Source organism: Sebaldella termitidis ATCC 33386, assembly GCF_000024405.1.
GTDB lineage: Bacteria > Fusobacteriota > Fusobacteriia > Fusobacteriales > Leptotrichiaceae > Sebaldella > Sebaldella termitidis.
In genome coordinates, this window is sequence record NC_013517.1 from 4,037,001 (window position 1) to 4,094,671 (window position 57,671).

54 protein-coding genes (2 of these 54 cut by a window edge) are annotated in these 57,671 nt (G+C 34.2%); 19 read left to right on the forward strand and 35 right to left on the reverse strand.

Annotated features, from left to right (window positions below; genetic code table 11):
• From rho to STERM_RS18860, 5 genes are all read right to left on the reverse strand, one after another.
• Positions 1–6 carry the start of a transcription termination factor Rho gene (gene rho / locus STERM_RS18840; RefSeq protein WP_012863213.1) on the reverse strand. The gene continues 1,239 nt to the left of window position 1, outside the view, so only the first 6 of its 1,245 coding nucleotides appear in the window; its start codon is at positions 4–6; its stop codon lies off the left edge, out of view.
• Positions 7–18: 12 nt separating this feature from the next.
• Positions 19–1,329: an alpha-amylase family protein gene (locus STERM_RS18845; protein WP_049769001.1), complete on the reverse strand. Its 1,311-nt coding sequence runs from the start codon at positions 1,327–1,329 to the stop codon at positions 19–21.
• Between the two features lie 60 nt (positions 1,330–1,389).
• Entirely contained in the window at positions 1,390–2,706 is a 1,317-nt protein-coding gene (miaB, locus tag STERM_RS18850) for a tRNA (N6-isopentenyl adenosine(37)-C2)-methylthiotransferase MiaB (RefSeq protein WP_041311062.1), read from the reverse strand.
• A gap of 303 nt (positions 2,707–3,009) precedes the next feature.
• Complete coding sequence (locus STERM_RS21455) at positions 3,010–3,417, reverse strand: hypothetical protein (protein ID WP_012863216.1); 408 nt, start codon at positions 3,415–3,417, stop codon at positions 3,010–3,012.
• A gap of 101 nt (positions 3,418–3,518) precedes the next feature.
• A complete protein-coding gene (locus STERM_RS18860; RefSeq protein WP_012863217.1) occupies positions 3,519–4,130 on the reverse strand; it encodes a ribonuclease H family protein in 612 nt (203 codons plus the stop codon).
• Between the two features lie 232 nt (positions 4,131–4,362).
• Here STERM_RS18860 and STERM_RS18865 point away from each other — a divergent pair, with 232 nt between their 5' ends.
• The 7 genes from STERM_RS18865 (at position 4,363) to STERM_RS18895 (ending at position 9,580) form a co-directional block, all read left to right on the forward strand.
• On the forward strand, positions 4,363–4,719 hold the full coding sequence (locus tag STERM_RS18865) for a Fur family transcriptional regulator (protein ID WP_012863218.1): 357 nt from the start codon (positions 4,363–4,365) through the stop codon (positions 4,717–4,719).
• A 21-nt stretch (positions 4,720–4,740) separates the two neighbouring features.
• Entirely contained in the window at positions 4,741–5,637 is an 897-nt protein-coding gene (locus STERM_RS18870) for a metal ABC transporter solute-binding protein, Zn/Mn family (RefSeq protein ID WP_012863219.1), read from the forward strand.
• A 2-nt stretch (positions 5,638–5,639) separates the two neighbouring features.
• Entirely contained in the window at positions 5,640–6,305 is a 666-nt protein-coding gene (locus STERM_RS18875) for a metal ABC transporter ATP-binding protein (RefSeq protein ID WP_012863220.1), read from the forward strand.
• Positions 6,306–7,148: a metal ABC transporter permease gene (locus STERM_RS18880; RefSeq protein WP_012863221.1), complete on the forward strand. Its 843-nt coding sequence runs from the start codon at positions 6,306–6,308 to the stop codon at positions 7,146–7,148.
• A gap of 73 nt (positions 7,149–7,221) precedes the next feature.
• Complete coding sequence (locus STERM_RS18885; protein ID WP_012863222.1) at positions 7,222–7,659, forward strand: Dps family protein; 438 nt, start codon at positions 7,222–7,224, stop codon at positions 7,657–7,659.
• Between the two features lie 226 nt (positions 7,660–7,885).
• Complete coding sequence (locus STERM_RS18890) at positions 7,886–8,737, forward strand: aldo/keto reductase (protein WP_012863223.1); 852 nt, start codon at positions 7,886–7,888, stop codon at positions 8,735–8,737.
• 252 nt (positions 8,738–8,989) lie between these two features.
• Positions 8,990–9,580, forward strand: a complete 591-nt coding sequence (locus tag STERM_RS18895; protein ID WP_012863224.1) for a flavodoxin — start codon at positions 8,990–8,992, stop codon at positions 9,578–9,580.
• A gap of 62 nt (positions 9,581–9,642) precedes the next feature.
• Here STERM_RS18895 and STERM_RS18900 read toward each other — a convergent pair whose 3' ends face one another.
• The 11 genes from STERM_RS18900 to tyrS all read right to left on the reverse strand — a co-directional run bounded on the left by STERM_RS18900 (position 9,643) and on the right by tyrS (position 19,084).
• On the reverse strand, positions 9,643–10,350 hold the full coding sequence (locus STERM_RS18900; protein WP_211205115.1) for a DUF1003 domain-containing protein: 708 nt from the start codon (positions 10,348–10,350) through the stop codon (positions 9,643–9,645).
• Positions 10,351–10,484: 134 nt separating this feature from the next.
• On the reverse strand, positions 10,485–11,543 hold the full coding sequence (locus STERM_RS18905; protein WP_012863226.1) for an SIMPL domain-containing protein: 1,059 nt from the start codon (positions 11,541–11,543) through the stop codon (positions 10,485–10,487).
• A 68-nt stretch (positions 11,544–11,611) separates the two neighbouring features.
• Positions 11,612–12,679 carry an SIMPL domain-containing protein gene (locus STERM_RS18910; protein ID WP_012863227.1) on the reverse strand — a complete coding sequence of 356 codons (1,068 nt, stop codon included), beginning with the start codon at positions 12,677–12,679 and terminating at the stop codon, positions 11,612–11,614.
• Positions 12,680–12,706: 27 nt separating this feature from the next.
• Positions 12,707–13,777 (reverse strand): SIMPL domain-containing protein, encoded by a 1,071-nt coding sequence (locus STERM_RS18915; protein WP_012863228.1) that lies wholly within the window; start codon positions 13,775–13,777, stop codon positions 12,707–12,709.
• Positions 13,778–14,106: 329 nt separating this feature from the next.
• Positions 14,107–14,334, reverse strand: a complete 228-nt coding sequence (locus tag STERM_RS18920; RefSeq protein WP_012863230.1) for a hypothetical protein — start codon at positions 14,332–14,334, stop codon at positions 14,107–14,109.
• A gap of 41 nt (positions 14,335–14,375) precedes the next feature.
• Positions 14,376–14,684, reverse strand: coding sequence for a hypothetical protein (locus tag STERM_RS18925; RefSeq protein WP_012863231.1), 309 nt, complete (start codon positions 14,682–14,684; stop codon positions 14,376–14,378).
• A 13-nt stretch (positions 14,685–14,697) separates the two neighbouring features.
• Positions 14,698–15,318: a hypothetical protein gene (locus STERM_RS18930; protein ID WP_012863232.1), complete on the reverse strand. Its 621-nt coding sequence runs from the start codon at positions 15,316–15,318 to the stop codon at positions 14,698–14,700.
• Positions 15,319–15,366: 48 nt separating this feature from the next.
• Positions 15,367–16,176, reverse strand: a complete 810-nt coding sequence (locus tag STERM_RS18935) for a hypothetical protein (RefSeq protein ID WP_012863233.1) — start codon at positions 16,174–16,176, stop codon at positions 15,367–15,369.
• A 474-nt stretch (positions 16,177–16,650) separates the two neighbouring features.
• A complete protein-coding gene (locus STERM_RS18940; protein WP_012863234.1) occupies positions 16,651–17,415 on the reverse strand; it encodes a DUF2145 domain-containing protein in 765 nt (254 codons plus the stop codon).
• A 20-nt stretch (positions 17,416–17,435) separates the two neighbouring features.
• Positions 17,436–17,849 (reverse strand): hypothetical protein, encoded by a 414-nt coding sequence (locus STERM_RS18945; protein ID WP_012863235.1) that lies wholly within the window; start codon positions 17,847–17,849, stop codon positions 17,436–17,438.
• Between the two features lie 20 nt (positions 17,850–17,869).
• Positions 17,870–19,084 (reverse strand): tyrosine--tRNA ligase, encoded by a 1,215-nt coding sequence (gene tyrS / locus STERM_RS18950; protein ID WP_012863236.1) that lies wholly within the window; start codon positions 19,082–19,084, stop codon positions 17,870–17,872.
• A 360-nt stretch (positions 19,085–19,444) separates the two neighbouring features.
• On the opposite strand from tyrS, the gene STERM_RS18955 reads away from it, so the two are divergent.
• From STERM_RS18955 to STERM_RS18965, 3 genes are all read left to right on the forward strand, one after another.
• Positions 19,445–20,923 carry a bifunctional ADP-dependent NAD(P)H-hydrate dehydratase/NAD(P)H-hydrate epimerase gene (locus tag STERM_RS18955; RefSeq protein WP_012863237.1) on the forward strand — a complete coding sequence of 493 codons (1,479 nt, stop codon included), beginning with the start codon at positions 19,445–19,447 and terminating at the stop codon, positions 20,921–20,923.
• A gap of 275 nt (positions 20,924–21,198) precedes the next feature.
• On the forward strand, positions 21,199–22,359 hold the full coding sequence (locus tag STERM_RS18960) for an iron-containing alcohol dehydrogenase (protein ID WP_012863238.1): 1,161 nt from the start codon (positions 21,199–21,201) through the stop codon (positions 22,357–22,359).
• Positions 22,360–22,515: 156 nt separating this feature from the next.
• A complete protein-coding gene (locus STERM_RS18965; protein ID WP_012863239.1) occupies positions 22,516–23,358 on the forward strand; it encodes a MerR family transcriptional regulator in 843 nt (280 codons plus the stop codon).
• Positions 23,359–23,455: 97 nt separating this feature from the next.
• Here the strand turns inward: STERM_RS18965 and STERM_RS18970 are convergent, their stop codons facing one another.
• The 3 genes from STERM_RS18970 to truA are packed head-to-tail and all read right to left on the reverse strand — an operon-like array spanning position 23,456 to position 25,337.
• Positions 23,456–24,106 carry a hypothetical protein gene (locus STERM_RS18970; protein ID WP_012863240.1) on the reverse strand — a complete coding sequence of 217 codons (651 nt, stop codon included), beginning with the start codon at positions 24,104–24,106 and terminating at the stop codon, positions 23,456–23,458.
• A gap of 27 nt (positions 24,107–24,133) precedes the next feature.
• Entirely contained in the window at positions 24,134–24,580 is a 447-nt protein-coding gene (locus tag STERM_RS18975; protein WP_012863241.1) for a GNAT family N-acetyltransferase, read from the reverse strand.
• 22 nt (positions 24,581–24,602) lie between these two features.
• On the reverse strand, positions 24,603–25,337 hold the full coding sequence (gene truA, locus STERM_RS18980; RefSeq protein ID WP_012863242.1) for a tRNA pseudouridine(38-40) synthase TruA: 735 nt from the start codon (positions 25,335–25,337) through the stop codon (positions 24,603–24,605).
• Between the two features lie 191 nt (positions 25,338–25,528).
• On the opposite strand from truA, the gene STERM_RS18985 reads away from it, so the two are divergent.
• The 3 genes from STERM_RS18985 to STERM_RS18995 all read left to right on the forward strand — a co-directional run bounded on the left by STERM_RS18985 (position 25,529) and on the right by STERM_RS18995 (position 28,624).
• Entirely contained in the window at positions 25,529–27,139 is a 1,611-nt protein-coding gene (locus tag STERM_RS18985) for an alkaline phosphatase (RefSeq protein ID WP_012863243.1), read from the forward strand.
• Between the two features lie 115 nt (positions 27,140–27,254).
• Positions 27,255–28,079, forward strand: coding sequence for a MerR family transcriptional regulator (locus STERM_RS18990; RefSeq protein WP_012863244.1), 825 nt, complete (start codon positions 27,255–27,257; stop codon positions 28,077–28,079).
• A gap of 68 nt (positions 28,080–28,147) precedes the next feature.
• Positions 28,148–28,624 (forward strand): SAM-dependent methyltransferase, encoded by a 477-nt coding sequence (locus tag STERM_RS18995; protein ID WP_012863245.1) that lies wholly within the window; start codon positions 28,148–28,150, stop codon positions 28,622–28,624.
• A gap of 281 nt (positions 28,625–28,905) precedes the next feature.
• Here the strand turns inward: STERM_RS18995 and STERM_RS19005 are convergent, their stop codons facing one another.
• From STERM_RS19005 to STERM_RS19030, 6 genes are all read right to left on the reverse strand, one after another.
• Entirely contained in the window at positions 28,906–30,306 is a 1,401-nt protein-coding gene (locus STERM_RS19005; protein ID WP_012863246.1) for a PTS transporter subunit EIIC, read from the reverse strand.
• 24 nt (positions 30,307–30,330) lie between these two features.
• Positions 30,331–31,215 carry an N-acetylmuramic acid 6-phosphate etherase gene (gene murQ / locus STERM_RS19010; RefSeq protein WP_012863247.1) on the reverse strand — a complete coding sequence of 295 codons (885 nt, stop codon included), beginning with the start codon at positions 31,213–31,215 and terminating at the stop codon, positions 30,331–30,333.
• 171 nt (positions 31,216–31,386) lie between these two features.
• Positions 31,387–32,823 (reverse strand): PTS mannitol transporter subunit IIBC, encoded by a 1,437-nt coding sequence (locus tag STERM_RS19015; protein WP_012863248.1) that lies wholly within the window; start codon positions 32,821–32,823, stop codon positions 31,387–31,389.
• Between the two features lie 368 nt (positions 32,824–33,191).
• Positions 33,192–34,346, reverse strand: a complete 1,155-nt coding sequence (locus STERM_RS19020; RefSeq protein ID WP_012863249.1) for a mannitol-1-phosphate 5-dehydrogenase — start codon at positions 34,344–34,346, stop codon at positions 33,192–33,194.
• Between the two features lie 32 nt (positions 34,347–34,378).
• Positions 34,379–34,945: a 6-phospho-3-hexuloisomerase gene (hxlB, locus tag STERM_RS19025; protein WP_012863250.1), complete on the reverse strand. Its 567-nt coding sequence runs from the start codon at positions 34,943–34,945 to the stop codon at positions 34,379–34,381.
• Positions 34,938–35,642, reverse strand: a complete 705-nt coding sequence (locus STERM_RS19030) for a ribulose-phosphate 3-epimerase (RefSeq protein ID WP_012863251.1) — start codon at positions 35,640–35,642, stop codon at positions 34,938–34,940. Before STERM_RS19030 ends, hxlB begins: the two co-directional genes overlap by 8 nt.
• Before the next feature lie 549 nt (positions 35,643–36,191).
• Here STERM_RS19030 and STERM_RS19035 point away from each other — a divergent pair.
• On the forward strand, positions 36,192–37,007 hold the full coding sequence (locus STERM_RS19035; RefSeq protein ID WP_012863252.1) for a DKNYY domain-containing protein: 816 nt from the start codon (positions 36,192–36,194) through the stop codon (positions 37,005–37,007).
• Positions 37,008–37,124: 117 nt separating this feature from the next.
• Here the strand turns inward: STERM_RS19035 and STERM_RS19040 are convergent, their stop codons facing one another.
• The 5 genes from STERM_RS19040 to STERM_RS19060 form a co-directional block, all read right to left on the reverse strand.
• Positions 37,125–37,676, reverse strand: a complete 552-nt coding sequence (locus STERM_RS19040; protein ID WP_012863253.1) for a cyclase family protein — start codon at positions 37,674–37,676, stop codon at positions 37,125–37,127.
• 56 nt (positions 37,677–37,732) lie between these two features.
• Positions 37,733–38,761 carry a MupG family TIM beta-alpha barrel fold protein gene (locus tag STERM_RS19045; RefSeq protein ID WP_012863254.1) on the reverse strand — a complete coding sequence of 343 codons (1,029 nt, stop codon included), beginning with the start codon at positions 38,759–38,761 and terminating at the stop codon, positions 37,733–37,735.
• A 98-nt stretch (positions 38,762–38,859) separates the two neighbouring features.
• The gene (locus tag STERM_RS19050; protein WP_012863255.1) at positions 38,860–39,711 is read right to left on the reverse strand and encodes a MurR/RpiR family transcriptional regulator; all 852 of its coding nucleotides are present in this window, start codon (positions 39,709–39,711) and stop codon (positions 38,860–38,862) included.
• A gap of 135 nt (positions 39,712–39,846) precedes the next feature.
• The gene (locus tag STERM_RS19055; protein WP_244407200.1) at positions 39,847–41,433 is read right to left on the reverse strand and encodes a peptide ABC transporter substrate-binding protein; all 1,587 of its coding nucleotides are present in this window, start codon (positions 41,431–41,433) and stop codon (positions 39,847–39,849) included.
• A gap of 239 nt (positions 41,434–41,672) precedes the next feature.
• Positions 41,673–43,265 (reverse strand): peptide ABC transporter substrate-binding protein, encoded by a 1,593-nt coding sequence (locus tag STERM_RS19060; protein WP_012863257.1) that lies wholly within the window; start codon positions 43,263–43,265, stop codon positions 41,673–41,675.
• 351 nt (positions 43,266–43,616) lie between these two features.
• On the opposite strand from STERM_RS19060, the gene STERM_RS19065 reads away from it, so the two are divergent.
• Positions 43,617–46,397, forward strand: a complete 2,781-nt coding sequence (locus tag STERM_RS19065; RefSeq protein ID WP_012863258.1) for an autotransporter outer membrane beta-barrel domain-containing protein — start codon at positions 43,617–43,619, stop codon at positions 46,395–46,397.
• Between the two features lie 90 nt (positions 46,398–46,487).
• Here the strand turns inward: STERM_RS19065 and STERM_RS19070 are convergent, their stop codons facing one another.
• Entirely contained in the window at positions 46,488–48,968 is a 2,481-nt protein-coding gene (locus STERM_RS19070) for an autotransporter family protein (protein WP_012863259.1), read from the reverse strand.
• A gap of 232 nt (positions 48,969–49,200) precedes the next feature.
• On the opposite strand from STERM_RS19070, the gene STERM_RS19075 reads away from it, so the two are divergent.
• Genes STERM_RS19075 through STERM_RS19090 form a run of 4 tightly spaced genes read left to right on the forward strand, consistent with a single transcriptional unit; the run spans position 49,201 to position 52,276 of the window.
• On the forward strand, positions 49,201–50,064 hold the full coding sequence (locus tag STERM_RS19075; protein WP_012863260.1) for an AraC family transcriptional regulator: 864 nt from the start codon (positions 49,201–49,203) through the stop codon (positions 50,062–50,064).
• 14 nt (positions 50,065–50,078) lie between these two features.
• Positions 50,079–50,525, forward strand: a complete 447-nt coding sequence (locus STERM_RS19080) for a GyrI-like domain-containing protein (RefSeq protein ID WP_012863261.1) — start codon at positions 50,079–50,081, stop codon at positions 50,523–50,525.
• Positions 50,526–50,568: 43 nt separating this feature from the next.
• Positions 50,569–51,546, forward strand: coding sequence for an ABC transporter ATP-binding protein (locus STERM_RS19085; RefSeq protein WP_012863262.1), 978 nt, complete (start codon positions 50,569–50,571; stop codon positions 51,544–51,546).
• On the forward strand, positions 51,518–52,276 hold the full coding sequence (locus STERM_RS19090; protein WP_012863263.1) for an ABC transporter permease: 759 nt from the start codon (positions 51,518–51,520) through the stop codon (positions 52,274–52,276). The genes STERM_RS19085 and STERM_RS19090 overlap by 29 nt, the downstream gene beginning before the upstream one ends.
• Before the next feature lie 98 nt (positions 52,277–52,374).
• Here the strand turns inward: STERM_RS19090 and STERM_RS19095 are convergent, their stop codons facing one another.
• From STERM_RS19095 to STERM_RS19110, 4 genes are all read right to left on the reverse strand, one after another.
• Positions 52,375–53,943: a peptide ABC transporter substrate-binding protein gene (locus STERM_RS19095; RefSeq protein ID WP_012863264.1), complete on the reverse strand. Its 1,569-nt coding sequence runs from the start codon at positions 53,941–53,943 to the stop codon at positions 52,375–52,377.
• A 153-nt stretch (positions 53,944–54,096) separates the two neighbouring features.
• Entirely contained in the window at positions 54,097–55,689 is a 1,593-nt protein-coding gene (locus STERM_RS19100) for a peptide ABC transporter substrate-binding protein (protein WP_012863265.1), read from the reverse strand.
• A gap of 29 nt (positions 55,690–55,718) precedes the next feature.
• Complete coding sequence (locus STERM_RS19105) at positions 55,719–57,329, reverse strand: peptide ABC transporter substrate-binding protein (RefSeq protein ID WP_012863266.1); 1,611 nt, start codon at positions 57,327–57,329, stop codon at positions 55,719–55,721.
• A 22-nt stretch (positions 57,330–57,351) separates the two neighbouring features.
• Positions 57,352–57,671, reverse strand: partial view of an ABC transporter ATP-binding protein gene (locus tag STERM_RS19110; protein ID WP_012863267.1) — the final stretch only. Its footprint extends 613 nt past the window's final position; the window shows 320 of its 933 coding nt (coding positions 614–933); the start codon falls outside the window, past its right edge; it ends in the stop codon at positions 57,352–57,354.

Consider the following 57,671-nt stretch of genomic DNA (forward strand, 5'->3'; position numbering starts at 1 on the left):
TTCCATAATTTTCATCCCCTATTTTAATTTTTGATAAAATAATTTTGCCTCACCAGGCTGTAAATAATATTCCAGATTATCAGATACCTCATCCATCCTGTGACCATGTGATATATCTTCTATACTGTGTCCCTCCATAATTTTGAACATGTCGGGAACCTTCACGTCTACACCTGTTTTTGTATTGATGTTTGCTATCATAAAGATTTTTTCAGTGCCGTCTAAAGATTTTTTCAAAAAAGAAAAAATATCACTGCTTCCAAAATCATAAATCTCGGCAAAACCATCCTCCTTAAGTATATTATATTCTGCTTTTATTTCATTGATTAATCTGATATCCTCCACAATATCATAATTTATTTCTTCGTAATCCTTGTATGTGGTATTTACTACATCTATTTTTTTCTCAAAGCCGTACTCAAAACCAAGTGTAATCGCTATCCCCGAACAAAAATAAGCTTCTATTGCATAGTAGCATACTGCTTTTCTGCTGTCCCCGTTATACTCCTTTGCAAATCTTTCAGTATCATGATTTTCAGGAAAAGATAATGACGGACATCTTCCCGTCCACTTATTATAATCCTGTAAAAACCACTCATCTTTAAAATTCCACCATTTCAGGCTGTTCATAACAAAATCGAAGCCTGATTCTATTATTTCTATTATTTTTTCCGGAGTACAGCTTAAAGTTTCAGCTAAGAACAGTGTATCTGGATATTGTTTTTTTACTTCATTTATTAGATATTTCCAAAGACTGGAAGGGACCTGATATGCGGCATCGCACCTAAAACCTTTTATTCCTAGACCTGCGTAATATAAGATATAATCAAGCCAGTATTTCCAGAGATTTTCCTTATCACTGGAGTTCTCATTGTCAATTTGAGCTAAATCACCCCAGATAATTAGTTTATCTCCATCTAAAGCTCCTGGATTTTTTATCGTTCCGTCCTCATTTTTTTTATACCATTCAGGCTTTTCTTTTATAAGGTCGGAATCAATGGATGTGTGATTTATCACAAGATCCATCATAACCTTCATTTTTCTTTTTTCTGCTTCCTTACAGAAATCCCTGATAAAGGAATCACCGATTTCCCTGTATTTCTCTGCCTCTTTTTCCATTATTTCATAGTCAATTCCCAAAAGTACCGGACTGTATGCATAGTAGTCTTTTATGGAATAAACAGATCCTGAGAATCCTGGGAGATGAAAAGGATTTACATAGACCCAGTCAAAATTCATGAAATCTATGTCATCCAGTTTTTCAGCCCAGCTGTGAAAATTTTTCAGAAGATAAGGATACAGGTTATAAATTCTTGCACTAGTCATCATCTTTCCTCCCCTTGCCCGGCATAATATCCCATTTGCTTTAAGTCAAAACGGAACATTACACTAGACTAATTCACCATATAATGTCCATGTTTTTGTTTCATATATTTTTACATTTACAAATTTCCCCGAAAGCTCTTCATCACCTTTAAAAAGCACTATTTTATGAGTAGAGGTTCTTCCTGTAAGCATATCAGGATTTTTGCTGCTCGGTCCCTCTACAAGAACCTTCAAAGTCTGACCATAATATTTTTTGCTCTCTTCTTTTGCTCTTGCATTCTGAAGTCTCATCAGCTGCTGAAGTCTTTCTTTCTTTACCTGTTCAGGCACCTGTTCTTCCAGCACTGCTGCAGGAGTTCCGCTTCTTTTGGAATACATAAACATGAATGCGTTTTCAAAACCTACCTGCTCCACTACATCCAGAGTATCCTGAAAATCCTCGTCAGTCTCTCCCGGAAATCCTACGATAATATCTGTTGTTATACCTATATCAGGAATCTCTTTTTTTATTTTAAGAGCAAGTTCTATAAATTCTTCCTTTGTATATCCTCGGTTCATTGCCCCGAGTATCTTAGTAGAGCCTGACTGCAGAGGCAGATGAAGCATTCTTGCTACCTTGGGATTTTCTGCTATTGCTTTTATTACCGAATCAGTAAAATCTTTCGGATGCGGCGAAATATATTTCAGCCAGAAGTCTCCTTCTATATTGGCAGCCTTTGTAAGAAGCCCGGCAAAATCTTCTCCCATTTCGATTCTGTCACTTCCGTAAGAATTAACATTTTGTCCTAAAAATAATATTTCTTTGTAACCTTTATCTGCATACTGCTTTACATCATCAAGTATTTCCCTCATTGGAACCGATCTCTCCATTCCCCGTACGTAAGGCACTATACAGAATGTGCAGTAATTATTACAGCCGTAAGTTATTGAAACAGATGCTACTATATCATCTCCGAAATCAGCATCTACCCTTTTTGGAAGCTCATCTTCATCTTCTACCATTACTATATGATCTACTGTTCCTTTTTGAATTTTTTCTATGATGTCAGGAAGCTTGGCAATATTCTGATTTCCTATTACCAGATCTACAAAAGGAGTTCTTTTAATAAATTCTTCTCTGACCTCCTGGGCAAGACACCCAGTTACACCTATTATCATGTTGTTTCTTTTTTCTTTTAATTTCTTCAGTTCTCCTAATTTTCCGTAGACTTTTACCGCTGCTCCTTCTCGTACAGTACATGTATTCAGAAGAACAAGATCAGAAATTTTTATATCATCAACAATCTTATACCCGATGGACTGCAGCATTTTTTTCATCTTAGCGCTTTCATTCACATTCATCTGACAGCCGTAAGTAATTATTGTTGCTTTCTTTTCCAAATTTTTAAACCATCCTTTCAATAAATCATCTCATAAATGATGACTGATTCTATATGCAAATATCATATTATTGTCAGTGTATTTCTGCTTTTCAGATTTACACTGATATTTTTTTATACGTAAAGTACTAACATAACATTATATTACATTTTCAGAAAAAATAAAATATTTTTTTATAAAATGGATCTTATTCTCAGGAAAAACAAGAAAGCTTTCCAAAAAATAAAATTCTGCCGTATTAAAAAAAATAAAACAGCTGTTTAAAAAATAAAATCCCGTTATAGAAATAAAGGGATTTTGGTGTTAGTCTATTATAACATCTGTCTGATATCTGTCTTCCGGAGCTCTGTAGTTCACTATTCTGTTAACATAAATAGTACCTTCTTTTATATCTCCCTGTATTTCCAAATTCACATATTCGTATGACTGAACATCAAATTTATCAGTTACTTTTTGAACTATATTTTCCAGAAGCCCTGTATTATCTACCAGATTATAACTTATTTCTTTATCTTTCAAGATTAGTCTGTCTTTCTTATAAACAAAAACTCCCGTAGCCGGATAATACTGTCCTGCCCTTACCGGTCCCATTGGCTTCTGCACCTCGGCCGCTGCTGCAGTAGATGTCTGTGTTTTTTTGCTGCTCTTTTTATTTGCTGACGAGCATGACATCAACAACAATAAAATTAAGAATATTGATAACTTTTTCATATATTTCCTCCAAAATTTATATATTTAATTTCTTTATCTTTCCCTACTATTATACATATTTTTATCTGTTAATTCAAGTTTTCATAAATCAGCAGTACGGCTTATTTATGAAAGCCCAGATCAGCGGGGTTATAATCACCTGATATATGCTCTGCCCTTCCCCCGTTTTTTTCATATTCTTTTCTCATTTCAGTTACTTTCTCTATTAACTCAACAGTATCTTCCTCCAGCTTATCCCTGTTAAACAGACCCTTTGACCAGTAGTCAAGAATCAGCTTACTGTCTCCGTATATTATTTTTATCCCTTTTTTGGCTGCATATTTTAAGGCTATATATATCCCTGCCAGCTCACCGTAATTATTTGTTCTTCCTTTTTTCAGGACGTAGTTCCCGTGAACAGAAACTTTTTCTTTAGGAAGTATTTGCGGTAAAAGTGAATTGCCTTTATAATCTGTTACACGTACTTCTACGCCTATGCCCCGTCCTGTTCCCGCATCAAAATAAAGTCCGTTTTTATCAAGGGCAGGTGCTTTTTTTTCCTTAATTTCATATTCTGCTCCGGAATCAAGCCATGCTTTAGCCTCATCACGCGTCGGAAATGACTTATAACGTGCTTTTTGTCCTTTTACCAGTATTTCGCATTCCTTCCAGTTTTCAAGAATTCCGTTTTTATCACTTTCTACCAGATAATATGCATAATATTTTTTTGCCATTTTCCTCATTTTTCACTTTCAAATTTTCTTTTAATTATACCATATTATAAAGTTTTTAAAAAGATAATATTCTCAAATTATTTCATATTACTGCTTACTGCAATGTTTTCTTCATCTGCTGCAATGATCTGTCTTCTTTGAATTAGGAGAAAAGTAATATTTGACAAATTTCAAAATAAATACTAAAATAATATGCGAATGATTTGCAAATTTATATAAGGTGATAAAAATTATGAAACATTTAACTAAAAACAGAAAAGAAATTCTGGAAATAATCTCTGCTTCAAAGAAACCTCTTAATGTAAAGCAGATAAAAACACAGGTAGACTTTGATACTTCTACTATTTACAGGGCTTTGGATTTTTTGGAAAGTCTTGAATACATTCATTCCGTGATTTTTGATAATGAAAAATACTATTTTAAGGATAAAAACGGAAATTTTATTATATGTAATTCATGCAGAAAAATAGAAGCTTTTCCTGTTCAGTCTATCAGCCGAGAAGAAAATATACTAAAACAGGAGTTTGGTTTTCTACCGTTATCGCATATCTTTTTATTTAAAGGCCTTTGCAGAAAGTGTAACACATAAACCCGGAAAGGAGAGTAAACTATGAGCAAAATTTCAAAGTACTTAATCACATGTTTTATTTTTCTTCTTTTTTTGATTTCATGCCAAAATCAGAAGAAATCAGATACAGTTGAAAATGCAGCTGCTTTAGACAGAAAGCCTCATATTTCAGTGAGTATCCCGCCGTTAAAGTGGATTACCGAGAAAATAGCCGGAAGTGATTTTACAGTAACATCTGTAGTCAGTTCAAATATAAGTCCCGAATTATTTGATCCGTCTGTAAAAACTATTCAGGAGCTGGAGGAATCAGATCTGTACTTCTCTTTTGATTTATTTGCCTTTGAGCATAAACTGGAGGATGCAGTAAGCAATCCCGGAAAAATATACAATGTTCTGGAAAATAACAGTTATCTGCTAAAGGAGGATCAGGAGGCACATACCGGCGACGGGCACAATCACGGCGATTATGATCCGCATGTATGGTTTTCCATGGATATAGATTCTTCAATTGCAGAAAATATTAAGAATGTTCTTTCGGAAAAATATCCTGAAAAAAAAGATATATTTGAAAAAAATTATTCTGACTTTATTTCAGAGATTAACACCTTTAATACAGAATTGAAAAATATACTAAGTGATAAAAAAAGTAAGATTTTTGTTATTTACCATCCTGCACTTACTTATTTCGCCAAGGAACATAATCTTACACAGGTTTCTGTGGAACAGGAAGGCAAGGAACCCACTGCGCAGTATCTGAAAAATGTAATAAACGAAATTAAAAAAAATAATGTAAAGGTTCTTCTTGTACAGCCTCAGTTTCCGAAAAGTTCCGTGGATCTGATTTCCAAAGAAGTACCCGGTATAAAAATTATAGAATTCAATCCTCTTGAGGAAAATATTTTTGACAATCTGAAAAAATTTACAGATTCATTGGAGTAGATATGACTAAACATTTGATCGAAATAAATAACCTGAACTTCAAATACGAAAACAATATAATTCTGAATAATATTTCCTTTAATATCACAAAAAATGAAAATATCGGTATTCTTGGCAGAAACGGCGGCGGAAAATCTACGCTGATAAAAATTCTTCTGGGATTTTTGAAGCCTGCATCCGGTTCGGTAAAATATAATATTGACAGAAAAAAAATCGGTTATCTGCCGCAAATACGCGAATTCGATGCTACTTTCCCGATTTCGGTTTATGACCTTGTTATTTCAGGGCTTACAAACAGAAAAAATTTATTCAGAAGGTTTGACTCACAGGAAAAAAAAGCTGCTTCTGATATTATGGATGAATTCGGTATATCGGAACTGAATGATAAGCTCATTAATGAAGTTTCGGGCGGGCAGCTGCAAAGAGCCCTTATAGCCAGAGCTCTTATATCAAATCCTGAGCTTATTATTCTTGATGAGCCTGAATCATTTCTGGACAAAAATTTTGAGGCGAAACTATATAATAAATTGAAAACCTTGAAAAATTCTACGGTAATTATTATTTCTCACGAGCTGGACGAGATTTATAAGCATATTGATTCAGTTTTACTTGTAGAAAAAGAAGCGAAATTTTACAAAGACAAAAATACTTTTATGAAAGGCAGATAAATGGACTTTATTTCCTCAATATTAAAATATCCCTTTATGCAGAATGCACTGATTGTAGGATTCTTATCAAGTATATGCTGCGGTACCATAGGTACTTACATAGTCAATAAAAAAATGGTTTTTATTTCTTCCAGTATCAGTCATGCTTCGTATGGAGGAATCGGGATCGGCTTATACCTGATTTCGGTATTTGATCTTCCTGTAAAAGATCCGATACTCTTTGCTCTTGTTTTCTCCATATTTTCAGGAATTCTTATATTACTTCTGAAAGATAAATTTAATCTGAAAGATGATCTTAGTATAGGAATAATTATGACCTTCGGGATGGCTGTAGGAATTATATTTTCCTTTATGACACCGGGCTATCAGGCAGATTTATCTACTTATCTCTTTGGGAATATACTTTTATCAAATAAAGAGAATATAATAATGCTGCTGCTTCTAGATATAACAATTATTATTGTTTTTTTTATTTTTTATAAATCAATTATATACAGCAGCTTTGATGAAAATTTTTATAATATTTATGGAGTTCCTGTGAAATTTATAAATTATCTATTGATAATTCTGATATCTTCTGCTATTATAATAAATATAAAGACAATCGGTATCATATTAATTATCTCCATATTAACCATTCCACAGGCAACAGCTTCGCTATTAGTAAAAAAGTACTATTTAATAATTATTTTTTCAGGAATTTTCTCATTTTTGGGAATACTTTCCGGTTTATATTTTTCATATAGTCTGAATATTCCGTCAGGACCAGCAATAATACTTTCACTTACAATTATTCTGCTGTTTACCAAAGGCTTTAGGAAAATCTTTTTAAAAACAACTTGACAAAAGTTTGGAAGAAGTGTATTATATTAGATATAAAAATGAAATGATTATAAATTTATAGGAGGTACATATTATGACTAATGTAATTAAAAAACTAAACGTATATCTTGCGGATCTGAATGTAATGTACAGAAAGGTACAGAATTATCACTGGAATGTGGATGGAAGAAACTTCTTTACTATTCATGCAAAGTTAGAAGAATACTATGATGAAATCAATGAAAACATCGACAGCATCGCAGAAAGAATTTTATCTATCAAAGGCAGACCATACGGAACAATGAAAAAATATCTTGAAATTACTAACATTAAAGAAGCTAACGATGAAGAGATTACTGACCTTGATTTAGTAAAAATATTAAAAGCAGATTTTGAAGCTCTTTTAGGTGAAGTAAAAGACATCAAAGCAGCAGCTGATAAAGCTGATGACTACGGTACTTCAGCAATGATGGATGAATTAATAACAGGATATGAAACAAAATTATGGATGCTGGGTGCATTCTTAAAGTAAGAGAGACTTTTTAGACATATATAAATAATACCGGATTTTTATCCGGTTTTTTATTGTATATTTTTATTCTTACTACTGCCTGTAGTCTGCTTATATTGGGTTAAATGCTTTAAAATACAAGTATTTACCGATACTGTAATACAATAATTCATAAAAAACTTCTTGACCTGGAGTTACTCCAAGGGTGTAAAATATATATAAATTATTATAAATGAGGAGGTCCTATATGAAAAATGTAACTTTAAATAATGGAATTCAGATGCCTGTATTAGGATTCGGCGTTTACCAGATAACAGATCCGGCGGAATGTGAACAGGCTGTTTACGATGCACTTATGGCTGGTTATAGACTTATTGACACAGCTGCTGCTTATAAAAATGAAGAAGCTGTAGGAAAAGCTGTTATAAAAAGCGGAATACCCAGAGATGAACTTTTTATTACCACTAAATTATGGATTCAGGATGCAGGCTATGACAGCACAAAAAGAGCTTTTGAAGAATCATTGAAAAGGCTTCAGACGGACTATCTTGATCTTTATCTTATACACCAGCCCTTCGGAGATATTTACAGTTCATGGCGTGCCATGGAGGATTTATACAATGAAGGAAAAATCCGTGCTATCGGTGTAAGCAATTTTCTTCCTGATCGTCTTCTTGATCTTATTTTACACAATAAAATTACCCCTGCAGTTAATCAGGTAGAAACTCATCCTTTTCTTCAGCAGATTGAAAATGCAGAATTTATGAAAGAGAATAATGTACAGATCGAGTCATGGGCTCCGTTTGCAGAAGGAAAAAACAATATATTTCAAAATGAAATTCTTCTATCAATTGCCGGAAAATATAATAAATCTGTTGCACAGATAATATTAAGATGGCTGACTCAAAGAGATATCGTAGTTATTCCAAAATCAGTTCGTAAAGAAAGAATAATCGAAAATTTTGATATTTTTGATTTTGAGCTCTCAAAAGAAGATATGGAAAAAATTGTAACATTGAATACAGATCAAAGCTCTTTTTTCTCACACCGTGACCCGGAAATGGTAAGATTTCTTTCTAGTATAAGATATGATGACTAATCAGAGTTTTATCAGATAACTTTTTATATCTTTAGAGACTGCAGTATGTACTGTTTTTTGCAGTTTGCTGCAATCTTTTTTTCTTTATAATAAAAAAGATAAAAAAACACTTGCTTTGGAGTTAACTCCAAGTGATACAATTTATTTATTCATGAAGAATATTTACACACATTTCTTCTTTTTACACTTCTCAATCAACTCACATTACTAAAAATGAATCATAAAAAATCTAATTTAAACAGGAGGTCGATAATGAAAAAAATTTTTTTATCAAGTCTATTTTTATTGCTTTTTCTTTCACTTACTGCATGTGGAAACACTAAAGAAAATATTGAGACTAATACTGCTGCCAAAGAAAAAACCAGCAAAATTCTTATTGCATATTTTTCCAGAACAGGCAATACAAAAGAGATTGCTCTTAAAATACAAGAGAAAACAAATGGTGAGCTTTTTGAAATACAGCCTGCCGAACCTTATCCCGAAAATTATAAAGAAACTACAGATAAAGCCAAACAGGAGCTTAGCTCGGGATATCTTCCGCCGTTAAAAACTAAAATAAACAATCTGGAATCTTATGATATTATCTTTATAGGATACCCTATCTGGTGGGGAACTATTCCAGGCCCTGTAAGAACTTTTCTCACTGAAAATGATTTTTCAGGAAAAATTATTATACCGTTTTGCACACATGGAGGCAGCGGTATTGCCAGCAGTACTTCCGATATACAAAAGCTTGCCCCGCAGGCTGAATTGAAAGAAGCTCTTGCAATTCCCGGATCACAGGCTAAAAATAGCGAAAACACTCTTAATGAATGGCTCAACAGTCTTCAGATATCCGAATAAATTAAAACAGCCCTGAATGAAAATTTTGGGGCTGTTTTAACAATTTTATTTATATATGAACTTTAAGTCTTGTAATTCTTATTTTCATATAACTCTATCTTTTTTTGCAGATCTTCAAGCAATTCCAGCTGAATTTCCTGTATTTCCACTAATCTGTCCCACTGATCCGTAATCAGGTGATTTAATTTCTCATGCAGAATTTTAATCTCTATTTCTGCCTTTAAGTTTACCTGATAATCATTTTCTGCCCTGATCCGGTCTTTTTCCTCCTGCCTGTTCTGGCTCATCATAATTACAGGCGCCTGAAGAGCTGCAAGACATGAAAGAACCAGATTCAAAAGAATATACGGGTAAGGATCAAACGGTTTTTTCATAAGCGCTATGCTGTTTAAAATAATCCAGAATAATAAAATGAATATAAAGATCAGAATAAAAGTCCAGCTTCCTCCGAATTTAGCTACTGAATCTGCTATATTCTGTCCTATAAGCTGTTTTTTAGAATACACCTTATTACTGTTTTCAGAAATAATCTCTTTAGATAATATACTGTTTAATACATCTTCCTCAGTACGGGCATATTCTTTTTCTCTCTTTAACAATGATTCTATATATTTTTTTCTGTAATAATTCAAATCAGAGCTGGAGATAAAAGTATCCTCTGTAAACTCCGGATGATCACTCATTATTAATTCTGAAATTCCATTATAAATATTTCTCAGAAAAATTCCGTTATCCTGATTTTTAGCATCTCTCCCTATACGCCTTCTCATCATTTCTTCCAGCCTTTCCCAATAGATTCTTTAAAATGTACCAGTAAAAATTTTTTTCTATCTGAAAATCGGTATCTACAGCTTTGGTAATTGTGAGTTTTGTTGTTATTTTATATATTTTCTCGGGAATTCTTCTACTTCATTTCAAAAAGAACACTTACATTCTGGGTAAGCTTGATTACCTGCGGCTTATAATCTACCTGTGGTTTTGGAGCAGGAGCAGCCTTTTCAGCCGCTACTCTCATCATAGCTCCTGATGCATAATCTTCATCCGCTGCGATCTGCTGTCTGTAGTTATAATCTTCCATAATAGCCTGATTCTGATAAGATATGCTTTCACTTACCACAAGAGGATCGCCGAGCTTCATCTCACTTGATCTCAATATGCTTGCAGCCTTTGTTTTTGTCTGTTCATAGGCAGTATTATACAGCTCTGATTCTATCTGCTCTTTATTTGATATGTCGAATGCTATGCTTCCCTGAACATTTATTTTATTATTTTCCGCTATTTTTATTACATCATTTATTTTATTTATATCTTTCAGTTCCAATACAAAGTTATTGTATATATTATGATATTCCTTATTTTTCAATGGTTTATTATCTGTTGTTTCTTTTGATACAGTAGAATATGAATATACCGATATATCGTTACTGTTTATCCCAAGTCTTGAAAGCTGAGACTTCACATTATCATATACTTTAAATGTTTCCGATATTGCTGTTGCTTTTTCTCCGCTGTTTCTGTTTATTTCACCATAATATATTGATTTATCCGTACTGTCACTTTTCAAGCTTTTTATCTTGTTGCTTTCCGACAGACTTATCAAATCCGGAATTTTTGTCAGATCTGTTACCTTTACTGCAAAATATAATGTTGTATAATACTCAGTTTTCTTATTTTCCGCAGTATCTCTTTCTGTTGTCTTTTGGGTATAATAATTATAAGTTTCTATACTTCCTACAGAAATATTCTTCCTTCTCAGCTCACTTTTAAAATTTTCCATATTTTGAGAATTTTCCTGCCCGGCTTTTTTCAGGTCTTCACTCTTTGTATATACCCTGAAATTTATTTTTGCTATATCAGGCATAACTTCCTTCTCTGCATTTCCGGTAACACTTATTTTTCTGATCGGCTCACTAAATGCAAATACTGAAAATATCAAAGCTAATATTAAAATGATCTTTTTCATTTTCTCTCCTTTTCTTTCCGGTATGTTCCTGTAAAAAGAACCGGAATTATGAATATGTCAATGAAAGTTTATTTTTTATTCATCTGGAATTCTATATTTACAGTTTTTGTTACAGTTAATTTCTTAGGACTTATTACTAAATTTGAAGTATTTGCCAGATCCATAAGCTCTTTATCACTGCTCTTTTTTACTTCGTCTGCCGCTCTTGCCAAAGAGTTATAATTGCTAAAATATTCATTATACGGCTGTATGCTGTATCTGCTGTTATCTGTCACAGAAAGCGGCTTTTGCAGACCAAGATCGGTTTTAGCGAGTATTTTATCAGCTTTCTTTTTTGCTTCAAGATAAGCTTTTTCATATAATCTGTTTTCTATCTGCTCTTTATTGTTAATATCATACTGTATGTAACTGTTTGGCGTGATATTTAATGTATATCCCAGATTTATCAATTTCCCCAGATTCTTTACATCACCTGTTTTTATTTTGATCACATGAGTTACTACATGTTTTTCCTTTTTCACTCTGTCATATTTTTCCAGACTCTTTTCACTTGTATCATAAGAGGCTATTCTTACACCGTCTACAAGATTAGTTTTCAGTACTTTGCTTTCCAGATTTTTATATCTTTCCAGTGCTTTTTGATAAGAAGTTTTTGTATCTTTCGCACTTTCACTTATATTAAAATTATATATTCCGAATTCTCTTCCTGATTTTGAAAAATAATTTATATTTTCTCCTGAAAGTATATTTACTATTTCTCTCAGTTTATTCTGGTCATTAACTGTGATTTCTATATTCAAAGATGTCGAATATTCTTTTTCACCCTTATTTACAAGTATTGAATCCCAATATTCCCTTTTATTGGAATTATATGTTACTGATTCTATTTTCTCATATTTCACACCTGACTTTGAAAGTAAAGTTTTGTATCTGTCAAGAAGTCCTGCATTTTCCTCGCTTGCCTTATTCATATCCTCGTTTTCTGTATAAATGGTAAACATTATACTGGCAGTATCAGGCATCAGCGTTTCTGTGGCTGTCCCCGCTACCTGAATTCTCTTATAAAAAAGATCGCTTTCATCTGAAAATATCATTACAGAAAAAATTGTCAGTAAAATCAATATAATTTTTTTCATATTTTATCCTTTCCCTTACTTTCTATATTATTTTATTTCATAAAGTACGCTTACATTCTGAGTTAATTTCATTACCTGAGGCTTATAATCTATTTGGGGTCTGGCTTCTGTTGTTGCTGTCATTGCCGGTACTTGCCTATACTCCATATCCATACCGCCTCTTACATCTAAATTTTTTGCATTAATCTGCTTAGTATAATTATAATCCTCTTGGATGGCCTGATTCTGATAAGATATGCTCTCACTTACCACCAGCGGATCACCGAGTTTCATTTCACTTGATTTCAGTATGCTTACCGCCTTTGTTTTTGTCTGTTCATAGGCTGCATTATACAGCTCCGACTCTATCTGGTCTTTGTTTGATATATCGAATGCTATATTTCCCTGTACGCTTATTTTGTTATCTTCCGCAATTTTTATTACATCATTTATCCTGCTTATATCTTTCAACTCCAGCACAAAGTCATTATATATATTATGATATTCCTTGTTTTTTACAGATTTGTTATCCGTTACTTCCCGTGAAGTTGTTGAATATGAATATACCGAGATGTTGCTGCCGCTTATTCCGAGCCTTGCCAGCTGGGATTTTATGCTGTCGTATACCTTAAATGTATCAGATATTGCTGATGATTTCTGAGAGCTGTTTCTGTTTATTTCACCATAATATATTGATTTATCCAGACTGTCGCTTTTTAAGCTCTTTATCTTATTGCTTTCCGATAGGCTTATCAGATCCGGTATTTTAGTCAGATCTGTTACCTTTACTGCAAAATATAATGTTGTATAATATTCTGTCTTCTTACTTTCCGCTGTGTCTCTTTCAGTACTTTTCTGCGTGTAATAATTATATGTTTCTATAGCAGTTACAGGAATATTTCTCTTTTTTAGCTCATTTTTAAAATTTTCCATATTTTTAGAGTTTTCCTGACCGGCTTTTTTAAGATTCTCATTTTTTGTGTATACTCTGAAGCTTATTTTTGCTATATCAGGCATGACCTCCTTTTCTGCATTTCCTGTAACACTCAGCTTTCTTATAGGCTCACCGGCTAAGAATACCGAGAAGCCCAAGGCTAAAACTAAAATAAACTTTTTCATACTCTCTCCTTTTCGTTTTATTTTCTCTTACCTTGATTATAATAAATCAAATTTGTAAAATCAATCTGTGGATTTTTTATTTTTTTTATGATATTACAATTAATACCCTGTGCTTTTCCTTGCAAAGCTTCCAAAATAACAAAAGATTTTTCAAAATTTCCATAATATGTCAATAACAGCAATTACTGACTCCTGTTATCATGAAAATTTTCAAAAGTATTCTGTCCTTTTTTCATTTCAGTTTTCTAAACTGCGGATTTTTCCACAGTTTAGAATTTTTTTATACCTGTATTTTTTCCAGATATTTTTCTACTTAAGCCATTTATCCTTTATTTATCAAATAACTTAAATATTTTCTTTATTAAGCTTTCCATATTTATCAAAATAAAAAAAATCAAAACTAACACTATAAACTGAAAATACAAAACATTTCCGTTATTTCCATTTATTTTACCGTCATTAATCAAAATTCTGAAAATCCATACTAAATCAATTACTACCCAAAATTGTACTATAGTCAAAATACATTTTGACAGTACATTATATATTCTTTTCATTAAGTTCCTCCAATTTCAGTATTTATGACAAGAATTTTTTATTAAAAAATACTAATAACCATTAATATTGAACATAATTTTATCCCTGCTGCTCCTATTATCAGCGAAAATATTGAAATTATCAGAATATTAGGAATTCTGCTTATATTTTTATTTGATAACTGAATAATCAAAAAATACATTACTAAAAATAAAAATAAATAAATTAGTGAAATTAGCGGATAAAAAATATTCAAATCAGAATTTTCTATAGCTACTTGCAGTGAATTCATATTTATATATGAAGCAGTCAGTCCCATAATCAATACTATGAAACTTAATACTTTATATATTCCTTTTAGTTTATTCATACCTCTCTCCATATTATTTCAGATTTTTATTTATTGCCGTTAATTGATTCAAATATGTTTCCAGATATTTATAAATACCTCTTTTATCATTTAATCTTTCATTTGTCCCATCTAAATAAGCATTTTCAAGTATAATTGAATTTCCCCCGTAAATATCTAAATCTGCAACTCTACAGCTTTCTACAGTTTTCTCGGCTCCCTTATACCATAAAACAGTCTTATCTTTTCGTGTCATCATTTTGGTCATTTCTGCCTTATTATGTCTTAAACCGTATGCTATCAGTAAATAATAAACATGAGCAAATAATTCTATTCCGATTGACTCATCGGGTCTGGTTATATTATGCACTGTTTTTGATAATTTCCCGCCGCCTGGATATGATGAATTTTCAAGGGCTGCTGTAAATTCTTTTCCTATAATTTCCTTATACAGTTCTTTTAATTTTTTCCCAAAGCTTATATTAAAACTCACGCCCTGATGTCTTAATGCATAGGCTGCGAATTCTTTATCTTCACAAACTACAGATATGTATTTTCCAGCTGTAATTTTTACTAAAAATGTAATTTCTCCTCTAAAATCATGAGATACTATATAATATGTCTCACCAGCATGTTTCATTTTTTTATAAGCCACTATATCTCCTTTTATTTCTGCTTTTGTCAAAATATAAACTTATTTAATTTACTCTATTTCTATTTTTCTTTCACTGTATCTTTTTTGCTTTAATATTATAAAAAAATTCCCATTTCCGCTTCCTATACTTGAGTTTTCATTGTAGTCAGTAACATACATGTCCGGCAGTACATAAGTCTTGCTTACACCCTCCGTAATTACCATTTCCAAGACAATATCTCTGTAGTCAGTACTTTCACCATAAGATAACGCCCATTTAGCCAGCTCTTTAGTATTTTCGATATTTTTCTGATATAAATTTCCCAGTCCGAGAGTGCTTCCTCCGAATTTCCCCATCATTCCGCTTAGTGTATTAGTAAGACCACCCGCAAAAGTACTTCCGAGAATCTGTATTCCCTTACTGAGACCGCTCGTCAATTCACTTACCCCTGCTGCGGCAAACCCTGAAAGCATTGAATTCATGCTCAAAGGCAGCCCGCCTTCATTTTCTTCCACATGTGACAATAGTTTCCCTGATAATCTCACTGTTACATTTGCTTCTGAATTTGATGTCTGGCTTATAGCATAATCTGATATACTTACATCTACACTCACTATTTCATCAGGACTCAGAATTATTCCCTGCTGACCTCCGGTCAAGGAACCTAATCCCGGTATATTTCCCATCATACCGCCAAAACCACCTGTGTTAGCTGTTTTCCCGCCGGCCAGAATCCCGGTTGTTGCTCCGCTTGGCATCCTTAATCCTTTTCCGCCTGCTAAACTGCCTTCGCTGCTCAGACCGCTGCCGGAACTTATTCCTCCCATTCCCGGCACTGAAGCTTCCTGTCTCGGCATAATCGTCATTCTAAATCTCATTTTCTGTTTCCTCCCTATTATAATGTATTTGAGTTAATATATCATACATATTTTGAATTATATATTTTTAGATAAAACCTTATTTTCTTAAACTTCTATTATCTTTCTGCCGTTGTACTCTGATGTCCGTAAAACTCTTATACTGTCATAACCAATGTTTCGGAATTTCCCGGCACCCGGCTGCAAGTTCACAGAAAACTTTATCTTATCTTTACTTTAAATAACATAATCATTAAATATGAATTATTCAATTTATAATATCATATTCTTTAAAATGTTCATAGTATTTTATAGATACCATTCCGTTTATATTATCACACATCAATATGAACTCAGTGTGAACTAAAAAAATTTCTGGAAATAAAAAAGAGTACACTAAATAACATAAGTATTCAGTGTACTAAAATATATTCTTTATCATTACTAATATTTTTTTCTGGTTCATTATAAATATGTGTTACGGCTTTTATTCCCTTACTCTTTTATTTCAATTAAAGTACTTTCGGGCTCCAGCTTCTGCACAAACTGCATTACTGTCTCCGCAGTTGCCACCTCTATCTCATCCGGTTTCTTCCTGTCTTTATGATCATCAAAGTGAACATTTCTCGCCACTAAAGGGCCTAGTGTTCTTTCAAGAAGATTTACCTTTATTTTCTGCGGTCTGAATCCTTTTACCTTAGTCCAGTTTATGGCATCTCTTCTTGTCTTTACTTTTTTCCCGGATTTCACATAAACGTAAGCCTCCAGTACATACTGCACACAGTTTTGATATTTATCCGACCATGCATTGGCATTTATAGAGTAAACATCACCTTTAAACTTTTCTATTTCTTTATTTTTTATTGCTTCCTTAAGCTCTGTCTGCGTTTCCATTGAAGGGATCAGCACGAGACTGTCATATATAGAAACAGGTGCAAAAAACAAAGCCATTCCGTCGTCATATGTTCCCAGCTCATCGGAATTTTCACAATTCTGAAGCAGATTTGTTACTACCCACTTTCCCTTATCATCTTTCCATGCCATCCCAAGATGAGTATATGAAATCCCGTGGTTTTCTTTATTTTTTCTTGCCACAAATGCCAGCTCGGCATTGTTGCTTTCTAAAAAATCTATGACTTTCCCCGTAAGATCAAAGACCTTTATTGCTTCTTCCTTTGATTTTGGTTCTGTCTTACATACAGAGCCCACAGAAAACAGAGGAATTACACATACCATAAATAAAAACAGTACTCTTTTCAAAATTTTTCTCCCCGATTATTTTATCTTATTCCTCTTTCACTTAGTCCGCTGTATTTCATATCAGAAGGAACCAAAATTATTGGTCTGTCCAGATTTGAAACCAATATTCCCACATTCACCTTATCCAGATCCATTACGGCTTCCCCGTTCAAGGCATACATTTCAAGCCCTTCCTCGGAGAAAATATCCTTTGCCCTCACAGTTTCTCCCTGAGCAACAAGCTTATCAAAATAATCGTACCTGTCTTTTATTCCGTAATATTCGTCATCTGACGAAGCAGATAAAATAGCACTGCTGAATAAAACATAAGACGAGGCTTCCAATACTGCCAGACTGTCTAACGAAACATCAAATGAATTATCATTCACACGAATATCCGCAAATACCTGTGTTCCAAATATAACTGCTAAAATCAAAATCCCTAATTTTTTCATAAAAATCACCTTCTATTATATTATTTTACCTTTACTATTTTTTTCTTTCCTGCTCTTATTATCATCCCGGCTTCAGGTGTAACCATGTGGTTTATGTCCTTTACAGGCTCGTCGTTTATCTTCAGACCGCCCTGCTGTATAAGCCTTCTTGCCTCACTTGTCGATGACAAAAGGTTCAGATGCTTTACAAGTATATCAATAACTCCTGTTTCCGTATATTCCAGTTCCACTTCCGGAAGCTCTACATCAAGGTTCTTTTTGCTGAATACATTTTCAAACCATTCTCTTGCCTTTAGTCCTTCTTCCTTATTATGATATATAGCTACTACTTCTGATCCGAGACGTTTTTTTATTTCCATAGGGTGAAGAGTTCCGTTTTCCATGTCTGCCTTTAACTGCGCTATCTCTTCCAGAGGTATGTCCGTTATTATTTCATAATATCTGAACATAAGATCATCTGATATTGACATTATTTTACCAAACATATCATTCGGAGTATCAGTTATGCTTATATAGTTATTCAAAGACTTACTCATTTTTTCCACACCGTCAAGTCCTTCAAGGATAGGCAGAAGCATACATATCTGCGGATCCATTCCGAAATTTTTCTGTAAATCTCTTCCTTTTAAAATATTAAATTTTTGTTCTGTAGCTCCCAGCTCTATATCACATTTCATTGCAACAGAGTCATATCCCTGTAAAATAGGGTACATAAACTCCACTAACGATACCGGCTTATTTTCTGCAAGTCTTTTCGCAAAATCTTCTCTTGAAATCATTTGTGCTACGGTAAACTGTGATAACAGACCGAGAAAATCCTGAAGCGACAGTTTTTCCAGCCAGTCTGCATTATATAGAATTTCTGTTTTTTCCGAATCAAGTATCAGAAATACCTGCTCCAGATACGTAGCTATATTTTTCTGTATATCTTCAGGTGTAAGCATTTTTCTTGTTTCTGATTTACCTGTGGGATCTCCTATTCTTGCAGTAAAAGTTCCTATCAGAAACTGCACTGTATGTCCCAGCTCCTGAAACTGCTTTAACTTTCTCAAAGGAACGGCATGTCCTATATGAAGATCTGTCCCTGTAGGATCTATTCCCAGTTTTATTTTTAAAGGTTTATTTTCTTTTAATGACTTTTCCAGTCTCAGCTTTAATTCAGCCTCGTTTATTATCTCTTCACAGCCTCTTTTCAGTATATTAAACTGTCTTTCCACTTCATTTTTTATATCCATTTATTTCTTCCTTTCCAGATTTTTGTTCAAATTACTATTTCAGAATTATATTTTCTATAAATCATCCCAGCTATCTGAAAATAAAGGAACAAACAGCGGCAATTCCAGATTCAAAAAAACACTTCTTTTCATAACATTCTCCTATTTTCATGATATTTTCTTACTATTATACCATATTTTTTCTTTTATAAGAACATAGATTTAATATATTGTATTAATTACGTTTTTAGGGATAAAAATAATCAAAATAATTTATTTATTTTATTTTAGAATAATATACACTTAATAAAACATTTTTTCAAGTCTTTAAATAAAAAAAATGCTATAATTAAGTAAATTCTTATGAAGAAGGTGATTTTCGTGATATATATCGGCGATAATAAAACTACCGGTGAAATAGACAGTTATTCTATTAATACGCTAAATATCCCCGGAATTGTACTTATGGAAAATGCCGCGCGTAATTTTACCGGCACCATTGATACTAATCTTGATAACTTTCTGATAGTCTGCGGCAAAGGTAATAATGGCGGTGACGGTTATGCCGTAGCAAGACAGCTTGTCTCCCTTAATAAACGGGTTTCTGTTTTTTCATGTGAAACATCAGATATGAGCCGGGACTGCCAAATAAATTATGACATATGCCGGAATCTCGGTATTCCAATGGAGAATGATATTTCTGCTTTAGAGGAACTGATTATTTCACATGATGTAGTTATTGATGCTGTTTTTGGCACAGGTCTTGATAAACCTTTAGCTGCACCTTATGATAAAATTATAAATAATATAAACCAATATGGAAAATATATAATTTCTGTGGATATTCCCTCGGGAATAAACGGTTCTACCGGTGAAACCGCCGGAATTGCTGTCAAAGCCGATAGAACTGTTTCTTTTGTAACATATAAACAAGGCTTTCTTAATTATTCCGCCGCAGAATTTCTTGGTAAGATAAAAGTAGTAAATATTGGTCTTCCCGAACATGTTATCAAAAAATTTTCAAATACAGTACTTATGGATAAAAAATATATAAGCAGCCTGCTTATTCCAAGACTGAAATATTCACATAAAGGAAATTTCGGACATACTCTTATAATAGCCGGTTCACCCGAATTTACAGGGGCTGCTGTGATTTCTGCCAATGCTGCCGTAAAAACCGGTTCCGGTCTTGTTACTCTTGCTGTATTTCATGAATGTCTGAATATGCTTTCTTCATGCAGTCCGGAAGTAATGACTGCTGATCTCAGTGACAAAAACCGCCTTTTGGATCTTTTGAAAAAAGTAAATTCTATTGCTTTCGGACCGGGTCTGGGCAATAACCCCCGGACACTGGAACTGCTGAAATTTGTCCTTGAAAACAGTGATGCTCCTATGGTTATCGATGCTGATGGCATCAATGTTCTGGCAGAAGAACCTGCTCTGCTGGAAAAACTTAAAAACAGATGTATTCTTACTCCTCATTTAGGAGAATTCTCCAGAATATCAGGACTTTCCATAGAAGAAATTTCCAAAGACAGAATTAAAGCAGCAAAAGATTTTTCAAAAAAATATTCAGTCATTTTATTATTAAAAGGTTATAATACTATTATTACAAATGAATGTGACGTTTATGTGAACACAACGGGAAATTCTTCAATGGCTAACGGCGGTATGGGTGATACACTTACAGGTATTACTGCCTCACTTATTTCACAAAAATATACAATTTTTGCTTCAGGAAAAATAGGAAGTTTTCTTCACGGTTATATCGGTGAAAAATTAAGTAAAAGATCCTTTGCAATCACAGCAGAAGATATTATAAGAAATATTCCCTTTTATCAGAAAAAATTATTTCTGTAATTTATGTCCTTATCAAATCAATAAAACAAAATATTGCCGCCGGTAATTTTATGTCAAAAAATAACAGCTTGACCGGAAATATACTTTTTACAGCTTCGTTTAGAACGAATAACCATAGTTTTCTGCATTTTTTTTAAATCTGCTTTTTATTTTTAATAAAATTATTTGCCTGAAAATACATTATTGTTTGAAACCGTGATATAATAACTATATAAGAAGACTGGTCATTTATAAATTTTCATAAATATTTATATTATTAGATAAAGGAGTGTAAAATGAAAAACTTTAATTTTCATGCCAGAACTGAAATTCTTTTTGGAAAAGGACAAATCGAGGCTCTTCCTAAGGCATTGGCACCTTACGGAAAAAAAGTCCTTTTAGTTTACGGGGGTGGAAGCATAAAAAGAAACGGTGTTTATGACAGCGTTATAAAGCTTCTCGGGGAAAATAACTTTGAGGTTACGGAATTATCAGGTGTAGAACCGAACCCGCGTATTGAAACAGTCAGAAAAGGTGCTAAGCTGTGCCGTGATAACCAAATCGAAGTAGTCCTTGCAGTAGGCGGAGGGTCTACTATAGACTGCAGCAAAGTCATTGCCGGAGCCTGCTTTTATGACGGAGATGCATGGGATATCGTGCTTGACAAAGAAAAAATCACTAAAGTACTTCCTATTGTTACTGTGCTTACTCTGGCTGCCACAGGTTCGGAAATGAATAAAAATGCCGTTATTTCAAAAATGGATACCAATGATAAAATAGGTACTTCTTCTCAGGAATTCGTCCCTATGGCATCTATCTGTGATCCTACATATATGTACACTCTCCCTGCTATTCAGACAGCTGCCGGAACTGCCGATATAATGTCGCATATTTTTGAAAATTACTTTAAGTCGGAAGAAGATACATATGTTCAGGATCGTTTTGCTGAAGGAATATTAAGAGCATGTATCCATTACTGCCCTACAGCAATTGAAAAACCTGATGACTACAGTGCAAGAGCAAATCTGATGTGGGCTTCCACTCTTGCATTAAACGGTCTTACAGGTGCAGGAAAAGGGCAGACATGGTCATGTCACCCCATAGAACATGAACTCAGTGCTTATTATGATATTACGCATGGTACAGGACTTGCTATTCTTACTCCGAGATGGATGCGTTATATTCTGAGCGATAAAACTGTCTCAAAATTTGCAGACTATGGTGTAAACGTATTTGCACTTAATCCTGATGAAGATCCTTATAAAATTGCCAATAAAGCAATTGATCTTACAGAAGAATTTTTCAAAAAAATCGGTATTCCTATGCATTTAAGCGAGCTTGGAATAGGTACTGAAAAATTTGATGAAATTTCACAAAAGCTTGACAGGAAATTTGATGATGCCTATATACCAATGACTCCTCAGGATGTAAAAAAAATACTCGAAATGTGTTTATAGATAAAAAACAGGCTGTATAAAAGGATTTTTAAGCAGTCTGTTTTTTCTTACAGAAATATAAAAATTTATTTTCTTGACTCTGGTGTAACACGGAAGTTTATAATATCAATATGTTCTAAAACTGTATCCAAAAAAAAATTTCAAGGCGGTAATAATATGTTTAAAACCGGTACTTTTTCCAAAATGTGCGGCTTGTCTGCCGATACACTTCATCATTATGAAAAAATGAAAATTCTTATACCCGAATATACTGATAATGATACGAGATATCGTTATTATTCTGCCGAGCAGCTTCTTACAGTCAATAAAATTTCTGCTTTAAAAGATGCAGGATTTTCTCTCAAGGAAATTGCCGGGATTTTAAATAATAAGAAAGATCATCATTCACTTACGGATTTACTTGAGGAAAAAGCTCTCAGCCTTGAAAAAACTCTGGAACAGGAAACAGAAAGGTTAAAGCGCCTTTACACGAACATATTTTTAATAAAAAACGGAGGTGTTCCCTTGATGAATGAAATTACAATTAAAAAAACCGAATCTGTTCTGGCGGCTTCATTAAGAAGAAGGTTTCATAAAGATTTTTTTGATGAAGAGCTGGAGGAAATGTGGAGTAAAGTCAATGCTTCTATTGAAAAACACAAAATTAAGAAAAGTGTACCGTGCCTGATGATTTATCATACCGGATGGTGGAATTTTGCTGATGATGAAAAAGAAGATGAAAGATATCTTGATGTGGAAATTTCCGAGCCTGTTCTGAAAAAATTTGAATCCGATGATGAAATCCGGGTATATAAGCTTCCCGCAGAAGAAAAAATGGCTTGTGTTGTTCATCAAGGTTCTTTTGAAACTATCGGAAATACATTTGAAGTTTTTTTCAAATGGATCAGGGAGAATAAATATGTCATAAACGGTCCGCTACGGGAAATTTATCATAAAGGCGACTGGGCTACTGACAATCCTGATGAATATATTACAGAGCTTCAGGTTCCGGTTAAATAACTCTATTATAAAAATTCTGCCTAAAAATAAAATCTGGTGAATTATACAATAAAAAAATATAATTCTCTCCAGATTTTTTTATATTATCATTCTAAATTTACCAATTATTTTCTTTACACCTGAGCCAAAAATTGAATTTTTCTTTTAATTCTTTAAAAGTTTTATTGTTTTTATCTTTTTGATATAAATCTTCGGTTATATTAGCTAAAAATTCACATATTACTTCTATAAAATATTTTCTTTCAATATTTTCTGTTCCCTTTTTGTATTCGTATTTAATGCGCAAATCTCCCTCTTCTTCATTATTCCATGTAATCTCTATTTTATTACCTCTTCTGTAAAAAGAAACATTTGATATAAGCGAACCGCCGGACTCTGAAACCCATGCATGACGCCTTGTCCAAGTATGTAAAGCCCCGTACCAAAGATCAAATTCCAAATCATCTTCCCATTCTTTATTACATGCTATTTCTAACATATCATTTAAGTTTTTATCGGACTGAAAAAGAGGGAATGGATCATATCCAATTATATACTCCAAATTATATACAAGCCATTCTGTGATATACACCAAATTCCATTCATATTTCCTTGTTTCTCCATACATTGTCACTCTGCATAAATCTTTATTTTTAACATAAATTTCAAAAGTTCCCCAGCTATCAGAAAAATACTTTGATTCTCCAAAAGGGTCTTTTTTAAAATTATAAATTAATTGTAATTTATCTTTTTCTCCAAATTTTTTCATAAAACTCCTGATATATTTTTTGAATATTTAAGCCAGCTCCAGCCTCATATAAAGCCTGTCCTCATTTTCCCCGTATTCCTCGGTCAAAAGCTCTGCTTTTTCAAAACCGTGCTTTAGATAAAGGTTCACAGCCTTTTCATTTTCAGGATCTACAGTAAGTGTAACAGCTTCTATTCCTGATTTTTCCATCTCATTTATTATAAAATTCAGTAAAACAGAGCCGTAACCTTTTCTTGAAAATTTTTCCTTTGTAAAAAAGCCGTAAATATAAGCATCTTTTGTATCGAATGTTCTCATTATCTCTGCTACAGAGACTATTTCCTCATTCTCCAGCAGGACATAAACTTTTCCATATCTTACAAAAGGCATTATTGTCCATCTTCCTATACCCCCGTCGCCGAAAATAAGCTCTTCATATTCTGCTATATCATTTATCCGTTCCTTCTCTGAAGGAAGAAGTTCTCTTATTTCCATAAATCCTCCTTTTTCTTACGTTTTAATAATTTACTTTATATAAGTATAAACCCTCTGACGGAGCAAGTATTTTTTCACCGTCGGAATCAGGATTATCAAGTTTATCACATATATAATCCGGGTTTCTCTTTTCAAAATACACAGCCAGTGCGCTTCCTATCATAATTCTTATCATTGTCTTCAAAAATGACTTTCCTTCTATTTCGATAAACAGCCTTTTATCCTCTTCATAGCATCTGATATTATTGATTTCTCTTTCAGGATTTTTATTATCTTTATCTTTTTTTCTAAAGCTGTCAAAATTATGCCTTCCTATAAACGGCTCCATAATTTTTTGCAGCTTTTCAGGAATAATTTTCCCGTCAAGGGCTGAAACATAACTGCTTTCAAAGGGGGTAATTTCATCTTTAAGCTTCATTATGTAAAGATAAGTTCTGGTTTTGGCAGAAAATCTTGCATGAAAATCACTGTCAGCTTCTTTGGCATCTGTTACTCTTATTTTCCCTGAGAGAGCTCTGTTTAATATACCTTTTATAATATCAGGAGATATACTTTTTTCCATAAAAAAATTAGAAACCTGTCCCAATGCATGAACGCCTTTGTCTGTTCTTCCCGATGAAAGAAGATTTACTTCCTCGTTAAAGTAATTTTTGATTACCTCCTCTATACTTCCCTGCACTGTTTTTTTGTTTAGCTGTCTCTGAAATCCTGAAAATTTTGATCCGTCATATTCATAAACTATTTTTATATTTTTCATTTTCTCTCCCTGATTTTATATTACCACAATTTATAAAATATTATAACAATTCATTCTTTGTTTATCAAGTAAAGTCCATATTTTGAAGAATACAGCATTCTTTTTACAATATTTTTTCAGAAAATTTATTAATATTTTACATTGCTCAGTTATAATGAAAAAAATATTTTAAACAGGAGGATATATTGATTATGAAAGGAAAAGCATTTCTATTACTGGTTTTTTTTACTATATTTACACAAACTTATACTGTTCCCCTCGAAAAAACAGAAACAGGCTTTGCAAAAAATGTTATTATTCTTATACCTGACGGAATGAGTACTGACGGAGTAACACTTACAAGATGGGTTTATAATGACGGAAAACCTCTAAATATGGATGAAATAGCTTCCGGGCTTGTGAGAACCCATAATTCTGATACTATTATTGCAGACTCTGCACCCGGCGGAACTGCACTGGCAACAGGACACAAAACACAGGATAAGCTTATCGGGGTAAAGCCTAAAAAAGCAACTCTTTACGGTTCTGACAAAAATGACGAAAAAGATTATTATTCCCCTGTGGCTTCTGTTTTGGAGCTTGCCAAATCTATGGGCAAATCTGCCGGAATCATAGCTACCTCGGAAATAATGCACGCTACACCTGCTGATTTTACTGCACATGCCACACACAGATCAAATTATAATGATATTACAGAACAGCAGGTTTTCCAAAATCTTGATGTAGTTTTTGGCGGCGGCGAATTTTTTCTAAAGGCTGAAAACAGAGAAGATAAAGAAGATATGACCGCTGCATTAAAGAATAATAATTATAAGGTAATAAAAAACAAAAAAGAGCTTGAACAGTTGAAAACAGGAAAAGTATGGGGTCTTTTTTCTTCTAAGGACATTCCGTATGATATTGACAGAACTACTGAGCCGTCATTGGCCGATATGACAAAAAAGGCCATTGAACTGCTTTCAAAAAATGAAAACGGCTTTTTCCTTATGGTGGAAGGCTCAAAAATAGACTGGGCAGCTCACGCCAATTCCCCTGCCGGTCTGATAAGCGAGATCAAATCTTTCGATGATGCTGTGGGTGTTGCCCTGAATTTTGCCAAAAATAACAAAGACACTCTTGTTATTATTTCCAGTGATCATGGAAACGGAGGAATTACAATAGGAAATCAGGACACGACAGGCAACTATCCGGAAATTCCTCTGGAAAGCTTTGTTTCTACATTAAGAAAAGTGACTTCTACAGAGGAGGCTCTTTCAAAAAGAATAGCTGAAAAACCTGAAAATACTGCTGATTTAGTTCAAAAATATTTTGGCTTTACACCTTCAGATGAGGAGATCCAAAATCTTAAATCCAAAAATAAAACCTCTGATATACAAAAAATCCTTTCAGAAATGCTGAACAAAAGATCGCATATCGGCTGGACTACAGGCGGACACACAGGTGAAGAGGTAGTACTTTATGTGTATGCTGATGATTATAAAAATATCCTCGGAGGAACAGTACAAAATTCAGACGTTGCCCGTTACATGGCAAAAGCTATGGGCGGTGACCTTGATAAACTGAGCAGTGAATTATTTGTTCCCTCAAAAGATTTCGGTAGCTATGGAATAACTGTTTCCAATGATCTTTCAGATAAAAATAATCCAAAATTTATCCTTGAAAAAAACAATAGCAAATACATATTTTTTGAAAATAGAAATTATTTTGAAACTAATAACAAAAAAACTAGTTTTAACGGCGTTGTTGTCTATAACGGCGAAGAGCTTTTTATCCCGCTCAATGCCTTAGAGCTTATTAATTAACTTAAAAACTGTCCGTCTTTTTGGAAGTCGCCTCCAAAATTCGGGCAGTTTTTTTATTGAAGTATAATCATATACAATATATAATAATAAAAACGATTTGGAAAGGCGGTTTACATTGTTTAGAATAGGTGAATTTTCAAGACTTACACAAATTTCTGTGAGAATGCTCAGATATTATGATAAAAATGATCTTTTAAAACCTGAAAAAGTTGATCGGTTTACTGGCTATCGATATTACTCTTCCAGTCAAATCCGTGATCTCCATAAAATTATTTTTCTGAGAGATTTAGGATATGGAACAGCAGAAATTTCCAATGCCTTAAAAAACTGGAACGGAGACTTTATGTATAAGCAGATGGAAAATAAAAAGCTTGAAATTGAAAAAAATATACAGCAGGAAAAACTTAAAGCTGCCAGACTGAAAAATCTTTTAAAAAGTATTGAAAATAAAAATTTTTCAATAAATTATGATTTTAACATAAAAAAAATACCTGATTTTACAGTATTAGCTCTGGGAAAAACTGTTCCTGACTATTTCTCCGAAGGTACATTATGGAAAGAATTATATGATTTTATTGAAAACAATAAAATAAAACTTCCTGTAAATCCTTATGATTTTGCTGTTTATCACGATTCAGGGCATAAAGAAAGCAACATTGATATAGAAGTCTGTACTGTAGTGGAAAAAACAGGGAAAAATCAGGACGGATTTGTCTACCGTAAAATAAAAGGTGTCGAAACAATGGCGTGCACTATGGTTTTCGGTCCTTATGAAAAAATAGCCTCTGCATTTCTTGCATTTATAGAATGGATCTCCGAGCAGCCTGAATACAGAATGTCTGGTAAAAACAGACAGATTTGTCACCGAGGTCCTTGGAATGAAAAGGACCCGTTGGGATATCTTACCGAGATTCAGATACCACTGAAAAAAAATTATTGAAATCTGCTTGACTCTCACATGGTGACAGGGTTTAAAATACTGATAAATCATAGATGGAGGTAATTATTATGAAACAATTTTATGTTAATCCTGTAGGGAAAATTATCAGTAACGAGAAAGGATTTTTTATCTGTATAGATGAAAAATACATTCCGGCATTAAAAGAACTGAACAGCTTCAGCCATGTGAACATTATCTGGTGGGCTGATAAATGCGATTCAGAGGAAATGAGAAATACTCTTACGACAAATCAGCCTTATAAAAACTCTCCTTCAGTAATGGGAATTTTTGCCACACGTTCACCTTTAAGACCGAATCCTGTTGCTGTGAGTACTGCACAGATTATACATACTGACTGCGAAAAGGGGATTATTCAGATAGCTTATACTGATGCTGAAAATAATACACCTGTTATTGATCTGAAGCCGTATACAGCAAGCTTGGACAGGGTCGAAAACTTCACCTCTCCCGAATGGTGCAGACACTGGCCGGAAAGTATAGAAAAATCAGGTGACTTTAACTGGGAAGATGAGTTTAATTTTTAATTTGCTTATTCTTTTTGCAGTATAATCTTTTATATACTATTCTTCAGCGGATTTTTTGTGTAACTTAAAGTTACAGACATAAAAATCCGCTAATATTTTTTTTAATTTATATAATAAAAGAGACCCATTGCTGAGTCTCATGAAGGAGTTTTATGAAGAAAAATTTCTTTCTTTTCTTATGTAAACATTCTAACTCTGTTTTCTTAGTAATTCCTTTATTTATTCTTTTATTTGAATTTGTTTCCAATTTTATTGGTATTTTTTCATATTTAGACAGAAAATCAGTCTTCCAGTCTCTCCAGCATTTTTTCATTATATCCAAAAAGATAAGTAAGAATAAATCCACCCAGATATGAAGCCACAAGAGCTACAAAACACCATACCATTGATCTGTTGCTGTCAGCTACAGCAAGAAGTACTAAGCCTGACGGCCCTATTGTTGTACTTCCTACATTCTTGGCAGCTGCCAGTACAGCTCCTCCAAAGCCTGCACCCAGACATGCTGTTATAAAAGGATAAAACAGCGGAAGTGAAACCCCGTATATCAATGGTTCTCCTATTCCGAGAAAACCTGCCGGAAGTGCGGAGCTTATCAGCTCTCTCAGCCTTTTATTTTTAGTTTTTACAAGTATTGCTATAGCTGAGCCTACCTGCCCTGCTCCCGCCATTCCAAGTATCGGAAATAAAACCGTATAACCATAATCCTGAATAAGCTGGATATGTACCGGTGTAAGTCCCTGATGTATTCCCAGCATTACCAGCGGAAGAAATGAAGCTGCCAGCACATATCCGCCTATTATTCCGCCTTTATTCAGCATTATATCCAAAAGTACAAAAGTTACCCCTTTCATTATCACTGCCGCTACAGGCATTACTATTGCTATTGTTACAATACCGCCTGCAAGTATAGTTAAAACAGGAATTATAAGCAGATCCAGCGAAGCAGGCACTACTTTTCTCAGTTTTTTTTCAATAAATGCAAAAACAAAAGCTGCGAATATTACTCCTAATACACCGCCAAGATTAGGAGACAGTTTAATAAAACCATTAAACAAAGTAAGCGGCTTATCAGGCTGTCCGGCTAAAGCAGGCATGGCTATCATTGCTCCTGCGATGGCACCTAAAACAGGAGTTCCTCCGAATTCTTTTCCTGCATTATATCCGACCAATATATTTAATGAGCTTAGCAGAAGACCGCCTACTGCCACTAAAAGAGCAAACCACGGATTAGCCGATATTCCTCCGTCAAAAACACTCCATATTCTAGTGATGGCAAGTACAAGTCCTGTTCCCACAAAACCGGGTATCAGAGGAATAAAAATATTCCCTATATGTTTTAACCCTTTTTGAAAAGAGGATTTCTGCTTTGATTTTACTTTTTCTTTTGTTTTTTCTTCCAGATTATCAAGATTTTCGCTTATTTCCGAACTGCCCGACATTCCTGCTACATCACCGAATGCTTCCCTTAATCTTTGTGCATGACCTACACCAACTATTATCTGTGTCTGCTCTCCCGGAACTACGCCGAGCACTCCTTTTAATTCCTTCAGCTTCCCGGAATTCACCAGTTCCGGATTTTTAACATTTATACGCAGTCTTGTCATGCAGTTTGTAAAACTATTTATATTTTCAGTTCCACCCAAGTCACCAAGAATCTCTTTTGCAAGATTTTTATAATCCATAATTTCCTCCTCTTATATTAGATTTTATTTTATGGCTTCTCTTACAAAACCATCAGCCTTTTCCAGCCTGTGTACTGCTTCTTCATATTCACAGCCTGCGAGTATCATTACTATTGCAGTTTTTACATGCCATTCTGCCGAAACAAGAGTTCGCTCCGCTTCTTCATATGATGCTCCTGTAGCCTCCATTACGATTCTTTTTGCTCTTTCCACCAGTTTTTCATTTGTTGCCCTTACATCCACCATCAGATTCCCGTATACCTTTCCTACACCCACCATAGAAGCCGTGGAAATCATATTTAATATCATTTTCTGTGCACTTCCGGCTTTTAATCTCGTAGAACCTGTGAGTACCTCCGGACCGCAGTCCACTTCGATTGCTGCATCAGCATATTTTGAAATTTCTGCATTCTTATTACAGCTTATTGATACTGTATCTGCTCCCGCTCTCCGTGCATATTCCAAACCGCCTATTACATAAGGAGTCCGCCCGCTTGCAGCTATCCCCACTATAGTATCATTTTTTCCTATATTTAATTTTTTCAGTTCTTTTTCCGCTAACTCTTTTGAATCCTCGGCGCCTTCTACAGCTTTTACAAAAGCTCCCTCTCCTCCTGCTATGATTCCCTGTACTTCATCTATTGTTCCAAAAGTAGGAGAACATTCCACTGCATCAAGTACTCCGAGTCTTCCGCTGGTTCCGGCTCCCATATAAATAATACGTCCCCCGTTTTTCAGATTTTTTATGATTATTTTTACAGCTTTCTCTACATCGGGAAGTGTTTCTTTTATAGCAGCAGCTACTTTTCCGTCCTCTTCATTCATTATCGTAAGAAATTCTCCCGTACTCATCTGATCCAGATTTTGTGTTTTCGGATTTCTTTTTTCGGTCATAAGATTTTCAAGCATATTGTCTCCCTTTCTATACTATATTATTAATTTTTATTATATTATACCGTATTGTATTATTTTTTCAATTCCAAACCTAAAAATTGAAAAAAAATTTCAAAATTAGAAAACTTTGTCCAAAAGAAAAAACCGTATTAAATTAATTTTTTAATACGGTCTTTCTTCATTTATTTATTTTTTTCTGCTTTCTTTTATATTTTCCAAAAGCTCTTCTATATTCGGATCATTTAAATAATTCGTAATAGCGATTATCTTTTTCCCTTTATGAGACATTTCAGTTCTGCCCACGAGATTTTTATGAACTACTATAACATCAGAATCCTCGGGAATATTTTCTATGCTGTAATTATTTACTGCAATATCCTCAATATTTTCTTTTTGAAGCTTTTTCTTGAAAGTAGCAGCTCCGAAAGCACTGCTTCCCATACCTGCATCACATGCAAAAGCTACTTTTTTTATATTGGCAAGTATTTCTCCGCCTTTATTCAAAAGCTCCTTTCCTTCTGCCTTCATGGCTTTTGATTTTGCCACTGACTCTTCAAAAACATCGTCTTCTTCGTCTGCACTCTTATCCAGTTTTAGTATAAAAGAAGTGACAAAAAACGAAACAATTGTTGCTACCAGAACTCCGGCTATTACTCCTATAAAATTTCCCCGCGGAGTAAGTGCAAGATAAGCAAATATTGACCCCGGACTAGGTCCTGCTACTAAGCCCACTCCAAAGAGCTGAAAAGTAGCTATCCCTGACATTCCTCCTAAAATCATTGCAATAATTGTAAGCGGCTTCATTAATACATAAGGGAAATATAATTCGTGTATACCTCCAAAAAAGTGTATTATTATAGCACCCGGTGCTGTTCTTTTAGCAGATTTTTTACCAAATACAGAATATGCCAGCAGAAGACCAAGCCCCGGTCCCGGATTAGAAGCTACCATAAAATAAATAGATTTTCCTGCATCAAGAGTATCCTGCATTCCCAAAGGATAATAAATACCCTGGTCTATTACATTATTCAGAAATAATACTTTTGCCGGTTCATTGATTAATGACAGCAAAGGTAAAAATCCTGTCGCCACCAGTGCTTTTATGGCAATAGTAACAAAATTATTGGCACCCTCTATAGCCGGTCCTATTACTATAAAAGAAAACATCATTAGTATAAAGCCAAGAATCCCTATTGAAAAGTTATTTACTATCATTTCAAAACCGCTTGGTATTTTACCGTCTATAGCCTTGTCAAATTTCTTGATTATCCATCCTCCGAGAGGCCCTACTATCATTGCTCCAAGAAACATAGGAATTTCTGCACCTATAATAAGTCCCACGGCACCAAGAGTTCCCATTACCGCCCCTCTCTGTCCCGCTACCATTTTTCCTCCGGTATAGGCTAAAAGTACAGGAAGCAGATATTTTATGACAGGCCCGACCAGAACTGCAAACTTTTCACTTGGAAACCATCCTGTAGGTATAAACAGGGCAGTTAATATTCCCCAGGCTATAAAAGCCCCTATATTAGGCAGAACCATATTAGTTAAAAATCCGCCAAAAGCTTGAACTTTCGCACGTGCCGAAGCATTTTGACCAGAAAAACCAGTATCAATATTCATTTTATTCCTCCTTATTCTTACATTTAATTTTCTTTCTGCAGGTAATCCATCCCTGACAGATAAATTAAGAGAAATGATATTTCAATGTTCTAGTGTCGTGACTTGATATAAATAAGTTCCGCCACTAAAATACCACTTAAAAGTATTTATTTCATAATTTTTATGTTTTTCATCATAACCTATTCCTGTTATCTTTTCTGCTTCTCTTTATTAATCTATCTGATACTTTTGCTTATTTATTCCCGTAAATTTTATATCTTCAAGACTTTATGAAATTTATTTTTCAGTATTAAAATAAACATTATTTCTCTATAATACTTTATAATAAACTGCTTTTTTGTCATGCAGTATAATTATCTTGCTGTTGCTTATTTTGCAGATACGACTGTCTCATATTTTTTTACAATTATATCTGTCAGTTCTCCGTCTTCCAGCTTGGTAAAATGCTTTACCGCTTCTTTTATTCCATGCTGTTTTATATAATTTTGTATTTCTACAGCTTCTTCATCCTCAGGATTATAAAAACAAAAAGCTGAAGCTATTGCTTTGCTGATAAAATCAACAGGCAGTCCCATATTATGAAGTTTTCTTGCGGGCGCTGTCAGCCGCTCGTCATATCCGACTTTTCTTACAGGTGATCTTCCCACTCTGAATACACTGTCACTGATGCTTGTATTCCCATGCCGTTTCAATGTTTTCTCAATATATTCATTCATTTCATCTTCCGGTATGCCGTACTCTTTTATAAGATATTGTGCATTTTCTCTCATGGTATTCCTTACAAAATCTCTGATCTGATCTTTTGCCAGCGCTTCCTGTACAGTACTGCATCCAGCCAGAAATCCCGCGTATGCTGCTGTTGCATGTCCGGCATTTACACAATAAAGCTTTCTTTCTATATAAGGCTTCATATCCTCTACATATACTGCACCTTTTATTCCCAGTGTTTTTGTATTTAATATTTCCGGTTTATTTATAACCCATTCATAATAAGGTTCCACTACAGCTATATCCACACCATCTTTACTTTCTGACAATGCCTGTCTGTCTATTGCAGAATTTGGAAAACCTGTATATTTTTCTATTATATCTGCTTCTTCTTCGGAAACCAGCTTTAATACTTCCTGTTTTAATGTCGATGATGCATTTATGGCATTTTCATTAGCTATAACATCTATTTTATCTGTTTTTCCGTCAAACCTTTTCAGCAGACCTTTTGCAAGAATCGGTGCTATACGCGGCAGATTATTCACTCCTGTTGATGTAGTAATAATATCTGCCTCTGCTATCTCACAAATAATTTCATCTTCCTGTGTAAGACTGTTTAATGCTTTAACAGGTGATATTTTTTTGAAATTTTCTGTTCCTTCCAGTATTCTCATTATATAAAATTTATCATTATTAAGTCTGTTCACCATTTCACTGTTTATATCCACAAAACAAACCTCAAAACCTGATTCACTTAATAAACTCCCTATAAAGCCTCTTCCTATATTCCCAGCTCCAAAATGTACTGCTTTCATATCATACTCCTTATTCTACAGATTTTGCTTTTTTATTCCAGATTTGCATGATACTGCCACAGTGATTTCATATCTATGTTTTTCTCTCTGATAATCATCAGGGCAAGTGTATCTCCCAAAAGAAGCAGACTCTGTTCAAAAAGACTTGTCATAGGCTGCACAGACGGTACTTCATTCGGCAGATTCAGCTTTGTACTCACCGGAATTCTCACAAATATATCGGTATTCTCCTTCATTGAACTATTCGGATTAGACCCTATATGAGCTACTGCTGCATTAAGGCTTTTAGCCTTTTTGGCTATAATCAGCGGGAAAGCACTTTCTCCGCTTCCGGAACCTACTATTAAAAGATCTTTTTCTGTTATTGCCGGTTCCGTTATCTGTCCTACCACGTATGTTTTAATCCCGAGATGTGCAAGCCTCTTGGCTGTAGCTTCTAGTGACAAAAGCACCCTTCCTACACCTACAAAGAACACTTTCTCTGCTTTCTGAATAGCATCCAGAAGCCTTTCCACTTCGGCTTCTTCTATCTGTCCCAGAGTTACTGCAAGCTCTTCTGTTATTAATTTCTGTACGTCCTTATAATCCGGCTTAGCCATTAAAATTACCTCCTTTCAGTCCTTCGCTTATACTTATATCTAAAAGCTTTTTGTTTTCACTTATCGTATTTCCCGGAATGAAAAGACTTGTACTTCCTACTACAAGACTGTCAGCTCCTGCACTTACAAGCTTTGGAATAGTCTCCAGAGAAACACGTCCGTCTACCTGAATCTTTACATCTAAATTATTTTTTCTTATTAATTCAGAGAGATCCTTTACTTTCTTATCAGCATAGCTTACCTGTTTTTCACCTTTATCCGTCGCGAAACCGGGATTAATAAGCATTAATAATATGCTGTCACACTGCGGAAGAATATAATCCAAAACTGAAAGGGACGTAGCAGGATTTAACGCTACTCCTACTTTAGCACCGCTTCGTTTTACTAAATTTATCAGGCGGTCTGTGTGAAAACTGCTTTCATAGTGAAAAGTTATACTTTCTGCACCTATGTCCAGCATTTCATTTATAAACAGTTCATTATTCATTGACATAATATGTACATCAAATTCCATGTTTGTTATTTTTCTCAGTTTTTTTACAGTATCAATTCCAAGAGGCATACTCGGGCTGAATAAACCGTCAATAAGGTCTATATGTAGCGAATCTACACCTATTGCTTCGAGTTCTTTTATACTGTTTTCCAGATTAACAAGGTCTGCACACATTACAGATGGTGATATTGCTATTTTTTTCATTTTGTTCCTCCTTTGCTTCGATACACTTATTATATCCTGTTTTTATTTTTTGTCAAGCATAAACATGCAAAATAAAATAAAAATATGCACAAATAAATTCTAATACATGCAAAAAATGCTGTTTTAGTCTTTGTAAAAATATTTTTTCTATAAATAAAAAAAATTCAGATTTAGAAAAAAATGTAAATTTCTAAGAAAATATCCCGATTTTTATTCTTAAATCTGGATATTATGCCTGTACAATATTTTTCATAAAGATTTTCCTCAAAATAATTCTAAAGCACCTGTATTCAAAGCTCAAACCACACTTCAACCGAAAATACATGCATAAAAACGATAATTATAAGCATAAAAATGCATAAATTTGTTATGATAAGTATTTTTTGCTTGGATTTTTCTTGTTTTCGATATTATCCTGGGCTGCCTGCATATTTAATTTTTTTATTTATTTCAATATCACAATATTTCTTTTTCTATTTATTAATAATTGAATTTATCCGGAAAATAAATTATAATTACTTAGCTGTTCTTTTATAAAGGAGTAAAACTTTGAAAAGATATTTAAAAAAAGATAATAAAGTCTATTTCAACAATAATATTGTAAAAAATATAAATCCTCATTCCCTGACTTTTTTGAAAAATCCTTTTAATGGGAATGATATACTGCAAAATCATTATATTAAAGATAATAAATCTGTATTTCTAAACGGCAGAAAAATTCCCGAAGCTTCTCCCGAAGCTTTTGAAATTATTGGTAAAAATTATTCTAAAGATAATTTTTTTATTTTTTATATGGATTATAAAATTGAAAATGCAGATCTATGCAGCTTTATTGTTTTAAACAGATATTATGCCAAAGACAAAAATTTGATCTATCACTGGAATTTGAAGCTTGAAGAAGCTGATGTGAATTCCTTTGAAATTATCGATGATCTGTATTCTAAAGATAATAAATCAGTTTATTATCAGGGTTCCTTACTGAAAAATGCTGATGTAAAAACATTTGAAGTCATTTCCTACTGGTTTTCAAGGGATAAATCTTCTGTATTTTATGAGGAAAAAAAGATTGAAAATGCTGATGTCAATTCATTTGAAATTATTGATGACTGGTTTTCAAAAGATAAAAATTCTATTTTTTATGAAGAAAAAAGAATAAATAATTGTGATCCGGAAAGCTTCTTTATTTTCAATGCCTGGTTTTCAAAGGATAAAAATAATATCTACTTTGAAAATCTTATACTTGACGAAGCAGATCCGGAAACCTTTTATATTGATACTCAAGAGAATAATACAGCACATGATAAAAATTACTCATACACTATTAATCTTGATGATAATAAGCTGGAACGAATACTTTTAAGATAACAAAAAAACGGGAGAAGTAAAATCTCCCGTTTTATATAATATTTGGTTCTTTATTAAAATTTGTATTCTATGTGATAGCTAAAATGTTCTTTAAAGAGCTTTTATCATACTGCTTTTTTAGATCTCCCCCACAACTCTGCATGGAAGCCCGCTCATACCTTCAAAATTCACCGGATAAGTATTTACAGTAAATATTTCTTGATTTTTTCCCCGTAAAATTTTATCAAGATTACAAAGATTTTCTATTATAAACACTCCCCTGTCTGCACAGTACTGATCTTTCGGAGTATGCTCCGCACCCCGTCTTACACCGGCAAAATCCACACCTATTATGGAAACCTTTTTGTCCAAAAGCTTATCTATAAGCTCATTTGATAATTCCGGATGTTCTGTAAAATATTTCTTTGTACCATATCCCTCATCATCAATAAAACCCGTATAAAATGCTACAAACATATTCGATACATCAATATCCCCCGAAAGTACTTCCCTTTCCCTAATATCTCTTACATTAAATACAAGCCCTTCCCTTTTTACGAATTCCAGCGGAAACTCTTTGTTCATTACATCAAAATGAGTTCCGAGATGCCCGAAGGATGCCATTTTTTCATTATCCAGTGCATTTCCCGAAGCTGTTTTGCTTACCTTTACACTTAAATCTACTAACATTTCCTAACCACCTATATTCTATTTATCTTATCATTTTATTTTTAAAAATACTTGTTTTATACAGGATAAAAAGTAAATTTTTCTCCAGCCTTTATTTTTTCTACAAGCAGTCCGCCGTCGCATACAAAACCAAGCACATTTACTCTGTAATCAGCCGAAAGCTCTTTCTTTACGATCTGAAGGCTTCCGGCATATCTGCCGTAATGCTTATTGTCAATTGTAACAGTACCTGCTGCCCTTATTCCTGTATTAAAAACCTCCACAGTTTTGTCTTTATATATTTTTTCCGAACGCAGTGTATCCTCTGAAACATCAGTCCTTTGTGTATGCTCCTGTATCAAAAAGCCTTTATATATCTCCTTTGCTTTTTCAAACAACAATACCGGAAGAAGCCACTTTCCATTTTCCAGTTTTCCTAAAGCTTCCAGTTCTTTTTCACTTGCCATGCTGTCTCCGATTATTATTATATCAGTCCCGGCATACAGAAGCTCCTGTGCACAGGCAAGAATATGGACATTTCTATGTGATTCCACTGTAGGAAGTCCTTCATATAAAGGTCCGCGTCGAAACTCCCCTCCCGGGACAAAAGCTGTTATCTTTAGTCCGGCTTCTTTGAAAAACCTATTTCTTTCCGTTAAAAGCTCCAGTGATATTCCTGTATTATTTCTGGGATAATAATTATGACATACTGTTAAATTACTTACATTCAATCCGGATTCCATCAGCCTTTTCATCCAGTCTTCGGTAACAGTGGAGGCATTCAGCTGAATATTATATTTATGACTTAACTGTACTATTTCATTATCATTAAATCCAAAATCCAGCCTTAAAGCATAAATTCTGCGGTCTTCCCAGCGGAATTCATCAAAAAAGCCCTTTGAAATATCCACGATTACTTTCATCTTTCGCTTTTCAGCTTCTGTCAGTATTATATCAAATTCATCTTTTACTCTTTTTCTGTCAGCTTCCGGAATATGCACTGAAGTAAAGATGTATTCTATTCCGTTTCTAAATGCTCTTTCCATATAATTAACATTCTCTCTGACTGAATAATCCAGTCCCGGAAAAATGGAAATTCCCTTCACAGTCTTACCTCCTGCTCTAAAAATAGATATTTCTTCTTTATATTTATTCTCATTATTTTCCTTATGCTTTTATATCAATTTATCAAAAACGAATTTTTTTATAATTTTACTTCCGTTTTAGATATCCTTGTTTTTCCCAATGCTTCCAGTGCTTTTTCATAAATCAGGTTAAAATATGCTGTATACAATATATCAATAACATTCAGCATGGATATTCTTGAATATATAGCAGCACTTCTGTATAAATTTTCTTTTGCGGTTACATAAAGCGACTTATCAGCAAATTTTTCAAGGGTATTATCTGAATTTTTAGTGATTGTTATAATTTTAGCTTTATTTTCAGTAAGAATTTTTGCTATTTCTATCATTTCAGCAGTTTCACCGGAATAGGAAAATATAATAGCAGCATGGTTTTCATTGGAATTTTTTGCCTGTACATACTGCTGGTCATAAAGTGCATATGTTGCTGTTACTTTTCCTATTCTCATAAATTTGTAATTTGCATCCAAGGCTACGAAATGTGATGCCCCTGAACCGTACAAATCCAGAATTTCAGCATTATTAATCATATCTATCACTGATTTTACCACATTTTTATCTGTGAGAATTTTAGTTTCTTTCAGGGAATCTATACTCAAAGAGCTGATTTTATCTATAATATCACTTATAGAGTCTTTTTTGTCTATTTCATTATTTTTATTTATTTCCATACTGTTTTTTATGAAAAAATTTATTTCTGTGGCTAATATTACCTTGAATTCCTGATATCCGCCGATCCCTATCTTTTTACATAATCTGATTATCGTAGCTGGACTCGTATATGTTTTCTTTGCCAGTTCAGTACAGGAAAGCCTTATTACTTCATCAGAATGTGAAATTATATATTTTGCCGCCCCTATTTCATTGGGCGTAAAATTCTTAGCTTCTCTTAATTTGATAATCAAGCTCATATTATTTCCCCGTTTCCAATATTGGTATATAAGAGCATTATAGCAAATATCCCTGAAAAAAGAAAAAATACTTTCCTCATCATAAAAAAAAGTGAACATAATAAATGTCCACTTTTTCATATATATTTCTTTATTTTATTCCACTCTTACATAATAAAAGTCATATCCAGATGCAATTTTAGTAAAATTCATGTCTTTTATTCTTTCGTTTACAAGCATATTTTTTATATTATATGTAAGCATAGCAATAGGAAGTTCCTTACCTAATATTTTTTCTGCTTCCATCATGCTCTTCATTCTTACGGAATTATCCACGCTGTTTTTAGCGGTGTCCATTAATCTGTCATATTCAGGATTTGTCCAGTTTGTCTTATTGTTTCCGCCGTTTGTTACCCACATATCCATATATGTCATAGGATCCAGATAATCAGGCCCCCATTGAGACAGATCCATATCATAGTTACCCTGTGTTTCATTTTGCGAGAATATTTTGAAAGTATTAGTCTCTATTTTTACGTCAAGTCCGAGAACTGTTCTTAATTTTTCCTGAATATACTCAGCCAGTTTTTGATTATCAGGTGCTTCATAAATCATCAAAGTCAGTGTAGGAGTCCCGGTTTCTCCTACTTCTTTTAATCCTTCCTGAAATAACTGTTTTGCTTTTTCAGGATTATATTTTTCAAATATATCTCCGTTTTCTTTTCTGAAATCTCCGCCGGCTGACCCGCCGTATCCTTCAGGGACGAATCCGTAAGCAGGCATAAAGCTTCCTTTAGATACATTTTCTGTCATTTCATCTCTGTCAATTGCCATAGAAACAGCTTCTCTTATTTTCTGATTAGCAAGAAGCTTATTCTTAACATTGAATTTTAAAAACTTTATAGAACCTTTATTATATGAATATAATCTTTTATCATCTCTGTATTCTATCAGCTGCTCGCCTGACAGCTCCGTAATATCCAGCTCTCCGTTTTTAAATGCATTCAGTGCAGCAAGCTGGTCAGAAATCATTTTTATCTCCAGCTCATCAAGATGAATATTATCCTTATTCCAATAATTTTCATTTTTAGCAAGCAGAATACTTGTCTCAGGAGTCCATTTTTTCACTGCATAAGGTCCGTTCCCCATTATTTTGTCAGCTGACAGCGAAAAATCCTTTCCGGCTTCATTATAAAATTTTTCATTTACCGGATAATATGTAGGAAATGAAAATAATGAAAGCAGATATGGTGTAGGCTGATTCAGCTCTATCTCCAAAGTATTGTCATCAGGAGTTTTTATTGCCACATCTTCTCTTTTTCCTTTTCCTTCGTTATATTCTTTTGCTCCCTTTATATAATAGAGCTCGTATGCATATTCTGAAGCAGTTTGAGGATCAAGTGCCCGTAGCCATCCGAATGCAAAATCTTTTGCTGTTACAGGATCACCATTTGCCCACTTCATATCTTTTCTCAAATGAAATACCCATTTAAGACCGTCTTCACTTATCTCCCAGCTTTCGGCCGCAGCAGGAACCACTTTTCCTTCCTGATCCAGTCTTGTCAGTCCTTCATAGATAAGGGAATCTATTGTTATTCCGGAAGCATCTGATGCTAACTGCGGATCCAGTGATTTCGGTTCTGACTGCAGATTAACTGCAATTTTTATTATATCACCGCTTTTTTTTGTTCCTTCGGCGTTTTTACTGCCGCATGATACTATAAAAATCAGTAATAGTAACATTGTTAAAAATATTTTTTTCATTCACAGCACCTTCCTCAATAGTTTATTCTTATTTTATCATTCTTTCAGTTGTAATTGCAAGTATTCTCCGAAAAAACCCCTTAATATTCCATAATTTTTTTAAATAGAAAAATATTCATAAATGCTTTATAAATTTCAGCTGCGTAATATTGAGAAATAACTGTGATACATTAAAAAGGCGGTTCCTTTCCGTATTGGAAAAGTCCGCCTTTGCTTTATTATTCCACGTAAGCATCATACAAATAATATTCTGCTCCGATTCCTTTAAAATATACATTTTTTATTTTTGGATTAAGCATAATAACCCTTGTAGAATAAAGCATAACTCCCACAGGCATATCATCACCCAGTATTTTCTCCGCATCTCTCATAGCCTGCATTCTTACTTTATTATCACTGCTGTTATTTGCTGTCTTTATAAGCTCGTCATATTTTGGATTAGAATATGACGAATGATTATTTCCTCCGTTTGTCACGAATAAATCTATATATGTCATAGGATCTGCATAATCAGAACCCCACCCTGAAAGAACTATCTCAAAGTCTTTCTGCTGGAGTCTTGCCATTCTTTCCTTAAAAGGAATAGGCTCTATTCTTATATTTGCCCCCAGATTAGTTCTGATTTTTTCTTGCACATACTCTGCTATTTTTTTATTATTTCCGGCTTCATTTATAATCAGTGACAGTTCAGGAAGTTCAGTTACACCAAGCTCTGCAAGACCCTCTTTATAAAGTCTTTTTGCTTCTTCCGGGTTATACTTCGGATATGAATCTCCGTTTTCTTCCCTGAAAGTCTTACTTTCTCCCGGAAATCCCGTAGGTACTATACCGTAAGCTGCTTCTCCCGTTCCTTTCACTATGGTATTTGCCATTTCCTCTTTATCTACTGCAAGAGTAAGCGCCTGTCTGATTTTCTTATTTGCCAGAAATTTATTCTCCATATTATATTCCAGATACCATACCGAATTATTTCTGAATACATTTACTCTCGGATCTTTTTCATATCTTTTATACTGCTCGGCCGTTAATCTTATCAGCTCTATTTCACCGTTGTTAAATGCATTCAGCTCAGCTGTGGAATCAGCTACAAGAACCATTTCTACTTCATCTATTTTTATATGATCCTTATTCCAGTAGTTTTCATTTTTTACCATAATAAAGTTAGAATCATGTTTCCAGTTTTTTATTTTATATGGTCCGCTGTACTCCATGGCATCAGCTTCCAGAGCAAAATTCTTTCCTTTCTCATCAAAAAACTTCTCCCTGATCGGAGCATATGTAGGAGATGCCGCCAGTGAAGCAAAGTAAGCAGTGGGTCTTTCCAGTTTTACTTCCAGTGTCCTGCTGTCTATTACATTTATTCCTACATCCTCTTTTTTTCCTTTACCTTCATTATATGCCTGACCGCCTTTTATATAATGAAGCATGTAGGCATATTCCGAAGCTGTAGCCGGCTCCAGTACCCTCAGCCATGCAAATTTGAAATCATCTGCAGTAACAGGTTCTCCGCTTGACCACTTTATATTTTCTCTCAAATGAAAAGTCCATGTCAGCCCGTCTTCGCTTACATCCCATTTTTCAGCCAGTCCCGGCTCAGGAGTCCCGTCTTTTCCCTGTCTTGTCAATCCCTCACTTACCAGTGAATTAACTGCTATTCCGCTTTGATCGGTCAAAAGTCCCGGATCTATAGATTTTGGTTCTGCTGTTTCATTTACTATAATCTTAGTGTTTCCAGAAGAGCTGCTTTCTTTACCTGCACCTCCGCAGGAAATAAGAATCATCATTATAAATAATAAAAATAGTTTTTTCATTTTTCTCCTTTCAACAATTATTTTTGTATATATATTCTACTAAATTTTTCATATTTTTTCTATGCCTTTATTTTGAATTTATCTGAAAGTCAATTTTATTTTTAAATTTATGATTAACTTTATTTTATAATTTTAATCTTGACTTTTGCTATTCAGACATGTATAATTATTACGAGTTTATTAATATTCCTGTACTTCTCTGTGCTTTAATAAAAAATAAATTTTTAATATATCTTATTTTTTTTTAATATAAATTATAAGTTTATGGTCTGACATTTTTTGTTTTTTATTTATCAAAGCATTAATTTTTTTATTGAGAATACAGCTATCTTAAATAAAAGGAGATATTTTATGAAAAAGAAATTTTTATTGGTTACCGCTCTTCTTATTGCTCTTACTGCATGCGGAAGTTCCGGCGGCGGTGGCGGCGGTGGAGGAGGAACCCCGGCGACGCCAATTCCATCTACACCTGATCCTGATCCCGGTACTGTTACTACTCCCGATGCACCTTATGTTCCTTTTAACAAAAGTGACCCGCATAAAGCAAGCACAGTCAAAAGCAGCGGTATTAACGGAACCGGAGTTACTATCGGTATTATTGATACAGGCTTTGACACTGCAAATGCAGAATTCAAGGACAGCTTGAATAATCCGCGTATAAGCACGGATCCTTCATTTCCAGGGAACACTAACGCACATGGAAGTCTTGTTGCTGAAATAGCAGGTGGTAAGACAATTGGTATGGCGCCTAATGTTAAAATAAAAGCAATTTCCGCAGGAGTAACATGTGATGACGGGACAGATACATGTGTTGATACTACTTTGCCTATGTACCAGTCATTATATAATGACGGTGTCAGAATATTCAACCAGTCTTTTGGTGCTGACAAAGCCACTGGTACTGCCAAAAAATCAGAGTTTCCTTTATCTGATCCGGTTATAGATTTTTTCTATAAAAGAGCAACTACCGACTCATTATTTATTTGGGCCACAGGAAACGGAAAATCTTCACAGCCTGGTGCTGAAGCAGGACTTCCTTACTTATATCCGGTTTTGGAAAAAGGATGGCTTGCAGTTACTGCCATTGATTCCAATACAGGTCTTACTGCTGATTATGCCAATAAATGCGGTCTTGCACAAAACTGGTGTATAGCAGCAGTTGGTGATTATAACTTTTATGTAAAAAGTGTTACCGGTATGGGAACTTCATTTGCAGCTCCGGCAGTCACAGGTGCAGCAGCCCTTGTACAGCAGAAATATCCATGGATGAACGGAGACCTTCTGAGACAGACACTTTTATCCACTGCAACTGATATGGGGAAGCTCGGTGTAGACGATGTTTACGGATGGGGTCTTCTGAATGTGGAGAAAGCCGTAAAAGGTCCTGCTCTGTTTGATAAGAAGCTGGCTCTGGGAAACTATGTTTACATTAACTTTGATACTGTTACTTCTTATTTCGGAAATGATATAAGCGGTGATGCCGGTGTCATAAAAGAAGGTACGGGAAAGCTTATTCTTACAGGAAGCAATACTTACACAGGTGACAATATTGTCAGAGGCGGTACTCTTACAGTTAACGGAAAAGTAATATCACAGGTTCAGATACAGACAAACGGTACTTTCTCAAGTAACGGGGGATATGTTGATAATAATGTTATAAACAACGGAGGTACTTTTGTAAATGAATCAAACGGAACAACAATATCGGGAAACTACACTGCTTCTTCAGATTCTGTAACTGAAAGCACTGCCGGTTCCACAATTAACGTAAAAGGAAAAGCATCTCTTTCAGGCTCTGTCCTAAGGGTAGCAACTCCTAAAGATGAAAATAACAATCCTGTTTATGTAAGTTCTTCTGACAGCATACAGGGAAAAGTTCTTGTTGCTGATCAGGGAATAGAAAACGGTTTTGGCTCTGTGGAAACTCCAGTACTTTTAAGTACAGAACTTCAGTATAATTCAGATAATATAGAACTGGAAATGACTAGAAAAGATGTTTCTGCTTACTCTGCAGATACTTATAACTCTGATGCTACAAGAGATAACTCGGCTTCGAATCTAGAACAGGTCTTCAAGATACTTGACAGCGGTACAGGAAGTGAAGCATTCAGAACACAGGCTGCGTATTTACAGCAGACTGCTTCTTCAAAAACACTAGCTGCATCTCTTGACAGCTTATCAGGACAGATTTATGCTTCGGCTCAGGCTCTTACCTTCCAGCAGTCACAGACTATAAATAAGGATCTGTCTAACAGACTGACATGGCTTGGAAGCATGAATGAACCGGGTAACAGCACAGGTGTCTGGTTTAACGCGATTGGTTCAGTAGGAAGACTTTACGAATCAGGATATGCCGAAGCAGACACTTACCTTTACGGCGGACAGATAGGTATCGACAAAGCCTTTAACAGTAAATTTATTCTCGGTGCTGCACTTGCATTCTCTGATTCCAAGGCTGACTTTGACAGATATGCCGGAGAATCAAAGAGTCAAAATCTGGGCTTCTCATTATACGGAAGATACGGATTTGAAAATGACAGCTTCTATGTACTTGGACGTATTGGTGGAGCATATGTTTCGAGCGATGTAGAAAGAGATGTAATTATAGGATCATACACAGAAAATCTTTCTGTAGACCATGATGATTATGTATTCTCAGGATACGGGGAAGTAGGATACAAGTTCAAAACTTCTCCGAATGTAAGTGTAACTCCATTTGCCGGTCTTTTATATGACAGTGTAAACAGAGGAAGCTTTTCTGAAGATAACAGTCTTTTCGGTCTGAAAGCTGACAGTAAAACATATTCACAAACTTCAGGATTATTAGGATTGCGTGCCGAGGTCGGATTCGACTGGGCAGCCGGAAGATCAACAGTTCTTGGTTATCTCTCATGGCAGGCAGCATTTAATGATGAGGATTTAAGCTATGATGCATCTTATGTAGGACTTCCAGATGAGAAATTCAAGGTAAAAGGTATCGGTCTTGCAAATGATACTGCATGGACAGGTGTGGGAATTCTTACAGAAGTGAGTCCTGTATGGTCATGGTATGCTAACTATGACATGCAGATAGAAAGATCAAAGGTAATGAATAATGTATTCTCAGTGGGAGCAAGAATAAATCTTAACTAAGTTTGATTATTCCAAATATAAAAAAATGAGCCAAAAGCTCATTTTTTTTATTGATTCACTATTTTTCTAAAAGTGGATGTTCTCAATATATTAAAAGAAAAATTTGAATCCCAGATTTAAGAACTGTTCATTTGCATCATCTAAAACTCCTGCACTGTACCCTCCAGAAACTGAAAAAGCATTAAAGCTGTATTCTAAATCCAGACCCAGGTTCAAATCATTTTTTTCTGCCTCTCTGCTCCATATATCTACTGTATCTGTGAATGAAGCCATACTAATATTCTTATTTTTATAAGGATCAGCCATTTCATAATAATAATTTATTTTAGGAATAACTTTAAAACTCGAAGCTCCGTTATCAAATAAATTTATATCAGCTTTTATTCCTACTCCTGCTTTAGCTGAAAAAGCATCGACCGAATCTACCTTTATGTCTGTAACAGAACCTGTTTCTGTGTAATCCTCCTGTGAAGCATAACTGAGAATAAGATTTACAGATGGTTTTAATATAATATTTTTTGTAATTTCTTTGCTGTATTCCAGACCTGTAGTCCCGTTCAACGACCATGTATCATATTCACCGTTTACTTCTCTGTATGTATTATCATAGGTTATTCTTCTTGTAGTATCATTATTTCCATAATTATAGCCTAATTTTGTTATTAATTTAAAATTATCTGCAAACTTGTTTTCCATAACACCTGTGACAGAAAAAGTATCTGTATCCTGACTTGAATCTCCTGCATCTTTATAATCTATGTCTGTACTCAGATAAGAAATAAAGCCGCCCAACGAGACAGAATTATTCACGGATGTCATCATTCCTGCTGTTACACCATATGAACTGCTGTCGAAACCGCTGCTTTCATTAAGATTTTTTTGATCCAAAAAACTTCCCAATGCTTCAAAATAATACTCTGTACCTGTGCTGTCAATATTCCTTCTTGATAATAAAGAATCAATTCCGTTATTTATTACCTTATCCTGATAAAACTGATTATACAATGAATTACTTATTATTGCCCGTCCTGTTATTTCTTCCTCAGCAAGACCGAGTACTTTGGCACTGCTTATACTTTTCATTGAATTATACAATTCTTTGCTTTCATTGTTATTTTCTGAACCAGCATAATTTTTTTCCAGTATTTCACCAAATTTACCGTCAAATACAGCATCAAACTTTTTTCTTTCCAGTGAAACTGAGTATGTACCGTCAGCAGCCTGTATAGTTTTTGCGGTAAATAAAGATGAGTCTGACTTAATTTCCCCGCTTCCTGTTATATTTTCTACTTTCAAATTGTCATAATTATATGTATCTAAAGATGAATTCATTGTCTTACTCACATTTAGATAAATATCCTTTTCCAGATTCAGAGTTTTAGCTTCTATACTTCCGGTACTGCTGTCCAGAATAACTCTTCCCGCAGTATTTACCGATAAAGTCCCTGATGCCGAAATTACACCGGCATTTATTAACTGAGATGTAGAATCCAGCTTATATGCTGTTCCTCCTGAATTGACATTACTGTTTGGAGAAGTATAATTCGTATTTCCCTGTGTTATTGCAGCATTACCATCCAGAATTATTTTAGAATTCTGTGCAATTTTTATTGTACTGTAATTTACTGCCTCTATACCCACTCCTGATGTACCGTTTATTTTTATAGTCCCGTTATTTGTAAAAGTACTTCTGTCACCTACATACACTCCCGTAAGATTATTTCCCGTTAATTCTATGGTACCGTTATTGATTCCTGTGGAATTTCTGCTTATATACATTCCGTATGTTCCGCTGTTACTTACAGTTCCGTTATTTATTATACTTGCATTATTATGAGCCGCCATTCCCTTATTCCCGGTATTGCTGACAATTCCGGCATTTACCGCCTTTGCACCGTTTACTGAATACATTCCGAAGTCTCCGGCATTCATAATTCTTCCGGTACTGTTATTTGTTGCTGTCGTCCCGTTTTCCGATACAAGAATACCATATGCGCCTCTATTTTGTATTTTTCCTTCATTCACTACTTTTGACCTGTCTTCGGCGAATACTCCGTAATTTCCGGAATTGATGATTTCACCGTAATTATACAAAGATGTATCATCATCAAGATAAACACCGTAATCTCCGTTATTTTTTACAATATTGCTGTTTATCATTGTCCCGCCGTCTTCCAGCGAAACACCGTATGAATTTCCCTGTATAACACCTGCATTGGTAAAATATGCCCTGTCATCTACTTCTACTACAAAAGTATCATTTTCAAGATTTAATCTTGTATAATTTGACTCCAGTATTTTATCATTAAATACCTTTGTGTTGTTATCTTCCATCTTCAAAGCAGGTTTATTGGCAGCAGCAGTATTATTGCCGACAGAATATTCCAAAACCTCATTTCTGTTCTTATAAATAATATTATTGTCTATCTTTACCGCTGATACATTTCCTCCGCCCGGTGATGTGGAAGGCGAACCTGAAGATCCGGAAGAACCTCCGCCTCCGCTGCTTGAACAATTTATAAGATTCAGCAGTAAAAATAAAAGCACAGCTTTTTTTATATTTTTTCTCATAGCAACCTCCTAAAAACTTTATATTTACACTATAAAATATTTATGTATCCAATATATGTCTTTTATATCTCTTTTCTATATCTATAAATATATTCTTCTGTATTCGGACAGTTAAAATTTTTATTTTTACATTTTTGTGCATAAAAAGAGAGGACATATATTTTTTATAATGTTACACTTATATCAGATGCATGCAAAAAAGATATATCTTATTATTTTTCTGGAGGTTTTTATGGAGTGGCTGAAACGGCTTAATAAAGCTATTGACTATATCGAAGATAACCTGTGCGGAACTGTGAGTATAGAAGAGGCAGCGAGAATTGCCTGCTGTTCCGTCTATCACTTTCAAAGAATGTTCTCATATATTTCAGAGGTTCCCCTTGCGGAGTATATTCGCCGAAGACGTATGACTGCTGCGGCATTTGAGATACAGAGCAGTAATATAAAAATTATCGACATAGCTTTTAAATACGGATATGAATCGCCTACTTCATTTAACAGAGCTTTTCAGAGTATACACGGCATTTCACCGGTAAATGCCCGTCTAAAAGGAACTATGCTGAAAGCCTATCCCCGAATGAGCTTTTCTGTCACCATAAAAGGCAATTCTGTAATAAACTACAGAATTGAAAAAAAAGAAGCTTTCAGAATCACAGGCTTAAGGATGAATTTAGAAACGGATATGGAAAATAATTTTAAGAATGTTCCAGTATTTTGGACAGATACAAAAAAATCTGAAATTTTTCCTGAATTATGCAAGTTAATTACTCCTGATTTCCCAAAAATTCTCGGAGTTACTGTTTATGAAAACAAAGAAAACTTTTATTATTATATTGCGGTAAAAAGTAATGAAACATTGGAAAACACCTTTGAATACACAGTTCCCGCAGCTACATGGGTTATCTTCGATTCCACCGGTGCAGCACCTGAAAGTATTCAAAAAATTTACAGACAGTTTTATACAGAGTGGCTCCCTACTTCTGGTTATGAATATGGAAAAGCTCCGGAAATAGAAGTGTATACTGACGATGATATAAAGTCTCATACTTACAGATCAGAACTTTGGTTTCCATTAAAAAAAGAAGAAAATAATTGAAAGGCGGTTATTTTATGAACTATGAAATAAAAATCATGGATATTGAACCTATACTTGCAGCAACACTGCGTTTTAACGGGAAACACAAAGAGGCAGGAAAGCATTTTCCTGATATTTATAAGGCACTTAAGGGGCAGAGCAGCGGTCCGCCGTTTTTCTGTTACTATGATAAAGAATATAAAGAAACTGCTGATATAGAATTATGTGTGCCGGTTTCTGAAAAAAAGGAATTAAGGGGAATAATTATCAAAGAGCTTCCGCGGATAAAAGCTGTTACTACTGTTCATACAGGCAGCTATGAAACTATCAGATCTGCATATCAGGCTTTAGCCGAATATATTATTGAAAAAAAACTTGAAACGGCGCTTCCTGTAAGGGAAGTTTATATAAAAGGACCGGGTATGTTTTTTAAAGGAAATCCTGATAAATATATTACTGAAATAATAATTCCCCTGAAATGACAGTATTTCAGTATGTAAACTGTATTAAAAAAGGAGTCTGAAAATGGAAGTAATAAAAATAGAAAATCTAACAAAAACATATAAAACAGGGAATAAAGTCCTGAATAATCTTAATCTCACAGTAGAATCCGGAGATATTTTCTCCCTTTTAGGAGTGAATGGTGCCGGAAAATCAACACTTATTAATATTCTTACTACATTTATTAATTCCACTTCCGGAAAAGCCTGTATTCTCGGAAAGGATATCAAAAAAGAAAAGAATTTTGTAAGAAGAAATATTTCATGTGTGGCACAGCAGATTTCCATTGATGAACATCTTTCACTGCGTGAAAATATGCTTTTTCAAAGCCGGCTTTATAAAATTGATTCTGCTGAAGCTAAAAAAAGAATACAGTATCTTATCGAAGCCTTCGAGCTGCAGCAATATGAAAAATATAAAATCTCTGCTTATTCCGGCGGGATAAAGCGCCGTCTGGATATTGCAATGAGCATGGTTTCTTCTCCAAAAATACTTTTTCTCGACGAACCCACAGTGGGTATGGATGTAGAATCCCGACGAAATATGTGGAAACTGATAAATGATATAAAACAAAATTTTAAAACCACTATTTTTCTAACTACCCATTATCTTGAAGAAGCAGATATGCTAAGCGATCAGATATGCATAATTAAAAACGGAAGAGCTTTGGTACAGGATACTCCGGATAATCTCAGATATTATACTGATAAAAATATAATAAAAGTTACTCTGAAAAGTCCGAAAGAATCATACTTTATTGAAGAAAAACTAAAAAATACTGATTTTATCTTCAATATACGCAGAGAGAATAACTCTCTCATATTAGATACACAAAATAATGAACAGAATTTTTATACGGTTAACAAAATCTTGATGGAAAACAGGATAAATTACAGCGGTATAGAGGTTTCAAAACCCAGCCTTGAAGACGTATTCATCTCGCTTATAAATGATAAGGAAGGGGGAATTCAGTGTGGAAATCGCGAATATATTCTGGCGTAATATCAAATGGAGACTCCAAAATCCTCTAACTGTTATTATGACATTACTCCAGCCGTTAATCTGGCTTTTGCTGTACAGCACAGTTTTTAATGCCGATTTTACCGGTATTTCTTCCGGCAGCTATACCGGCTTCATACTTCCCGGTATTCTTGTTCTTGTTATTTTTGCCAGTTCAGGAAGCAGCGGTGTTATTAATTATATAATGAAAACTAAGGGCAGCTTTTACCGCATACAGATTTCACCTGTAAAAAGAAGCTCTATTATACTCGGACATATTTTAGATTCCGCAGTATTATCATATCTGGAAATAGCAGTATTATTTATTATCTCATTTTTTTTATCAGCAAAATTATCTTTGGAAATATCTGACTTTATTCCTTTGATTATTCTGTTTTTCCTTGTAATATTTTTTATATCATCTTTTTCCTATACGCTGAGTCTTATATTACCTGATGAAAATATATTTTTTGTTATAATAAATACTTTTGTTCTTCCTATATTTTTTGTCAGTACAGCACTGATACCTTATGAAAGTATTTCCAGCAGCTATAAAACTGTAGTTCTTCTAAATCCTTTTACACATGTGATTAACAGTGTCCGTAATATTATTCTGGAAAATACGACGGACTGGGGGATTTTTATTAATTCCGCCGGAATTATGCTGGTATTATGTATATTAAGCTTTGTTTTATCTGTTTATTATTTGAATAAAAGCAGTAATAATATTTGATATTCCTTTAAATAAATCAGCAGTAAAAAAGTATATTTTATATTTATCACATAAAATTTATACTTAAATACTGCTGTTTTTTATTTTTATTATTTAAATTATTCTATGTACGCATCTATTAAATAATATTCAGATCCGACCGGCTTAAATTTCATATTTTTAAGCTCCGGATTTACCAAAAATACTTTTTGTCTAAAATAGAGCATTCCTATAGGCATATCATCACCAAGAATTTTTTCTGCTTCTATCATAGCCTTTATTCTTGCTTTTTGATCAGAGCTTGTTTGTGCTATTTGTATTAATTCGTCATATTTAGGATTAGAGTATGAGGCATGGTTATTCCCGCCGCCAGTTGTCCATATATCCATATAGCTCAATGCATCATTAAAATCTCCGCTCCATCCTGCAAGAACTATTTCAAAAGTCTTTTGAGTCATTCTTTCAAGTCTTTCTTTGAATGGTAAAGATTTTATCTTCAAATTATATCCAAGTTCCTTTTTTATTTTTCCCTGTATATATTCCGCTATTTTTTTATTATTTCCCTGATCGTTAAATATTAGTGTTATTTCTGGTGCTTCATTGAAATTGAGTTCTTTTAGTCCTTCTTCAAATAATTTTTTTGCTTTCTTGGAATTATAATGCGGATATGTGTTTCCTGCTTCTTTTCTGAAAGATTTATCTACCCCCTGTACGAATCCCGGAACATATCCGTATGCCGGTTTACCCATTGCCTGCAAGATTGATCCCAGCTCTTCTTTATCTATCGCTATTGTTAATGCCTGTCTTATTTTCTTGTTAGCAAGAAAATCATTTTCCAAATTATACTCTAAATACCATGCAGATCCGTCATCATAAGAAATCAGTCTCTTATCTTTCCTATATTCAGTATACAGTTCCGGTGTTATCACAGTAAACGCAATTTCATTATTTTCAAAAGCCTCTAATGATTTTGATATATCATTTATTAATTTTATTCTTATTTTTTCAGTTTTCACTTCTTTCTCATTCCAGTAATTTTTATTTTTTTCAAGAACTAATTCATCAGAATGCTCCCATTTTACCAGTTTGTACGCACCGTTTGACATTATTTTCCCTGCGTCTTTTCCATATTCATCTTTATACAGATTAAAATATTTTTCATTTATCGGAGAATATACCGGAAAGGTTAATAGTGAATCTAAATATCTTGTAGGACTATTAAGTGTTACTTCTAGTGTCTTCTCATCTATAACTTTTATTCCTAATTCCTCTATATTCCCCATTCCTACATTGAATTCGTAGGCTCCTTTTATAGGAAACAGCATGTAAGCGTACTCAGCTGCATTTTTACTGTCAAGTGCCCTTATCCATGCAAATTTAAAATCATTTGCTGTCACAGGATCTCCATTTTCCCACTCGGCTTCTCTCAAATAAAAAGTCCATACAAGTCCTTCTGCATTTCTTTCCCACTTTTCAGCAATCCCTGGAACCGGCTCCCCATTTTCATTCTGTTTGATTAGTCCTTCAAACAGTAACGGAATTATATTGGCAGCCGTAATACTTTCACTTAGTTGAGGATCTAAATTTGCCTCATACGGTTCATATTCAAAATTAACCGTAATCTCATTCTTAGCTCCATAAACTATAATTCCCATAATAATAAATAATAATATCAAAATTTTCTTCATACTTCTCCCCTTCTATATTTAGTTTATTAATATTATACTAAATTAGTCCACATTTTTCTAATATTATTTACTTATTATATAATTTAAAAATTCACTATATATAAAAACTGCCCTGAAATCTATCAGGGCAGTTACTATTTTTTATACTGTTATTTATTCTACGTGAGCATCTGTTAAATAATATTCAGATCCAACCGGCTTAAATTTCATATCTTTAAGTCTTGGATTTACCAGAGCCATTCTTTGTCTGTAATAAAGCATTCCTATAGGCATATCATCGCCAAGAAGCTTTTCTGCTTCTATCATAGCCTGTATTCTTGCTTTTTGGTCAGGACTTGTTTGTGCTATCTGTATTAATTCATCATATTTAGGATTAGAGTATGAAGTATGGTTATTTCCGCCGTTTGTTACCCATAAATCCATATAGCTTAATGCATCGTTATAATCTCCGCTCCATCCTGCAAGAACTACTTCAAAAGTTTTTTGTGTCATTCTTTCAAGTCTTTCTTTGAATGGTAAAGATTCTACTGCTAAATCATACCCAAGCTCTTTTCTGATTTTTTCCTGTACATATTCAGCTATTTTTTTGTTATTTCCCTGATCATTAAATATCAAAGTTAATTTTGGCGCTTTTTCCAGTCCTAGCTCTTTCAGACCTTCAGCAAATAATCTTTTAGCTTCTTCTGGATTATAGTGCGGGAATGTATCTCCTGCTTCATCTCTGAAAGATTTATCTACTCCCTGTACGAATCCCGGAACATATCCGTAAGCCGGTTTACCCATTGCCTGTAAGATTGATCCCAGCTCTTCTTTATCTATCGCCATTGTCAATGCCTGTCTTATTTTCTTGTTAGCAAGAAAATCATTTTTCAGATTATACTCTAAATACCATGTAGATCCGTCATCATAAGGAGTTAATCTTTTATCTTCTTTGAATTCAGGATACTGCTCTACTGTAATCAAAGTAAGATCAAGCTCGTCATTTTTGAATGCCGATAATGATGCTGAAGCATCACTTATTAATTTTGCTCTTACATTATCAATTTTAGTTTCTGCATTATTCCAGTAATTTTCATTTCTTGTAAGCTCAAAGCTTTCATTATGTGTCCATTTTACCAGCTTATAAGGACCATTTGCCATTATTTTTCCTGCATCAAGTGCATACTGGTCACCCTGCTCGTTATAATACTTTTCATTTAATGGTGTAAATGTCTGGTAGCTTATTAATGCTGCGAAATAAGCAGTTGGATTAGTAAGTGTTACTTCCAATGTTTTATCGTCTATAACTTTGATTCCTACATCTTCTGCGCTTCCTTTATCTTCGTTAAATGCCTGCGCTCCTTTTATAGGGAACAGCATGTAAGCATATTCTGCTGCATTTTTACTTTCAAGTGCTCTCAGCCATGCGAATTTAAAATCATTTGCTGTTACAGGATCTCCATTTTCCCATTTAGCATCTCTCAGGTGAAAAGTCCATACAAGTCCGTCTTCGCTTACATCCCACTTTTCAGCAATTCCCGGAACCGGGGCTCCTGTTTCATCCTGTCTTGTAAGTCCTTCTACTATCAGTGCATTAATTTTAGTAGCTGTTGTATCTGTAGTTAATTGAGGGTCAATTGTTTTCGGCTCCTGTTCAAAGTTTAATGTAACTGTTCCTCCACCAGCTTTACCGGCTTCTCCGCCTTTGTCCCCGCCACAAGATAATACCAGAACAAATAATGTCAGTATTAAAAATAGTTTTTTCATTTTTCCTCCTAAAATACTTAAGAATTTTATTAATCCAGTGTAGCATCTATAAGATCTATCGGTGCACCAACAGATCTGAAATGAACATTTTTAACTTTTGAATTTACCAGTATATTAACAGTCTGGTAATAAAGCCCTGAATAAGCAAATGACTCAGTAACTATCTTTTCAGCTTTCTCCATAGCTTCAGTTCTTTCATCATGATTATTGCTTTTTCTTCCGATTGATAAAAGCTCGTCGTACTCAGGATTTACATATCTAGGAATATTCATTTCAGTATTCGAGAAGAACAATTCCAGATAAGTCATAGCATCTGCGAAGTCAGGTCCCCATGAGTATCTTACTATATCATAGTCTCCTGATCTTGATCTTGCTATTCTGTCTTTTTTAGTAGTTTGGTCAACAGAAACATCAAGCCCTAACTTTTCTCTCCACTGTGCCTGATAGAATTCTGCTTCTTTCTTTGCAGTTCCCTGTTCGTCTATAAGAAGTGACAGCTTTACATCAGCAGGAGTTTTTCCTAATTCCTGAAGTCCTTCTTCAAAAAGTTTCTTTATATCTTCATCTTTATACTGTGCGTATAAGTCACCGTTTTCTTTTCTAAAGTCATCCTTTATTCCAGGCATTCCCGAGGCTACTATTCCGCTTCCTTTTTCAGAACCGTTTGCCAGCACTTCATTTACCAGCTTGTCTCTGTCTATTGCAAGTGATAAAGCCTGTCTTACTTTTTGATTTTTAAGTATATCATTTTTCAGGTTAAATGAAAAATAGTAAACTCTTCCGTCTGAATAACTTACTAATTCAGGTTTGTCTTTATAAGCCTTTAGCTTTTCAGGAGAAATTTTAGTAATAGTAAGCTCGCCGTTTTCATAAGAATTTGCTGCCGAATCTAAATCTGCAGTTATTACCGCAATAAGCTTTTCGATTTTAAACTTATCTTTAGTCCAGTAATTAGGGTTTCTCTCCAGAACTACTTTACTTCCGTGACTCCATTCTGTCATTATATACGGTCCTGAATAAACAGATTTTTTAGGATCAAGTGCATACTGATCCCCGAATTCTGCAAGAGCTTTTTCATTTACAGGATAGAATATAGGCATTACAAGCAGTTTCCCGAAATAAGCTGTAGGATCCTGTAATTCAAATTCCAGTGTGTAATCATCAATAACTTTTACCCCTACCTGTTCAAAATCCGTTATTTTCTTTTCACTGTAACTCTGCGCATTTTTTATGTAATATGTTAAATAAGCATATTCTGCTGCAAGCTCAGGATCAAGTCCTCTTTTTACACCGTTGTAATAATCTTTGGCTGTAACAGGATCTCCGTTCGACCACTTCATGTCTTTTCTGATATAAAAAGTCCACTTCAGCCCGTCTTCACTTATATCCCATCTTTCAGCTCCCGCAGGAACTATTTCACTCTTTTCGTTTAGTCTTACAAGACTTTCATATAAAAACTGTGCAACGTTAAGACCTGCTTCATCAGTAAGTACCTGTGGATCCAGTGATGTAGGCTCTACTTCTATATTGAAGCTGACAGTACCTTTATCCCCTGCATTTCCTCCAGACTTACCTCCTCCGCAAGAAACTAACGAAACAACAATAACTAAACTCAAAATTACTAACAAAAGTTTCCTCATATACAAATTCCTCCTATAATTTTTATATTAGATTATGATTTTTCAAAAATTCTGTTTCTACAAAATGATTTGGTTTGTATTCTGTTAATTCCGGTATTTCAGGAATTTCATGTATCTCAGATGCATCGCCTATAGGACTTCGAAGATAAGATTCCTCTATCCCTTCAATAATTCTGTCTCTGGTATTCAGCGGATCTGCTATAGGTACTGCTGAAATCAGCGATTTTGTATATGTATGAACCGGATTGTCGTATACTGCTTCCGGTGTTCCCAGCTCTACTATTTTTCCTCTGTACATTACAGCTACTCTGTCAGAAATATATTTAACCATTGACAGGTCAT

Excerpts from the sequence above, each read along its gene's own strand:
- STERM_RS19070 (WP_012863259.1), bottom strand. The coding sequence starts at position 48,968 with ATGAGAAAAAATATAAAAAAAGCTGTGCTTTTATTTTTACTGCTGAAT.
- truA (WP_012863242.1), bottom strand. The coding sequence starts at position 25,337 with ATGAAAAATATAAAAATAGTTTATGAATATGACGGATCAAAATTTTCA.
- STERM_RS18915 (WP_012863228.1), bottom strand. The coding sequence starts at position 13,777 with ATGAAAAAGTTTATTTTAGTTTTAGCCTTGGGCTTCTCGGTATTCTTA.
- STERM_RS18845 (WP_049769001.1), bottom strand. The coding sequence starts at position 1,329 with ATGATGACTAGTGCAAGAATTTATAACCTGTATCCTTATCTTCTGAAA.
- murQ (WP_012863247.1), bottom strand. The coding sequence starts at position 31,215 with ATGCTTGAAAATCTTATGACCGAAAAAAGAAATCCGAAAACACAAAAT.
- STERM_RS19055 (WP_244407200.1), bottom strand. The coding sequence starts at position 41,433 with ATGTTACTATTACTGATTTTTATAGTATCATGCGGCAGTAAAAACGCC.
- STERM_RS18910 (WP_012863227.1), bottom strand. The coding sequence starts at position 12,679 with ATGAAAAAAATTATATTGATTTTACTGACAATTTTTTCTGTAATGATA.
- STERM_RS18895 (WP_012863224.1), top strand. The coding sequence starts at position 8,990 with ATGAAAAAAATTTTTTTATCAAGTCTATTTTTATTGCTTTTTCTTTCA.
- STERM_RS19060 (WP_012863257.1), bottom strand. The coding sequence starts at position 43,265 with ATGAAAAAACTATTTTTATTATTTATAATGATGATTCTTATTTCCTGC.
- STERM_RS19030 (WP_012863251.1), bottom strand. The coding sequence starts at position 35,642 with ATGAAAAAAATAGCAATATCACCATCTGTAATGTGTGCAGACCTTGTT.
- STERM_RS18920 (WP_012863230.1), bottom strand. The coding sequence starts at position 14,334 with ATGAAAAGAATATATAATGTACTGTCAAAATGTATTTTGACTATAGTA.
- STERM_RS19075 (WP_012863260.1), top strand. The coding sequence starts at position 49,201 with ATGGAGTGGCTGAAACGGCTTAATAAAGCTATTGACTATATCGAAGAT.
- STERM_RS18880 (WP_012863221.1), top strand. The coding sequence starts at position 6,306 with ATGGACTTTATTTCCTCAATATTAAAATATCCCTTTATGCAGAATGCA.
- STERM_RS18925 (WP_012863231.1), bottom strand. The coding sequence starts at position 14,684 with ATGAATAAACTAAAAGGAATATATAAAGTATTAAGTTTCATAGTATTG.
- tyrS (WP_012863236.1), bottom strand. The coding sequence starts at position 19,084 with ATGGATATAAAAAATGAAGTGGAAAGACAGTTTAATATACTGAAAAGA.
- STERM_RS19020 (WP_012863249.1), bottom strand. The coding sequence starts at position 34,346 with ATGAAAGCAGTACATTTTGGAGCTGGGAATATAGGAAGAGGCTTTATA.
- STERM_RS19005 (WP_012863246.1), bottom strand. The coding sequence starts at position 30,306 with ATGGATTATAAAAATCTTGCAAAAGAGATTCTTGGTGACTTGGGTGGA.
- STERM_RS21455 (WP_012863216.1), bottom strand. The coding sequence starts at position 3,417 with ATGAAAAAGTTATCAATATTCTTAATTTTATTGTTGTTGATGTCATGC.
- STERM_RS18965 (WP_012863239.1), top strand. The coding sequence starts at position 22,516 with ATGTTTAAAACCGGTACTTTTTCCAAAATGTGCGGCTTGTCTGCCGAT.
- STERM_RS18875 (WP_012863220.1), top strand. The coding sequence starts at position 5,640 with ATGACTAAACATTTGATCGAAATAAATAACCTGAACTTCAAATACGAA.
- STERM_RS18995 (WP_012863245.1), top strand. The coding sequence starts at position 28,148 with ATGAAACAATTTTATGTTAATCCTGTAGGGAAAATTATCAGTAACGAG.
- STERM_RS19085 (WP_012863262.1), top strand. The coding sequence starts at position 50,569 with ATGGAAGTAATAAAAATAGAAAATCTAACAAAAACATATAAAACAGGG.
- STERM_RS18960 (WP_012863238.1), top strand. The coding sequence starts at position 21,199 with ATGAAAAACTTTAATTTTCATGCCAGAACTGAAATTCTTTTTGGAAAA.
- STERM_RS18885 (WP_012863222.1), top strand. The coding sequence starts at position 7,222 with ATGACTAATGTAATTAAAAAACTAAACGTATATCTTGCGGATCTGAAT.
- STERM_RS19015 (WP_012863248.1), bottom strand. The coding sequence starts at position 32,823 with ATGAATATTGATACTGGTTTTTCTGGTCAAAATGCTTCGGCACGTGCG.
- STERM_RS18935 (WP_012863233.1), bottom strand. The coding sequence starts at position 16,176 with ATGAGATTTAGAATGACGATTATGCCGAGACAGGAAGCTTCAGTGCCG.
- STERM_RS19105 (WP_012863266.1), bottom strand. The coding sequence starts at position 57,329 with ATGAGGAAACTTTTGTTAGTAATTTTGAGTTTAGTTATTGTTGTTTCG.
- STERM_RS18900 (WP_211205115.1), bottom strand. The coding sequence starts at position 10,350 with ATGAGAAGGCGTATAGGGAGAGATGCTAAAAATCAGGATAACGGAATT.
- STERM_RS19065 (WP_012863258.1), top strand. The coding sequence starts at position 43,617 with ATGAAAAAGAAATTTTTATTGGTTACCGCTCTTCTTATTGCTCTTACT.
- STERM_RS19100 (WP_012863265.1), bottom strand. The coding sequence starts at position 55,689 with ATGAAAAAACTATTTTTAATACTGACATTATTTGTTCTGGTATTATCT.
- hxlB (WP_012863250.1), bottom strand. The coding sequence starts at position 34,945 with ATGGCTAAGCCGGATTATAAGGACGTACAGAAATTAATAACAGAAGAG.
- STERM_RS18890 (WP_012863223.1), top strand. The coding sequence starts at position 7,886 with ATGAAAAATGTAACTTTAAATAATGGAATTCAGATGCCTGTATTAGGA.
- STERM_RS18975 (WP_012863241.1), bottom strand. The coding sequence starts at position 24,580 with ATGGAAATAAGAGAACTTCTTCCTTCAGAGAAGGAACGGATAAATGAT.
- STERM_RS18860 (WP_012863217.1), bottom strand. The coding sequence starts at position 4,130 with ATGGCAAAAAAATATTATGCATATTATCTGGTAGAAAGTGATAAAAAC.
- STERM_RS18870 (WP_012863219.1), top strand. The coding sequence starts at position 4,741 with ATGAGCAAAATTTCAAAGTACTTAATCACATGTTTTATTTTTCTTCTT.
- STERM_RS18905 (WP_012863226.1), bottom strand. The coding sequence starts at position 11,543 with ATGAAAAAGATCATTTTAATATTAGCTTTGATATTTTCAGTATTTGCA.
- STERM_RS18970 (WP_012863240.1), bottom strand. The coding sequence starts at position 24,106 with ATGAAAAAATTTGGAGAAAAAGATAAATTACAATTAATTTATAATTTT.
- STERM_RS19080 (WP_012863261.1), top strand. The coding sequence starts at position 50,079 with ATGAACTATGAAATAAAAATCATGGATATTGAACCTATACTTGCAGCA.
- STERM_RS18985 (WP_012863243.1), top strand. The coding sequence starts at position 25,529 with ATGAAAGGAAAAGCATTTCTATTACTGGTTTTTTTTACTATATTTACA.
- STERM_RS19050 (WP_012863255.1), bottom strand. The coding sequence starts at position 39,711 with ATGAGCTTGATTATCAAATTAAGAGAAGCTAAGAATTTTACGCCCAAT.
- STERM_RS19040 (WP_012863253.1), bottom strand. The coding sequence starts at position 37,676 with ATGTTAGTAGATTTAAGTGTAAAGGTAAGCAAAACAGCTTCGGGAAAT.
- STERM_RS18865 (WP_012863218.1), top strand. The coding sequence starts at position 4,363 with ATGAAACATTTAACTAAAAACAGAAAAGAAATTCTGGAAATAATCTCT.
- STERM_RS18945 (WP_012863235.1), bottom strand. The coding sequence starts at position 17,849 with ATGAAAAAATTAGGGATTTTGATTTTAGCAGTTATATTTGGAACACAG.
- STERM_RS19095 (WP_012863264.1), bottom strand. The coding sequence starts at position 53,943 with ATGAAGAAAATTTTGATATTATTATTTATTATTATGGGAATTATAGTT.